Origin of the sequence: Hugonella massiliensis (genome assembly GCA_001486445.1) — a bacterium.
Lineage (GTDB): Bacteria > Actinomycetota > Coriobacteriia > Coriobacteriales > Eggerthellaceae > Hugonella > Hugonella massiliensis.
Map to the genome: position 1 here is coordinate 1 of LN908983.1, position 54,719 is coordinate 54,719.

Annotated in this window: 45 protein-coding genes; 5 read left to right on the plus strand and 40 right to left on the minus strand. The window is 65.0% G+C overall.

What is annotated here, in order from left to right; translation table 11 throughout:
- Positions 1-37: 37 nt before the first annotated feature.
- From recQ to BN3270_RS00605, 15 genes are all read right to left on the minus strand, one after another.
- A complete protein-coding gene (gene recQ / locus BN3270_RS00535) occupies positions 38-1,966 on the minus strand; it encodes a DNA helicase RecQ (protein WP_058985173.1) in 1,929 nt (642 codons plus the stop codon).
- Positions 1,966-2,322: a phosphoribosyl-AMP cyclohydrolase gene (gene hisI / locus BN3270_RS00540; RefSeq protein WP_058985174.1), complete on the minus strand. Its 357-nt coding sequence runs from the start codon at positions 2,320-2,322 to the stop codon at positions 1,966-1,968. Before hisI ends, recQ begins: the two co-directional genes overlap by 1 nt.
- Positions 2,323-2,547: 225 nt before the next feature.
- Positions 2,548-3,765 (minus strand): iron-containing alcohol dehydrogenase, encoded by a 1,218-nt coding sequence (locus BN3270_RS00545; protein WP_058985175.1) that lies wholly within the window; start codon positions 3,763-3,765, stop codon positions 2,548-2,550.
- A 124-nt stretch (positions 3,766-3,889) separates the two neighbouring features.
- Positions 3,890-5,377, minus strand: coding sequence for an aldehyde dehydrogenase family protein (locus tag BN3270_RS00550; protein ID WP_058985176.1), 1,488 nt, complete (start codon positions 5,375-5,377; stop codon positions 3,890-3,892).
- 251 nt (positions 5,378-5,628) lie between these two features.
- The gene (pdxR, locus tag BN3270_RS00555) at positions 5,629-7,041 is read right to left on the minus strand and encodes a MocR-like pyridoxine biosynthesis transcription factor PdxR (RefSeq protein WP_058985177.1); all 1,413 of its coding nucleotides are present in this window, start codon (positions 7,039-7,041) and stop codon (positions 5,629-5,631) included.
- Positions 7,042-7,260: 219 nt separating this feature from the next.
- Complete coding sequence (locus tag BN3270_RS00560; protein ID WP_058985178.1) at positions 7,261-7,533, minus strand: hypothetical protein; 273 nt, start codon at positions 7,531-7,533, stop codon at positions 7,261-7,263.
- A 21-nt stretch (positions 7,534-7,554) separates the two neighbouring features.
- Positions 7,555-8,319 carry an imidazole glycerol phosphate synthase subunit HisF gene (hisF, locus tag BN3270_RS00565; protein WP_058985179.1) on the minus strand — a complete coding sequence of 255 codons (765 nt, stop codon included), beginning with the start codon at positions 8,317-8,319 and terminating at the stop codon, positions 7,555-7,557.
- Between the two features lie 52 nt (positions 8,320-8,371).
- Positions 8,372-9,100 (minus strand): 1-(5-phosphoribosyl)-5-[(5-phosphoribosylamino)methylideneamino]imidazole-4-carboxamide isomerase, encoded by a 729-nt coding sequence (hisA, locus tag BN3270_RS00570; protein ID WP_058985180.1) that lies wholly within the window; start codon positions 9,098-9,100, stop codon positions 8,372-8,374.
- A 43-nt stretch (positions 9,101-9,143) separates the two neighbouring features.
- The gene (hisH, locus tag BN3270_RS00575; protein WP_058985181.1) at positions 9,144-9,794 is read right to left on the minus strand and encodes an imidazole glycerol phosphate synthase subunit HisH; all 651 of its coding nucleotides are present in this window, start codon (positions 9,792-9,794) and stop codon (positions 9,144-9,146) included.
- Position 9,795: 1 nt separating this feature from the next.
- A complete protein-coding gene (hisB, locus tag BN3270_RS00580) occupies positions 9,796-10,413 on the minus strand; it encodes an imidazoleglycerol-phosphate dehydratase HisB (protein WP_058985182.1) in 618 nt (205 codons plus the stop codon).
- Positions 10,414-10,415: 2 nt separating this feature from the next.
- Complete coding sequence (gene hisC, locus BN3270_RS00585) at positions 10,416-11,492, minus strand: histidinol-phosphate transaminase (protein ID WP_058985183.1); 1,077 nt, start codon at positions 11,490-11,492, stop codon at positions 10,416-10,418.
- Complete coding sequence (gene hisD, locus BN3270_RS00590; protein ID WP_058985184.1) at positions 11,485-12,801, minus strand: histidinol dehydrogenase; 1,317 nt, start codon at positions 12,799-12,801, stop codon at positions 11,485-11,487. The genes hisC and hisD overlap by 8 nt, the downstream gene beginning before the upstream one ends.
- 4 nt (positions 12,802-12,805) lie before the next feature.
- On the minus strand, positions 12,806-14,425 hold the full coding sequence (gene hisZ, locus BN3270_RS00595; RefSeq protein ID WP_058985185.1) for an ATP phosphoribosyltransferase regulatory subunit: 1,620 nt from the start codon (positions 14,423-14,425) through the stop codon (positions 12,806-12,808).
- A gap of 383 nt (positions 14,426-14,808) precedes the next feature.
- Positions 14,809-16,119, minus strand: a complete 1,311-nt coding sequence (locus BN3270_RS00600) for a molybdopterin-binding protein (RefSeq protein WP_058985186.1) — start codon at positions 16,117-16,119, stop codon at positions 14,809-14,811.
- 158 nt (positions 16,120-16,277) lie between these two features.
- Positions 16,278-17,021, minus strand: coding sequence for a zinc ribbon domain-containing protein (locus BN3270_RS00605; protein WP_058985187.1), 744 nt, complete (start codon positions 17,019-17,021; stop codon positions 16,278-16,280).
- A 315-nt stretch (positions 17,022-17,336) separates the two neighbouring features.
- Between BN3270_RS00605 and BN3270_RS00610 the strand changes: the two genes are divergently transcribed.
- A complete protein-coding gene (locus BN3270_RS00610; RefSeq protein ID WP_058985188.1) occupies positions 17,337-18,260 on the plus strand; it encodes a cation diffusion facilitator family transporter in 924 nt (307 codons plus the stop codon).
- Positions 18,261-18,455: 195 nt separating this feature from the next.
- Here the strand turns inward: BN3270_RS00610 and gatB are convergent, their stop codons facing one another.
- The 3 genes from gatB to gatC are packed head-to-tail and all read right to left on the minus strand — an operon-like array spanning position 18,456 to position 21,814.
- Positions 18,456-20,018: an Asp-tRNA(Asn)/Glu-tRNA(Gln) amidotransferase subunit GatB gene (gatB, locus tag BN3270_RS00615; RefSeq protein WP_058985189.1), complete on the minus strand. Its 1,563-nt coding sequence runs from the start codon at positions 20,016-20,018 to the stop codon at positions 18,456-18,458.
- Positions 20,019-21,506 (minus strand): Asp-tRNA(Asn)/Glu-tRNA(Gln) amidotransferase subunit GatA, encoded by a 1,488-nt coding sequence (gene gatA, locus BN3270_RS00620; RefSeq protein WP_058985190.1) that lies wholly within the window; start codon positions 21,504-21,506, stop codon positions 20,019-20,021.
- On the minus strand, positions 21,506-21,814 hold the full coding sequence (gatC, locus tag BN3270_RS00625) for an Asp-tRNA(Asn)/Glu-tRNA(Gln) amidotransferase subunit GatC (RefSeq protein WP_058985191.1): 309 nt from the start codon (positions 21,812-21,814) through the stop codon (positions 21,506-21,508). Before gatC ends, gatA begins: the two co-directional genes overlap by 1 nt.
- A 172-nt stretch (positions 21,815-21,986) precedes the next feature.
- Here gatC and BN3270_RS00630 point away from each other — a divergent pair, with 172 nt between their 5' ends.
- Entirely contained in the window at positions 21,987-22,937 is a 951-nt protein-coding gene (locus BN3270_RS00630; RefSeq protein WP_167551303.1) for a diacylglycerol/lipid kinase family protein, read from the plus strand.
- On the opposite strand, the gene BN3270_RS00635 is transcribed toward BN3270_RS00630, so the two are convergent.
- Entirely contained in the window at positions 22,934-23,923 is a 990-nt protein-coding gene (locus BN3270_RS00635; RefSeq protein ID WP_058985193.1) for an MBL fold metallo-hydrolase, read from the minus strand. The genes BN3270_RS00630 and BN3270_RS00635 overlap by 4 nt on opposite strands.
- Positions 23,920-24,393: a VanZ family protein gene (locus BN3270_RS00640; protein WP_058985194.1), complete on the minus strand. Its 474-nt coding sequence runs from the start codon at positions 24,391-24,393 to the stop codon at positions 23,920-23,922. The genes BN3270_RS00635 and BN3270_RS00640 overlap by 4 nt, the downstream gene beginning before the upstream one ends.
- 66 nt (positions 24,394-24,459) lie before the next feature.
- Between BN3270_RS00640 and BN3270_RS00645 the strand changes: the two genes are divergently transcribed.
- Both BN3270_RS00645 and BN3270_RS00650 read left to right on the plus strand, forming a co-directional pair.
- Complete coding sequence (locus tag BN3270_RS00645) at positions 24,460-24,984, plus strand: DNA-deoxyinosine glycosylase (protein ID WP_058985195.1); 525 nt, start codon at positions 24,460-24,462, stop codon at positions 24,982-24,984.
- A 26-nt stretch (positions 24,985-25,010) separates the two neighbouring features.
- Complete coding sequence (locus tag BN3270_RS00650; protein ID WP_058985196.1) at positions 25,011-25,871, plus strand: hypothetical protein; 861 nt, start codon at positions 25,011-25,013, stop codon at positions 25,869-25,871.
- Positions 25,872-26,371: 500 nt separating this feature from the next.
- Here BN3270_RS00650 and ychF read toward each other — a convergent pair whose 3' ends face one another.
- The 14 genes from ychF to BN3270_RS00725 all read right to left on the minus strand — a co-directional run bounded on the left by ychF (position 26,372) and on the right by BN3270_RS00725 (position 46,393).
- Positions 26,372-27,436, minus strand: a complete 1,065-nt coding sequence (gene ychF, locus BN3270_RS00655; protein ID WP_058985197.1) for a redox-regulated ATPase YchF — start codon at positions 27,434-27,436, stop codon at positions 26,372-26,374.
- Positions 27,437-27,796: 360 nt separating this feature from the next.
- Entirely contained in the window at positions 27,797-29,173 is a 1,377-nt protein-coding gene (locus BN3270_RS00660; RefSeq protein ID WP_058985198.1) for a sodium-dependent transporter, read from the minus strand.
- Between the two features lie 770 nt (positions 29,174-29,943).
- Entirely contained in the window at positions 29,944-30,735 is a 792-nt protein-coding gene (gene truA / locus BN3270_RS00670) for a tRNA pseudouridine(38-40) synthase TruA (protein WP_058985200.1), read from the minus strand.
- Entirely contained in the window at positions 30,735-34,232 is a 3,498-nt protein-coding gene (gene dnaE / locus BN3270_RS00675) for a DNA polymerase III subunit alpha (protein WP_058985201.1), read from the minus strand. Before dnaE ends, truA begins: the two co-directional genes overlap by 1 nt.
- 372 nt (positions 34,233-34,604) lie before the next feature.
- The gene (atpC, locus tag BN3270_RS09155) at positions 34,605-35,012 is read right to left on the minus strand and encodes an ATP synthase F1 subunit epsilon (RefSeq protein WP_082673232.1); all 408 of its coding nucleotides are present in this window, start codon (positions 35,010-35,012) and stop codon (positions 34,605-34,607) included.
- Positions 35,013-36,449, minus strand: coding sequence for a F0F1 ATP synthase subunit beta (gene atpD, locus BN3270_RS00685; protein WP_058985202.1), 1,437 nt, complete (start codon positions 36,447-36,449; stop codon positions 35,013-35,015).
- Entirely contained in the window at positions 36,450-37,373 is a 924-nt protein-coding gene (gene atpG, locus BN3270_RS00690) for an ATP synthase F1 subunit gamma (RefSeq protein ID WP_058985203.1), read from the minus strand. It lies immediately after the preceding gene.
- Between the two features lie 12 nt (positions 37,374-37,385).
- Positions 37,386-38,966 carry a F0F1 ATP synthase subunit alpha gene (gene atpA, locus BN3270_RS00695; RefSeq protein WP_271711855.1) on the minus strand — a complete coding sequence of 527 codons (1,581 nt, stop codon included), beginning with the start codon at positions 38,964-38,966 and terminating at the stop codon, positions 37,386-37,388.
- Positions 38,960-39,535, minus strand: a complete 576-nt coding sequence (locus BN3270_RS00700) for a F0F1 ATP synthase subunit delta (RefSeq protein WP_058985205.1) — start codon at positions 39,533-39,535, stop codon at positions 38,960-38,962. The genes atpA and BN3270_RS00700 overlap by 7 nt, the downstream gene beginning before the upstream one ends.
- Positions 39,525-40,070: a F0F1 ATP synthase subunit B gene (gene atpF / locus BN3270_RS00705; protein WP_082673246.1), complete on the minus strand. Its 546-nt coding sequence runs from the start codon at positions 40,068-40,070 to the stop codon at positions 39,525-39,527. Before atpF ends, BN3270_RS00700 begins: the two co-directional genes overlap by 11 nt.
- Before the next feature lie 113 nt (positions 40,071-40,183).
- Entirely contained in the window at positions 40,184-40,402 is a 219-nt protein-coding gene (gene atpE, locus BN3270_RS00710; protein ID WP_271711856.1) for an ATP synthase F0 subunit C, read from the minus strand.
- Between the two features lie 127 nt (positions 40,403-40,529).
- Entirely contained in the window at positions 40,530-41,321 is a 792-nt protein-coding gene (gene atpB, locus BN3270_RS00715) for a F0F1 ATP synthase subunit A (RefSeq protein ID WP_058985207.1), read from the minus strand.
- A complete protein-coding gene (locus BN3270_RS00720; RefSeq protein ID WP_058985208.1) occupies positions 41,322-41,648 on the minus strand; it encodes a hypothetical protein in 327 nt (108 codons plus the stop codon).
- Between the two features lie 161 nt (positions 41,649-41,809).
- Positions 41,810-46,393: an EAL domain-containing protein gene (locus tag BN3270_RS00725; RefSeq protein WP_058985209.1), complete on the minus strand. Its 4,584-nt coding sequence runs from the start codon at positions 46,391-46,393 to the stop codon at positions 41,810-41,812.
- 511 nt (positions 46,394-46,904) lie between these two features.
- Here BN3270_RS00725 and BN3270_RS00730 point away from each other — a divergent pair.
- Positions 46,905-49,301: a putative bifunctional diguanylate cyclase/phosphodiesterase gene (locus BN3270_RS00730; protein WP_167551304.1), complete on the plus strand. Its 2,397-nt coding sequence runs from the start codon at positions 46,905-46,907 to the stop codon at positions 49,299-49,301.
- A 98-nt stretch (positions 49,302-49,399) separates the two neighbouring features.
- Here the strand turns inward: BN3270_RS00730 and upp are convergent, their stop codons facing one another.
- The 6 genes from upp to BN3270_RS09550 form a co-directional block, all read right to left on the minus strand.
- Positions 49,400-50,044 (minus strand): uracil phosphoribosyltransferase, encoded by a 645-nt coding sequence (gene upp / locus BN3270_RS00735; RefSeq protein WP_058985211.1) that lies wholly within the window; start codon positions 50,042-50,044, stop codon positions 49,400-49,402.
- Between the two features lie 21 nt (positions 50,045-50,065).
- The gene (gene glyA / locus BN3270_RS00740) at positions 50,066-51,316 is read right to left on the minus strand and encodes a serine hydroxymethyltransferase (protein ID WP_058985212.1); all 1,251 of its coding nucleotides are present in this window, start codon (positions 51,314-51,316) and stop codon (positions 50,066-50,068) included.
- A gap of 212 nt (positions 51,317-51,528) precedes the next feature.
- The gene (gene rpiB, locus BN3270_RS00745) at positions 51,529-51,963 is read right to left on the minus strand and encodes a ribose 5-phosphate isomerase B (protein WP_058985213.1); all 435 of its coding nucleotides are present in this window, start codon (positions 51,961-51,963) and stop codon (positions 51,529-51,531) included.
- 84 nt (positions 51,964-52,047) lie between these two features.
- The gene (locus BN3270_RS00750) at positions 52,048-52,659 is read right to left on the minus strand and encodes an L-threonylcarbamoyladenylate synthase (protein ID WP_058985214.1); all 612 of its coding nucleotides are present in this window, start codon (positions 52,657-52,659) and stop codon (positions 52,048-52,050) included.
- Positions 52,659-54,377 carry an NAD(P)/FAD-dependent oxidoreductase gene (locus BN3270_RS00755; protein ID WP_058985215.1) on the minus strand — a complete coding sequence of 573 codons (1,719 nt, stop codon included), beginning with the start codon at positions 54,375-54,377 and terminating at the stop codon, positions 52,659-52,661. Before BN3270_RS00755 ends, BN3270_RS00750 begins: the two co-directional genes overlap by 1 nt.
- Entirely contained in the window at positions 54,374-54,586 is a 213-nt protein-coding gene (locus BN3270_RS09550) for an NAD(P)/FAD-dependent oxidoreductase (protein WP_082673234.1), read from the minus strand. Before BN3270_RS09550 ends, BN3270_RS00755 begins: the two co-directional genes overlap by 4 nt.
- Positions 54,587-54,719: the final 133 nt, after the last annotated feature.

Below are 54,719 nucleotides of genomic sequence, written 5' to 3' on the forward strand. Positions count from 1 at the left end.
AGCCGGCGCGCGTCGCTGTGTAACAGCAAGATGTGGATCAGAGGCGTCTGCCGCCCCGGCGGCCCCTCATCCCCCTGGTCGACGCCGCGAGTAAGGCCTCGCCCCAGCGCTCGTCCTTGGCCGCACCCACGCCCGACACCTGCAGGAACTCTTCGTGCGTCTTCGGCTTCAGCCGGCACATGTCGTGCAGCGTATGGTTGGAAAACACCATGTAGGCGGGGATGTTGGCTTCCGCTGCAAGCTTGGCCCGCAGCTCCTTGAGCGTGCCGAACAAGGTGGGGTCGGGCGGCGCTTGGGTGCCGGCCCCTGCCCGGGCGGCCGCCGGCGCCTCGGGCTGGGGCAACTTGAGCGCAAACGACTGGTGCAGGTGCAGGAAATCGGCCGCCTCCTGCGTGTAGACCACCACGGGATAGGCACCCCGATCGACGTCGAGAATCCCCTTTTCCACAAGCCCGTCGAGCACCGCCCGCACGTGCTTGGTGGAATCGTCGGCCATGATGCCGTAGGTCGACAGGCTGTCGTAGCCGGACAAACGAATCTTTTCCGCCTTCGACCCGCGCAGGATATCGACGATCGTCGACCGCCCCACGCTGCGCCCGCGCTGGGCCAGACGCGCCACGCAGCTGATGATCTTCTGTGCCTCGAGCGTGACGTCCTGAGTGGTGAAGTTGGTCTCGCAGTTGCTGCAATTGCCGCAGAAGGCCGGCGCCGCCTCATCGAAATAGCGCAGGATGAACTGGCGCAGACAGTCGGTCGTCGTGCTGTAGAAGGTCATCATCTTCAGCCGGTCCTTGGCCCGCGCCCGCAGCTCTTCGCGCAGGGGCCCGTCGAGGTCGGTCGCCTCGTCGAAGCTTCTGTTCAGCAGAAACTCGCAGGTATGCACGTCTTTGGGCGCATAGAGCAGAATGCATTCGGCCGGTTCGCCGTCACGGCCGGCGCGTCCCGCTTCCTGATAGTAGCTTTCCAGGTCGAGCGGCATGTTGTAGTGCACCACGAAACTCACGTTACTCTTGTCGATGCCCATGCCGAAGGCGTTGGTGGCCACGATGATCTGCGCCCGATCGTAGACGAAGTCGTCTTGGTTGGCCGCCCGCTCTTCAGAGCGAAGCCCCGCATGGTAGCGCGTGGCCGCAAAGCCCTCGTCCTGCAGCTTGTCGCACACCTCTTCGACGGCGCGGCGGCTCGTGCAGTAGACGATGCCGCTCTGCCCCGCATGCGCCCGGCAGATGCCCACGAGCTGCGCGTCTTTTCCCTTGGCACCGCCCGACGTCGCCCGCCGCACCGCGAAGTGGAGGTTGGGCCGATCGAAGCTCGCCGTGACGCGCAGGGGGTCGCGCAGATTGAGCGCGCGGGCGATGTCGGCCCGCACCGCCTTGGTCGCCGTGGCCGTGAAGGCGCAAAGCACGGGCCGGGCAGGCAGGCTTTCCACAAAGGCGCTGATATGGGTGTAGCTGGGACGAAAGTCCTGGCCCCATTGGGAAATGCAATGGGCTTCGTCGACCGCGACCATGGCAGGCGGGCACGCGGCGCAGAACTGGGCGAACTGCGGGGTCTCCAGCCGCTCGGGCGCCACATAGAGCAGGACGTAGTCGCCGCGAGCGGCCCCTTCGAGGGCGGCGTTCTGCTCGAAGGGAGAAAGGGAGCTGTTGACGAAAGCGGCGCTGATGCCGGCGGCGTTTAAGGACCGCACCTGATCGGCCATAAGGGAGATGAGCGGCGACACCACCAGTGTGAAGCCCACCTTGCCTTGGGCTTTGGCGCGTTCGGCCAGACAGAGGGCCGGTACCTGATAGCAGACCGATTTGCCCGCGCCCGTGGGCATCACGGCGAGCACGTCGCGACCGTCGATCAGGGCGTCGACGATCTGCTCCTGGTTGGGACGGAAGGATTCGTAGCCGAAGCAGCGTTTGAGAACCGCGCGGGGATCGAGGGCGCCGGACGCGCCAAAGGCGGGTTCGGCAGCCACTAGTCGGCAACCTCCCCCATCTCGAAGCTGCGGTAGAAGCAGCTCGCGTGGCCCGTGTGGCAAGCCGGGCCTGCGGGCCGCACCAGGGCGAGCAGGGTGTCGCCGTCGCAGTCGTAGCGCAGGTCGACAAGCTCCTGCACGTTGCCCGATTCCTCGCCCTTGTGCCAGAGCTTCTGGCGACTGCGCGACCAGAACCAGGTGGTCCGCTCGTCGAGCGTGCGCTGCACCGTGTCGGCGTTCATCCAGGCCATCATGAGCACGCGACCCGTATCTGCGTCCTGCACGATGCAGGGGATGAGTCCCGCCTCGTTGTAGGTCAGGTTCTCGACGTCAAGCCGTCCGCCTTCTCGCGCCATACCTTCCGATCCTTTCTTTCCAGCGGGGGCACGCCCCGCCGTGCGCGCCCTTGTCGATGGGTCCATTCTACCCGTCGGCACCGGGCGGCATGCCGGCCTGTGCAAGCGCCCACAAAAATGCGCCTGCCGCAGGATGGACGGCAGGCGCGATCGAGGGAGGTGGCATACGGGTGCAATAAGGCGGCCGCTCTCTCACAGGCGCGGCTCAAGAGGAGCGCGCTTTCGCTAGAAGCGGACGGGCAGGTCGTAGTAGCAGGCGATGAGCAGCTTCTCCATCTGACGCTGGTCGACGGGGCGCGGGTTCGCCCCGGTGCAGGCGTCGCCAAGGGCATTGGCCGCGATTGCGGGCAGCTTCTGCTTGAACTCGCTTTCGGGAACGATGCCCTGCCCCGCTTCGACCTTCTTTCCCTTGGGCCCGTAGCTTTGGATGGCCTGCGGGATGTTCATCTGGTCGTTGAGCCAGCGGACCCAATCGATCAGGTGCGCGACCTTGTCGTCGCGCGTGGGGCCGCCGAAGCCCAGCACGTCGGCGATATCGGCGAAGCGGTCGGCCGTTTCCCCGAAGCCCGCGTTGAAGCGGATGACCTTGGGCAGGTACATGGCGTTGGCGCAGCCGTGGACGATGTGGCCGCCTTCGAAGGCGGCGCCCGTCTTGTGGGCCATGGAATGCACGATGCCCAAGAGCCCGCTCGAGAAGGCCTGGCCGGCCAGGTTCTGCGCGTCGTGCATGGCCGCGCGCGCCTTCTGATCGCCGGAGTAGGACTGCACCAGATTGGCCTGGATCATGCGGATCGCATGCAGGGCCATGGCGTCGGTGTAGGGGCTGTGAGCCGTCGACACGTACGATTCGATCGCGTGCGTGAGGGCGTCCATGCCCGTGAAAGCCACGAGCCCGGTGGGCAGGCGCGATACGAGCAGCGGATCGACGATGGCCACGTCGGGCGTGATCTCGAAGTCGGCCATGGGGTACTTGATGCCCTTTTCGTAGTCGGTGATTACCGCGAAGGCCGTGACCTCGGTGCCGGTGCCCGACGTGGTGGACACGGCGCAGAACCGGGCCTTGGTGCGCATCTTGGGCAGACCGAAGGGCGTTGTCATCTGCTCAAAGGTGATGTCGGGATGCTCGTACTTGACCCACATGGCCTTGGCCGCGTCGATCGGCGATCCGCCGCCGATCGCGATGATCCAGTCGGGTTGGAATTCGGCCATAGCCGCGGCGCCCGCGTTCACCGTTTCGACCGACGGATCGCTTTCGATGCCCTCGAAGAGGCAGATATCGAATCCGGCCTCTTTCAGGTTGCCTTCGATGACGTCGTAGAAGCCGCTGCGCTTCAGGGACCCGCCGCCAATGCAGACGAAGGCCCGTTTGCCCTCGAGGGTCTTGAGCGCGTCGAGCGCCTGCTCGCCATGGTAGATGAATCGGGGGTTGGTGTACTGCTGCATGCCGTTTCCTCCTTTGGCCCTGCGGCCGTCGTAGCCGATGCGGGATCAAAAGGGGCGGCGTCCGGCCGCCCCTCGGTGACGTATGGGAACGTGGTGCGCGAGGCGCTTGAGAAGCGCGCCGCCCCTATTTTTCGGGATAGAAGCCGGACGGGGCCTCGTTGAGGTTGATCATGATGTTCTTGGTCTGGGTGTAGGCGTTGAGAATCGCCTTGTGGGTCTCGCGGCCGATGCCCGATTCCTTATAGCCGCCGAACGGGGCGCCCGCCGGAATCTGGTTGTAGGTGTTGATCCACATGCGGCCCGTTTCGATGGCGCGGGACACGCGGATCGCGCGGTTGAGGTTTTCGGTCCACACGGCACCGCCCAGGCCGTAGACGGAATCGTTGGCCATCGCGATGACCTCATCTTCGGTCTTGAACTTGATGATGACAGCCACCGGCCCGAAGATCTCTTCGCGGGCGCAGCGCATCTGGTTGGTGGCATCGGCGATGAGCGTGGGCTTGTAGAAGACGCCCTTGGCGCAATCGCCTTCGGTGTAGGGCTCGCCGCCGCAGAGAATCGTGGCGCCCTCTTCGCGGGCGATATCGATGTAGGACTGGACCTTCCTTGCCTGAGCCGGGTTGATCTGGGCGCCCAGCTGGGTTTCGGGGTCGAGGGGGTCGCCGATCTTGACCTTGTTGAACTGGTCGACGGCTGCCGCCACGAACTTGTCGTAGATGCCTTCCTGCACGAAGACGCGGGAGCCTGCACAGCAGACCTGGCCCTGGTTGAACAAGATGCCCAGCTGCAGGCCGTCGATGGCCTGCTCGAAGTTGCAGTCATCGAAGAAGATGTTGGCGCTCTTGCCGCCCAGCTCGAGCGTGGCCGGGATCAAGCGGTCGGCGGCCGCCTTGGCGACGTTCAAACCCACTTCGGTGGAGCCGGTGAAGGCGAGCTTGCGGAAGCCGGGGTGGTCGAGGATCCACTGGCCCGAGCGCGAGCCCTTGCCGGTGATGACGTTCACGACGCCGGCCGGCAGAACGTCGCCGATGAGCTCCATAAGCACGAGCAGCGACAGCGGGGTCGACGACGAGGACTTGATGACGACGCAGTCGCCGGCGGCCAGGGCCGGGGCAAGCTTCCAGGCGCCCATGAGGAAGGGGAAGTTCCAGGGGACGATCTGGCCCACGACGCCGATCGGCTCGCGTAGGATCAGGCTGAGGAAGCCGCCGTCGAGGACCGACGCAGAGCCTTCCTCGGAGCGCAAGACGCCCGCGAAGTAGCGGAAGTGGTCGGAGGAGAAGGGCACATCGATTGCCTTGGTCTCGCGGATCGGCTTGCCGTTGTCCATGGTTTCGACCGTAGCGAGCAGGTCGGCGTTGTCGTCGATGATGTCGGCGATCTTGAGCAGGATGTTGGCGCGCTCGATGGGCTCGACGGCCTTCCATGCCGGGTAGGCGGCCCAGGCGGCGTCGACGGCCGCGTCGACGTCTTCCTTGGTGGCCTCGGCGCATTGGGCGAGCGCCTGGCCGTTGGCGGGGTTGACGGTGGTGAAGGTGGCTCCGTCGGAAGCGGGGCGGAATTCCCCGTTGATGTAGAGACCGTAGGTGTCTTTCAGCTGGACATCTGCCATGCGTAATCCTTTCTCGTGCGGCGCCTGCACGGCGCCTTGACTGTTGGTTGGCACGATAGGATTTCGCTTCGGAAGGACACAGGGCCGATTCATAACTTTTTTTTCAGGTCAATTCGGCCTTAATCGACCCCATTTACCCGAAGTTGAGGGATGTCCCGGGAATCCGTCGCCTGTGCCACACCCCGGGGGTGTGGCACAGGCGGCATGCGCGCGCCCGAGAGGGGAATCCGTCGGGCGCACGCGGGCCCCGCCTAGCCGCGCGCCTCGGCCCGGGCCACGTCGTCGCCGAAGACGTCTTCGAGCAGGGACACGATGCCCGGGATGCGCTCGCGCTCGACGCTCGCGATGTTCAAGATCACGTAATGGGCCCGATCGACCGTAGGGCGCGCCACGTGCGACGAGAGCATGTCGAGCTGAAGATGGCGGGCCCGCGCGGCTTCCATGACCTCGTCGTCGCTCTTGCGCGTGTCGACCGAAAGCACCATATGGGTGCCCACCAAAAGGGGCCTGATCTCGACGATGCGGGACAGGTGCGACGCCGCGATCGCTTCGACGAAGGCGTCGCGCTGCGCGCGGTAGTAGCGGCGCAGTTGCCGCACGTGCCGGCGGAAATGGCCGCGCGTCATGAACTCGGCAAGCGCCGCCTGCTCGAAACTCGACACCGTGCAGGAATAAAAGCCCACCTGATGCTGGTAGATAGCAGCCAATTCGGGCGGCAGGACCATATAGGAAATGCGCACCGAAGGCACGAGGGTCTTGGAAAAGGTGTTCATGTAGACCACCTTGTCCATCGTGTCCTGGGCGAACAAGGTGGGCGCCGACCGGCCCGTATAGCGCAGCTCGCTGTCGTAGTCGTCTTCGACGATGAGGCGCCGAGGCTTGGCATGCACCCACGAGAGGAGCTCTTCGCGACGGCTCTGCGGCAGCACGGCGCCCACCGGGAAGAGATTGGCCGGCGACACGTGCACGACGCTCGCGCCGGTGCCCTCGACCTCGTCGGTGCGCATCCCGTGGGAATCGGTGTGGACGAACGACCAGATGGCGCCGCTTGCCCGCGCGAGCTGCACGAGATTGCGCGTGTAGAGGTCGGCCGTGGCGATGTGGGGCCGATCGCCGAGCATGCGGATGAGGCGCCCGTAGAGGAATTCGGTGCCGGCACCCACCACGACATGGGCGGGATCGACGACCATGCCGCGCGTTTCGAAGAGGTGGTCGGCGATCGCGCAACGCAGCTGGTAGAGCCCGGGCAGGGGCACCGTTTCGAAGAGCTCGGGATCCTGGGCCGAAAGGACGCGGCGCATGCAACGAATCCAGGTGGTCGCGGGAAAAAGCTGGACGCCCATGCGGTTGGCCTTGGCGTCGAAGACGGGCGGGGTCCCATCGGGCGCACGCGGCGCATCGACGCTGGGCGCAGAGCCCGTGCGCACAGGGAGGACGTAGTAGCCGCTGCCCGGCCGCGGCTGCAGGTAGCCTTCGCTCACCAAAAGGTCGAGAGCGTGTTCAACCGTGCTCACGCTCACGCCCATCTCACGCGCCATGTCGCGCTTGGACGGCAGGCGGGCGTCGGCGGCGATGGCGCCCGATCGGATGTCGTCGCGCAGGCAGCGGTAGAGGTACTCGTATTTGGGGTAGCGGCCGCGTTGGTCCATATCGTAAGAGCGCATGAGGAACCCTTCAATCGACCTGTTATTTTATAAACAAATATAACGAGTGTTTCGGGTCGATTGACTTGTATTTTTGCTGCAAAGCATCGAAGAAGGCCCCCTGCAGGCGCAAGGGAGGGTTTTCCCCACAAGAAAGGCCGCCTGCCCCTGGCAAGCGGCCGTATACGCAGCGCCTTCCCGACCGACGACGCCACCTTGGCCCTTCGGTCCCCTCGGCTGCTAGCCCTTGGTCGGCGGAATCGTGATGTTGCGGTAGGCGTCGCCGTTCTCGAAACGGTAGCCGGTTATCCCATGGTTGGCCATGATCACGCGAATGCGCACGTCGGCCTCCACCAGCGACGGGACCTTCATGGGCACGTTGAGCACCGTACCCTCCCACGTCTGCAGCTTCACGCCCTTGGCGCCCGGCAGCGTGACCCATTTGCAGGCCAACTTGCCGATGCAGCGGTCATGCCACACCACGGCCACGCTCTGATGGTCCGAAACGTACATGCGCCCTCCTTCGCCCGATCGCTACAGGCGCACGGGAATGCCCTGGTCGCGCATGTATTCCTTCACCTGGCGCACCGTGAACGTGCCGAAATGGAAGACGCTCGCCGCGAGCACGGCGTCCGCTTCGCCGTCGACGATGCCTTCCGCAAAATGCTCGAGCGTGCCCACGCCGCCACTCGCGATGACGGGGATTTCCACGGCACGGGCCACCGCGCGCGTGAGCGGGATGTCGAAGCCGTCCTTGCTGCCATCGCGGTCCATGCTCGTGAGCAGGATCTCGCCGGCGCCGCGCTTGGCCACTTCGACCGCCCATTCCACGGCGTCGATATGGGTGTTCTGACGGCCGCCGTGCACGTAGACCTCCCACTTGTTGGGGTTGCCCGGCGCCTGCTTGGCGTCGATCGCGCACAAGATGGCCTGGCTGCCGAAGGCCTCGGCCGCCCGCGTGATGATCGAGGGGTCGTCGACGGCGGCCGAGTTCACCGACACCTTGTCGGCGCCGGCGGCGATCATCGTGCGAATGTCGTCGACCGTACGGAAGCCGCCGCCCACGCAGTAGGGCAGGTGGAGCTGCTCGCTGGCGCGCGCCGCCATGTCGACCGTGGTCTTGCGGCCTTCATGCGTGGCCGTAATGTCAAGAAAGACGACCTCGTCGGCCTTCTGCTCGTCGTAGCGGCAGGCAAGCTCGATCGGGTCGCCCGCGTCACGCAGGTTCACGAAGTTGACGCCCTTCACCACGCGCCCGTCTTTCACGTCGAGGCAGGGTATCACGCGTTTTGCAAGCATTGATGAGCTCCTTTTTCGTTTCGGATGAGTCAGGGAGGCTAGACCTCTTGACTCACGACAGGCGTGCGCACAGGACGAGCGCGGCTTCCAGATCGAGCGTGCCCTCGTAGACGGCACGGCCGGTTATCACGCCCTCGATCGAAGCGGCCACAGCGCCCAAGGCCCGCACGTCGTCGATCGTGGCCACGCCGCCGCTAGCGATGACCGGATGACCGAAGGCGGCGGCGATACGCTCGTAGGCCGCCACGTCGATGCCGGTCTGCATGCCGTCGCGGGCGATGTCGGTGAAGACCAGGTGGCCATAGCCCATGGCCGCCATCTCGCGCACCAGGTCGGCCGCGGGGACACCCGCGCCTTCGCGCCAGCCTTCGATGGCCACTTCCCCGCCCTTGGCGTCGATGCCGGCGGTAAGGGCACCGCCGAAGTCTTCGAGGGCCGCCTGGGCGAATTCCTTGTCGGTCACGAGCTTGGTTCCCAGCACCACGCGGGCCGCGCCCGCATCGACGAGACGGGCAATCGTGTCGATGGCGCGCACGCCGCCGCCTACTTCCACCGAAAGGGAGGTCTGCGCGACGATCTTCTCGACGAGATCGATATTTTCCGGCGACCCCGACCGGGCGCCGTTGAGGTCGACCACGTGAATCCAGCGGGCGCCCTTCTGCTCGAATTCCTTGGCCTGGTCGACGGGGCTGTCGTTGTACACCGTCACGCGCGCGTAGTCGCCCTTTGCCAGGCGCACCGCCTTGCCGTCGAGGATGTCGATTGCGGGAAGCAGGTCCATATGAGTGCCTTTCTTGCTTGTGCGCGAGGGTCGCGGCCGTGCGCTAGATGAGCGCGAGGAAGTTCTCGAGCACCGTCATACCGGCGTCGGAGGATTTTTCGGGATGGAACTGCACGCCGAAGGCCGTGTGATGCCAATCGATCAGACAGGGGAAGGTGGCCGCATGGGTGGTCGTGGCCTGGGTGCAGGGGTTGACCGGGGCGATGTAGCTATGGGTGAAGTAGAAGTACTCGTGGTTGGGAATGCCGGCGAGCAGGGGCGTATCGCAGCCTTCCACCTGGTCGACCGTGTTCCAACCCACGTGGGGCACCTTGTAGCGCGCGCCCGTGGCATCGTGGCGCGGCATGCGGTCGACCACGCCCGGCACGATGCCCAGGCCGACGGCCGGCTCGCCTTCGGGCGCCCCTTCCACGCCTTCGGTGAAGAGCAGATGTTCTCCCAGGCAGATGCCCAAGAAGGGCGTGCCCGCGTGAATCTTGTCGCGCACCACGTCCATCTGGCCGCTGTCCTGCATGAAGCGGCTGGCGTCGGCGAAGGCGCCCACGCCCGGCAGAACGATTGCGTCGGCGGCGGCGATATCCGCCGGATCGGCCGTGATGGAGGCGCCCGCGCCACCCACGAAGCGCAGGCCGCGCTCGACGCTTTTCAGGTTCCCTTTGCAGTAGTCGACTACCGCGATCTTTGCTTCGGCCATGTTACAGCGCGCCTTTCGTCGAGGGGAGCTCGCCGGCGATGCGGGGGTTCACGCGCGTGGCATCGCAGAGGGCGCGCCCCACCGCCTTGAAGGTGGCTTCCACGATATGGTGGGCGTTCTCGCCCGTGAGCTCGCGCACATGCAGGGTGATGCCCGCGTTGGTCGCGAACGCGATGAAGAATTCCTTGGCAAGCGACGTGTCGAAGGTGCCGAGCATCTGCAGGGGCACGTCGACCGCGTAGTGGAGCTGGCCGCGGCCCGAAATGTCGAGCGAGGCCTGCACGAGGGTTTCGTCCATGGGGACGAAAGAGGTTCCGAAGCGCACGATGCCGCGCTTGTCGCCCAGGGCCTGGGCGACTGCCTGGCCAAGGACGATGCCCGTGTCCTCCACCGTATGGTGGGCATCGACCGCGAGGTCGCCCACGGCGCGCACGTCGAGGTCGAACAGGCCATGGCGGCCGAAGGCGTCGAGCATGTGGTCGAAGAAGGGCACGCCCGTGTCGATGCGGGTGCGCCCCGCCCCGTCGAGGTTGATCGCGATCTGGATGTCGGTTTCCTTGGTCGTGCGCGTGACGCGGGCGGTGCGCTCGCCATCGATTGCGAAGGCTTGGGCTTCCATGGCTATCCTTTCAGAGCGTCGGCGAATGCGGAAAGGAAGACGGCGTTCTCTTCGGGCGTGCCCACGCTCACGCGCAGGCAGTTGCGCGTGAGGGCCCCGCGGCTGAAGTCGCGCACAAGCACGCCGGCATCGAAGAGGCGCTGCCACACCACCCCCGCGTGGATCGCATCGTCGATCTTCACCAGCAGGAAATTGGCCTCGCTCGGGTAGGCCGTGGCACCGGACAGGGCGTTGATCCCCTCGAAGAGCACCGCCCGCTGGGCCTTGATGCGGTCGATGACCGGGACGAAGGCCTCTTTGTGCTCGACCACTTCGAGCGCGATGGCCTGCGAGACCGCGTCGACCGAATAGGGCTGGCGCACCTTGGTGAGTTCGGAAACGACCGCCGGCGACGTAAGCAGATAGCCCATCCGCACACCCGCTAAGGCATAGGCCTTGGAAAAGGTGCGCAGGACCACGAGGTTGTCGTGGGCGGGCACCATGTCGGCCACGCTCGAGCCGGGGGCGGCGAACTCGCTGTAGGCCTCGTCGACCAGGACGACCGCGCGCGTGGCATCAAGCAGGCGCTCGACGAAGGCGCGTCCGGCCAGGGTGCCCGTGGGGTTGTTGGGGCTCGTGATGATGACGAGCCCTACGTCGCCCTGGGACGCGCGCGCGATCACGGCGTCTTCGTCGATCGAGAAGTCTGCGCGACGCGGCACGTTGACGACCGCGGTACCGGTGAGCTGCGCGTTGTTTTCGTACACCGAAAAAGTGGGCGGCACGTTGAGCAGGGCGTTGCCTTCTCCGCCGAAGGCGAGCGCCAGGTTGAACAGCAGCTCGTCGCCGCCGTTGCCCATGATCACGTTGCCGCGCTCAAGCCCCCAGGTGTGGGCGAGGGCATCGCGCAGGTCGTTGGCCAGCGGGTCGGGATAGCGGTTGAAGGGCAGATCGGCCAGGCGCGCGAGCACCGCCGCACGCACCTCGGCCGGCACGTCGGTGGTGTTCTCGTTGGCCGAAATCATCACGCGAGCCGGCAGGTATTTGGGATCGTAGGGCTCGAGGCCGTCGATCAGAGGATTGGCGCGCAGGCTACTCATCTTCCGGTTCCTGGATCTTCACGCTGTCAGGCAATTCGGCAAGGCGCAGACGCACGCTTTCGGCGTGGCTCCACAGGCCCTCACGGTCGGCGATCGCCACGATGGCCTCGCCGTCGTGCGCGAGCGCGGCGGGCGTGTACTGGATGACGCTCGACTTCTTGATGAAGTCGTCCACCGAAAGCGGGCTCGAGAACCGAGCCGTGCCGCCGGTCGGCAGGGTGTGGTTGGGGCCGGCCACGTAGTCGCCCACGGCTTCCGGGGTCCATTCGCCCAGGAAAATCGCGCCGGCGTTGCGCACCGCGCCCAGCTGGGACATGGCGTCGGCGATGTGGAGCTCCAGGTGCTCGGGGGCGATCACGTTCACGGCGTCCATGGCGGCAGCCATATCGGGCACGACGACGATGAGACCGTGCTCCAGGGAGGCGGTCGTGATTTCGGCGCGCTTCGAGCGCTTCATATGGGCGGCGATGTGGGCTTCCACTTCGTCGGCGTAGGAGGCGCTGAAGGTCACCAGGTAGCAGCTGGCCAGAGGGTCGTGCTCGGCCTGGGCCATGAGGTCGATCGCGACCATCTTGGGGTCGGCGGTTGCGTCGGCGACGACGCAGACCTCGGAGGGGCCGGCGATCATGTCGATGCCCACGTCACCCGAGACGATCTTCTTGGCGGCCGCGACGAAGGCGTTGCCCGGGCCGGTGATCTTCGACACCGGGGCGATCGATTCGGTGCCGTAAGCGAGGGCGGCGATGGCCTGGGCGCCGCCTACCGTGTAGATTTCGGTGATGCCCGCCAGGCGCGCCGCTTCGAGCACGGCCGGGTCGAGGCTGCCGTCCTTGGTGGGCGGGGTGCACAAGGCGATGCGCGACACGCCGGCCACGTGCGCCGGAATGGCGTTCATCAGCACGGTCGAGGGGTAGAGGGCGCGGCCGCCCGGGGCGTAGATGCCCACCGCTTCGATCGGTTCGACCTTGCTGCCCACCAGAGCCCCGTCGGCGCGCACCGAAAACCAGCTCTGCTGCTTCTGGCGCTCGTGGAACTCACGAATCTGGCGGGCGGCCTGGGCAAGCGATTTCTGCAGGTGCGGGTCGATCTGGGCGATGGCGGCGTCGATGGCCTCCTGGCTCACGCGGAAGTCCTCGATTTCCACGCCGTCGAATTGGGCGGTCAGATCGCGCAGGGCGGCGTCGCCTTCCTCGCGCACACGGGCCACGATCTTGGTGGCCGCTTCGAGGGCGCCCGCGTTGAAGGCGCTCGTGCGCTGCAGGTGATCGTTGCTGAAGGTTTCGCCTTGGGAAAGAATGACGCGACGCATGTTTCTACTCCTTGCCGTTAACGTTCGATTTCAGGGTTTGGGCCAGCTTGACCACGCGTTCGTCGGTGCGGAACGCGCAGGGGTTGGCGAAGAAGCGGGCCGTCGAGGGCATGACCTCGTCGACCACTTCCAGATTGTTCTCGCGCAGGGTCGTGCCTGTCGCGGTGATGTCGACGATGCGCTCCGACAGACCGATGAGAGGGCCGAGCTCGATGTTGCCGTGCAGCTTGATGATGTCGACCTGCATGCCGATCTTGTCGAAGTAGGCCTTGGTGATCCGCGGGTACTTGGTGGTGACGCGGATCGATCCCAGTTTGCGGTAGCGCTCTTCGACCGCCGGAGTGGCGCCCTCGGGCTGGGCCACGACGAAGCGGCAGCCGCCGTATTTCAAATCGACGAGCTCGACCAAGTCGGCGTCTGCTTCGACGATGCTGTCTTTGCCGCAGATGCCGCAGTCGCAGCCGCCGAGGGCCGTGAAGACGGGCGCGTCGGTGGGACGGACGATGACGAAGTCGACGCCCGGGTTCGAAATGATGAGCTTGCGACCCGGGTCGTCGAGACCGGTCGTGTCGAGACCCGCTTCCGAAAGGACGCGAATCGTGTCGGCGTTGAGCGATCCCTTGGGGACCGCGATGCGCAGGGGGCGTTGCGCCGGCGCGCCCTTGGCGAGCGCCGCCATGACCTGTTCCAGGTAGAAGGCGAAGCCGGCGGCCGGGCGACGGGCCCCGTCGTAGGCGGCGAGCATGCCGTCGTAGCGGCCGCCCGAGCCGAGCGAGGCGCCCGCGTCGGGTGCGAAGGCCTCGAAAACGATGCCCGTATAGTAGTCGAAGGAGCTCATGATGCTGAAGTCGACGAGCAGGTTGTCGGCGAAGCCCTCGTCGCAGAGCTTTCGGTAGGTGGCCTGCAAATCGCCCAGGCCGCGGCCGCACCCCAGCGGATCGGCCAGGTCGCGCGCCTGCTGGATGGCCTCTTCCCCACCGCGGATATAGGGCAGCGCGGCGATGGCGCGGGCGAAGGCCGTGGGGATGGCCGGCTCGCTGCAGAGCTCGTCGAGACGCAGGAAGTCGGAAGCATGGTAGGCGGCGAGGACCTCGTTCTTCCAGTCACCGTCGGCGGGACAGGTTTCGAGCAGGGCCCGCAGGACGCCCACCGTGCCGATCGCGATCTTGAAGCTTTCAAGCCCGGCCGTGCGCAGGGCTTCGGCGAAGAGGCCCACGACTTCGGCGTCGGCTTCGGGGCCTTCGGGCCCGATGCTTTCAAGGCCGATCTGGGTGAGCTCGCGGGAGGCGGCCCGGGCGTCGGACTCACGGAAGACGCGCTGGGTGTAACGGAATTTGAAGGGGCCTTTCTGGCCGCGCAGGCGGGTAGCGCACAGGCGGGCCACCTGCATCGTGACGTCGGGACGCAGAGCGAGCAGGTCGCCGGCCGCATCGAAGAGCTTGAAGGGAGCGTCGGGCACGTGGCCGGCGGTTTCCATCACGTCCAAGCGCTCGAGCGTGGGCGTTTCGATGGGGGCGTAGCCATGGTGGGCGAAGAGCTCCTGCACGCGGCGGACAATCTGCTCGCGTTGAAGCGCTTCCTGTGGCATGACGTCCCTGAAGCCCGCAGGCGTCACGAAATTCATATCGCGTCCTTCCCTTTTTCTGTGTCCCGCTAGTATAGAACGAACGGGCGGCGCGCTCTGGGGTCGACGTGGAGAAACCATGTCCGACCTGGCGATTTGCGCACGTGCTCTGTTCTGCTGCCTTTAGGACTTTAGCACGGTAGAGCGCTAAAGCACTCGGGCGCACGATAACCTCACGACTAGCGCAGCGTGGAGTAGCGGGCGGAGAGACGACGGGGACGGAGGGCGTCGTCCCACCGAGGGAGACGACGGGGACGGAGGGCGTCGTCCCACCGAGAGACGACGGGGACGGAGGGCGTCGTCCCACCGTGACATCGAGCAACCGGTTGCAACCTGCGGGCGGAACGTCTGCGCCGCACCCGGGGGATGCGGCGCGGGCGCGGCTAGAACGGCGCGGCGAGGCCCGGGTTGCGAAACTCGATCTCGATCGTATCGCCAGCCTTGGGCGGCTCTGCCCCGCCGCCGGTCGGACACATGAAGAAGGCGTTGGCGCGCTCCGCTTCCATCGAGCCGGGACGTCCGACCACCGGTGTTGCCATAAGCGTGCCATCGGACGCAGCGGTCACGTTCAGAAAGCGGATGCCGAAGAAAGACGCACCCGGCGCAGTCGCCATGCGGGGACGGTCCTCGCCTGCCGGCGCGTGGGCACCCTTCGCGCCGTGGGGCCCACGGGCGGGAAGGTCAGCCGTCAGCCGAGCCGGCACCTTAGGCGCCACCGGTTCGAGCCCCGCCCAACGGCGCATAAGGGGCAGAAGGTAGAAGTCGAGCGTGAACGAAGCGCCGGCCGGCGGACCCGAAATGCCCACCACGGGCGCGGCGTCGACGACGGCGAAGCTCGAGTGGTGGCCCGGCCCATGGTTGGTCTCGTGGCAGAGGACGGTGCCGATCCGCTCGAGCTCTTCGATGTTCCAGTCGGCCGACCCCTTCGACGAACCGGCATTGAGCACGACGATATCGGCCATGGCGCAGGCGCGCTTCACAGCCCCTTCGATCTGAGCCAGGTCGTCGGGAACGATGTCGAAGGGCAGAAATTCCCCGCCCCAGGCCTCGATCTTGCCTCGGGCGAGCAAACTGTTGGTTTCGACGTTCCTGCCCGCCGGCACGTGGGCGCTCCCGGGCGCCACGAGTTCGTCACCCGTGGGAATAAAAGCCACGCGCGGCTTGCGCACCACCGGCACGCTCGCCACGTTGGCGCCGGCCACGCGGGCGGCCACATCGGGTGTGACGACCTCGCCGGCGCAGGCCACCACATCGCCCGCCTTCCGCTTGCTGCCCGGGGCGCGGGTGCCGGCGAAGCGGGCCGACGGCGCCGCGTCGATGAGCACGTGCTGCTCGTCTTCGGACACGCGCACATGCTCGATCACGATGGCCGTGTCGAACCCCTCGGGCATGGCCACGCCCGTGTTGGCGAATTCCCAGTCGACGCCGCGCACCCAGTCGGTCGTATCGGGCAGGGCGCCTTCAGGCAGGCCCTCGAAGGCCGCCCAATGAACGGCGATCGAGTCCATGTTGCAGGTAAGCGCTCCGGGAACGTCGATGCGTGAGGCTACGTCGCAGGCGAGCACGCGCCCGTACGACTGCCCCACCGGCACCGTTTCCATACGATGCGGGAGATCGGGAATGCGGGTGGCATCGATAATCGCCGCCACCGCCTCTTCCCGCGACAGCTCGATATGATGTGAATGGTCGCGCATGGGCAACCTCCTCTACGCTTCTTCGGGCGCACCTTCGTCCGTTTCCTGCATTGTAGCCTTTTGAGAATAAAGAGAGCAGGCACGAGGCCCTCCAACGTAAAAAAGGGCGAGCCCCAAATGAGGCCCGCCCTTCGCATCGAACGGCGTAAGCGCAGGTCCTAGGCCTGCGGCTTGTCAGCGCTTTCTGCGGCGTCCGACGGCACGACGGGCTGGGGCTTGGCGTCCGCAGAGGCAGCGGGTTGCGGCTGCGCTTCCGCAGGCGCATCGTCGTCGACCGGCTCGACAATCGCATCGACCGGAGCCGGGGCGTCTTCGACAATGGGGTTCGACGGCGTCCCCTTGGCGACGGCCGCCTCGCGATCGATCGCCTTGCCGCAGCTCTGGCAGAACTTGTCGTCGTCGCCCACGATAGCACCGCAATTGGGACAGATGAGGGCGCGAGCCGCTTCGTCGGCGGCAGCCTTGGCAGCCGCCTCCTCTTCCTCGCGGGCGCGACGCACCTCGTCGCGAATCTCGGATACCGGCTTGCCGCACCCCGGGCAGAAGGACGCCGAATCCTTCACCTGCGTACCGCACACGGGACAGGTGTAGGTCTTGCGGGCAATCGCATCAGCTTCGGCTTGGGCCTCGATTTCGGTGAGCTGTGTTTGCAGGGCCGCACGCTGGTCGTCGACCGCGGCGATGCCCTCGTAGAGCGATTCGCGGCCTGCCGTGAACGCGGGGTCGTCCTTGGTGGCGTCGTAGAGACTCGCGCCCAGCTGGGCAGCCAGATCGGCCCGCTGGTGGGTAAGGTCCGACAGCTTGCTCTTCAGCTTCAAGGTGCGCGCCGTGCGCGAGGTGGCCGCGCTACCCTGGTTGATCGCGTCGGAAATGCTATTGGAAAGATTGTCGAAGAATCCCATGGCTTGCCTCTCATCGAAATGGTCGGTGGGCCCATTGTACCAACGGGCGTGCACCCCAGCGCCCTGTAGCGAAACCGTAACCGCATCCCTATGGAGGACGTCGTCTGCGACGAAGGAGGGGCAGGGACGTCGACCGCGCGGGATCCGCTTCGCCCAGGGCGCTGGGGCGCGCGCCATCGAGCGAACTTGCAGGCACGCAAGGGGCTGCTATACTAGCGAGCTAATCTTTGGGGCAGCGGCCGGCACGAGGCGCAGGCGCGCACCCCTCGCACGCACGTGCGCACGACCTCAAAGCGCCCACAGAAAGGCCGCGTCATGCGTTCCACCGTGTACGCCTCATCCAACTCCTCTGCCCTCTCGCCCGAAGAACGGGGGCGCATCATCCGCCGCATCCTCTGGGTCATCATGTTCCTGAACCTTGCGGTCGCCCTGGCCAAGTACCTCTACGGCGCCCTCACCGGATCGGTGTCTATGAAGGCCGACGGCATCGCCTCGATGTTCGACGCCGCGTCAAACGTGGTGGGGATCGTGGGCATGGTGCTGGCTGCCCGTCCCGCCGACACCGACCATCCCTACGGGCACACCAAGTTCGAAACCTACGCCTCGGTCATGATCGGCATCATGCTCCTTCTGGCCGCCTGGAACGTCTTTTCCGACGCCTACGCCGCCTTCACGAGCCCCACATCGCACATCGAGGTAAACGCGGGCAGCTTCATCGTGATGGCGGGCACCCTTGCCGTGAACCTGGGTGTGTCGCACTACGAAAAGCTCCGCGGCCGCGAGCTTTCGAGCGAGCTTCTCACCGCCGACGCTCTGCACACCGCCTCCGACGCCCTCGTGACCATTTCGGTCATCGTGGGCCTTGTCTTCGTGCTCGCCGGCTTCCCCATCGCCGACCCCATCTGCTCGCTCATCGTGGCCGTGGCCATCCTGCATTCGGCCTGGGAGGTCTTTCAGCAGGCCAACGAAACCCTTTCGGACATGGCTCGCCTTCCCGAAGCCGAGGTGCGCGCCTGCGCCGAGCAGGTGCCCGACGTGCGCCAGTGCCACGAGGTGCGCACGCGCGGCACCGAGGGCGAAGTCCATATGGACCTGCACGTGCTCGTCGACCCCGACATGACCATCCGCGACGCCCATGCGGTGGGCGACCAGGTGGAAGCGGCTATCCGCGCACAGTTTCCCCAGGTCGCCGATGTGGTCGTCCACCTGGAGCCCGACTGCCCCGAGGAGCGCCGCTAACCGCGCGCGGTCCTCTCCTCGCGACCCCGCACGCTCACGGGGCCACCGTGCCGCTCACCGCTTGCCGGCGGCCCTACGGGCTTTGGAAAATCGGGCGCCCGCACGGCACCCCACCCTCCCCATGCACGAAAAGGCGCCTGCAACTCGTTCGAGCCGCAGGCGCCTTCTTGCACACAATCGAACAGGCCGTCAACCTTAGCCGTTGAGCTTCTGGGCGAGCATCTGGTTGATGACCTTGGGGTTGCCCTGGCCGCGGGTGGCCTTCATGCACTGGCCCACGAAAAAGCCGAGCAGGCCGGTCTTGCCGCCCTTGTAGGCGGCGACCTTGTCGGGGTTGTCGGCAAGCACCTGGTCGATCACGGCTTCGAGCGCGCCCGTGTCGGACACCTGCTTCATCCCCTTTTCCTCGACGATGGCGGCGGGGTCCTTGTCCTCGTCGAGCACGGCCGCGAGCACCTGCTTGCCCTGCTTGGAGGAAATGGCGTCGCTTGCGAGCAGGCCGACGAGCTCGACCGCGCGGGCCGGCGTAAGCGGGCTTGCGGCCAGATCGAAGCCGTCGTTTGCCATGGCGGCAAGGTCGTTGATGATCAGGTTGGCAAGGGGCTTGGCCAGCTTGGCGTCGGCCGTGGCCATGCAGGCCTCGAAGAAGTTGGCCGTCACGCGGTGTGCCACCAGGTGACGGGCATCGTAGGCCGAAAGGCCCCAGGTCTCCTGGAAGCGCTTGACCTTCTGGTCGGGCAACTCGGGGAGCTTGGCGCGCACGCGCTCGATGAAGTCGTCGGACAGGTCGTAGGGAGCCAGGTCGGGGTCGGGGAACATGCGGTAGTCGTCGGCCGTTTCCTTGGTGCGCATGACGATCGTGCGCTTCTTCGACGCATCCCAGTGGCGCGTTTCCTGGTAGATCACGCCGCCCTCTTCGAGCACTTCGGCCTGACGGCAGATCTCGTAGAGCAAGCCGTCGTGCAGGCTCTTGAAGGAGTTGATGTTCTTCAGCTCGGTCTTGGTGCCCAGCTGGGTGGTGCCGCGGCGGCGCAGGCTGATGTTGCCGTCGGCGCGGATCGAGCCTTCCTCCATCGAGCAGTCGGAAATGTTCAGGGCCAGGAAGATCTGGCGCAGCTTTTCCATGAAGAGGCGCGCCTCTTCGGGGCTGCGCAGGTCGGGTTCGGTCACGAGCTCGATAAGCGGCGTACCGGCGCGGTTGTAGTCGACCAGCGAATGCGTGGCGCCCTCGATGCGGCCTTCGGCACCGCCCACGTGAATCATCTTGCCAGCGTCCTCTTCCATATGGATGCGGGTGATGCCCACTTGGGCCGTGTAGCCGTCTTCGGTGCGCGTGACGTTTTCGAAGGTCTCGCCGGGCGCCAGTTCGGCCACGCCGTAGCGCTCGTTGATGTTCTTCTCGTCGACGTCGAGGTCGAGATGGCCGCGCATGCAGAAGGCCTTGGGGCCCTGCGTGGTCTGGAAGTTCTTGGCCATGTCGGGGTACATGTAGCCCTTGCGGTAGAACATCGTGTGCTTTTCGATGTCGCAGTTGGTGGCCAAGCCGGCGAGCACGATCGACTCGATGGCCGCCTTGTTGGGCACGGGCAGGGCGCCCGGCAGGCCCAGGCACACCGGGCAGGTATGGGTGTTGGGCGCCGCGCCGAACTCGAGCTTGCAGCCGCAGAACATCTTGGTTTCGAGCTTGGTGAGCTCGCAGTGCACTTCCAGGCCGATAACCGGCTCCCAGTCCTTAAGGACCTCTTCGATCTTCTTCATCTAGGCACCTGCCTTCACGTCGGCGAAATCGGGCGCGACGCGCGCGGTGCCGTATGCCGTCTCGAGCGCTGCGGCCACGCGCAGCATGTTCATGTCGTGGAACGCCGGCGCGATGAGCTGGGCGCCCACGGGCATATGGGAGTCCTCGCCCAGGCCCACCGGCACGCTCATGCCGCCGTTGCCGGCGATGTTGATGGAAATGGTGTACAGGTCGGTCGCGTACATGGTGGCCGGGTCGGAAATCTGGCCGAAGGCGAACGCGGTCTGCGGGGCCACGGGCGCCAGGATGCAGTCGACCGTTTCGTAGGCCCGCTCGTAGTCCTGGGTGATAAGGGTGCGCACCTGCTGGGCCGGGTAGTAATACGTATCGTAGACGCCGGCGGAGAGCAGGTAGCTGCCCAGCATGATGCGGCGGCGTGCTTCGGGGCCGAAGCCCTTGGCGCGGCTAGCCTCGTACTGGCCGGCCAGGCTCTTGTGGCCCGGGTCGCAGTAGCCGTAGCGCACGCTGTCGAAGCGGGACAGGTTGCTGAAGGCCTCGCAGGGGGCGATTACGTAGTAGGCGCTGATGGCTGCCCGCACGTGGGGCAGGTCGACTTCCACGATTTCGGCGCCCATGGCGCGCAGCTTGTCGGCGGCGTCCTCGATCGCATGCTTCACTTCAGAGGTGAGGCCGGCGGCGTCCATGAATTCGGGCACGATGCCGATCTTCATGCCCGCGACGCCGGCATCGAGCCCCCGCGTGAAGTCGATCGTGACGTCCTGGCTCGTGCAGTCGCGCTCGTCGCGGCCGGAAATGGCGTTCAGCGTCAAGGCCGCGTCGCGCACGCTGCGGGCGAAGGGGCCCACCTGATCGAGCGAGCTGCCGAAGGCCACCACGCCGTAGCGGGACACCACGCCGTAGGTGGGCTTGACGGCGACCACGCCGCAGAAGCTGCCCGGCTGGCGGATCGACCCGCCCGTGTCGGAGCCCAGCGTGACCGTGGCCATGCCCGCGGCGACCGCCGCCGCCGACCCGCCCGACGAGCCGCCCGGCACGCGGGAGGTGTCCCAGGGGTTCTTGGTGGTGCCGAAAGCGCTCGACTCGGTGGTGGAACCGAAGGCGAACTCGTCCATGTTGAGCTTGCCCAAGGGCAGGGCGCCCGCGTCGATTGCCCGCTGGACGCAGGTGGCCGTATAGGGGGACACGTAGTTTTCCAGCATGCGGGAGGCGCAGGTGGTGTGGGTGCCCACGAGGTTCATGTTGTCTTTGAAGGCCACCGGCACGCCGGCCAAGGGCCCGAGCGTATCGAAGGCGCCCGCGGCGATCGCGGCGTCAACCTCGTCGGCTTTGGCAAGGGCCGCTTCGGGCGTAACTTCCAAGAAGGCGTTCACGGTGCCGTCGACCGCGTCGATGCGGGCGAGCGACTGCTCGGCCACTTCGCGGGCGGAAAACTCCTTGGCTGCCAGCCCCGATCGGATGGCGGTGATGTCCATGGTGCCGAATTCCATTAGGCTTCGCCTCCGCCCAGAATCGAGGGGATGAGGAAACTGCCGTCCTGCTGCTTGGGAGCGTTGGAGAGGGCCTCTTCCTGCGTGAAGCTCGTCCCTTCGACGTCCTCGCGCATCACGTTGGACAAATCGCCGATCGGGTGGAAGGTGGGCTCCACGCCGTCGAGGTCGTATTCGGTGATGGGGGCGAGCTCGTCGATGATGGCGTTCAAATCGGCTGCCATCTGCGGAATCTCGCTATCAGCGAGCCCGATGCGGCAGTATTCCGCTATAGCGCGCACGTCCTTTTCGGTCACATGCTCTGTCATTGCACATCCTTTGCTGTTCGCGGGCGCGAGGGGAAACGCTCGTGCCGAGAAACCGGCTGCTTGGTCGCACGCTATGATAGCAAACCATTGTGTCGGGCGGACGATGCGCCCCGCCCGCATCCCGCGCGCCAAACGCCCCCACATCTGCGAAAATGGAAGCGAGGTACCCAACATGAACGATTCTCCCTTCCGCACCGTCGAGATCATCGCCAACCCGACCGCCCGCAACGGCGAAGCCGCCGAAGCCGCACGCTGGCTGCGCGCCCACGCCGTGCCCGCCGGCCGGTTAGGCAACGCGCCCGCCCGCATCACGGTGGTCGACACCGCCCGCCCCGGCGACGCCTGCCGCATCGCCCGCACCACTGCAGCCGACGTCGTGGTGGGCCTGGGCGGCGACGGCATCGCCCACGAAATCGCCCAGGGGCTCATGGCCCGCCCTCGCGACGAGAGGCCCGCCTTCGGCCTTCTGCCCTTCGGCAACGGCAACGACTACGCGCGCACGATCGGCATGCCCGCTAACGACGTGGAAGCCGCCTGGCGCGCCCTCGACGGCGCGATCGTCCGCCCGCTCGACGTGGGCGAATGCAACGGGACCTTCGTGTTGCAGACCGCGAGCTTCGGACTCGACGCCGCCATCGCCCTGGGCACGCAGGACCGTCGCGCGCGCACGGGCATCACGGGCACCCGCCTCTATCTGGAAGAGGGCTTCGACCAACTCGCCCACCATCTCGTCACGCGCCACGCCACCATCGCCCTCGACGAAGGCGCGCCCTTCGACTTCCCGCTCATCTTGGGAGCCGTGCAGATCGGCCGCACCTACGGCGGCGGGTTCGACATCTGCCCCACCGCCGACGCCGCCGATGGGATCTTCGATATCTGCCTGGCGGAAGGCCCGGTAAGCCCTGCCCAGGCCCTCTTCGTCTTCCTGCGCGCAAAGCACGGCCGTCACTTGGGCAACCGTCACATCACCAGCCTGAGGGCACGCCGGGTGGAAATCACCTTCGACCAAGCACCGCCCTGCCAGGTCGACGGCGAGCGACTCGAGGGCAGGCGCTTCACGCTGACGATGCACCCCCGCGAGCTCGACGTCCTCTGCGGGCGCGAGCAGCGCGCGAGCCGTTAGCGGTTGGGATAGTAGCGGGCGACGCCGTCTTTCACCTCGCGGGCCACCGCGTGAGAGGCGCGCAGGTAGGACAGGTAGACGATGCCCTCGCTCGAAATGTAGCGGCGCTGGCGGATGTCGATGTCCTCCCAGGTGTCGTGGGGCACGTTCCAGGTGAGCGAGCGTACCGCTTCCTCGCCGGTCATGCCGGGCCGCGCGGTGATGTTGCGCAGGGCTTCGTGCAGGCGGTTGCGATGGTGGGCGGCCAGATGGTCGATGCGATCGCGCACGCCCTTACGCAGGGGGCCGTGCGAATGGAGCAGGGCCGTGGGGTGGATCGACCGCACGCGCTGCAAGCTCGAGAAGTACTGGGCGAGTGCATCATCGTAGCCGGGCAAATACTCGATGCCGGGCGACAGCTTGAAGAGGATGTGGTCGCCGCCGAAGAGCAGGCCGCTTTCGGGTTCGTAGAGGGAGGCGTGCCCGGGGGTGTGCCCCGCCGTGTCGACGACGCGCAGGGAAAGCGCCCCCACCTGGAGGGCGTCGCCCGGATAGACGAGGGCGATATCGTGACGGGCCTCGTCGAAGACGTCGCCTTCATGGGAGGCGCGTGCGATCGTGCCGTACGCGGCGGGGCAACCTTCCATGACCATGCGGTCGCCGATCATGTCGAGCCAGGCGTCCACCTGCGAAAGGCGCATCACATGGTCCTCCCGCGCGGTGAGGTAGACCTTCTGGGACGGGGCGGCGATCCGGTCGAGCAGGCCGATGTGGTCGAGATGGGTGTGAGTGACGAAGAAGGACGTGCGCTCCGGGTCGAGCGCGAGCTCTTCCAACCCCGCCTTGAGAATCTCAAAGCCGGCGTCGGTCGGGGCGCCCACGTCGATGACGAGAGCCTCCCCCTGGCTGCACACCACATAGCAGTTGGTTTCGTTGGTAGCGAAATTTTTGAAGGGAACCTCGATGAGGAAGACGTCGGGATCGACATGGATCTGATGGGCGATCATGCGTGGGAACCCCCTTTCGGCTTGGCGGGACGAAGCGTGCCGCGCGCGGCCTGCACCGCCGCCACAAGCGTCGCGCCCAACGCCGCCCCGCAGGTATCGGTAGCCCAGTCGAGCACGTCAACCGTGCGGCCGGGTACGAAAGACTGGTGGAATTCGTCGGTGGCCCCATAGCCGCTCGCGATGGCCAGGGCGAGAAGACAGGCGGCCGGCCAGCTCGTATGGCTGCGCAGGGCATTGGCGAGCAAGATGCCGAAGAGCAGGTACTCATTGAAATGGCAAAAGGGCGACACCGGGTCCTCGTGATAGCCGAACAGGGCGTTGAGGATGCCGGCAAGGACCTCGCGGACCCCTTCGAACACGCCTTCGCCCAGATCGCTGCCTGTATGAGCCGACATAAAGAAGATGAAGCCCGCCTGACAGGCAACGAGCACCCAGCTTGCGATGGTGTAGGTTGTAGAACGTGCGGGCACGGCTTCCCTCCTTAGACTTTCGCTCTATACTAGCGCCTGAATATCGGCTTCACGAAAAGGGCGCGAATGGGAAGCGAGTATAGGCATATCCCTCAGGGGTTCGACCCGGTCTTCGACGGCAATGCGCGCGTGCTCGTCCTGGGGTCCTTCCCCTCGGTGCTCTCGCGCGAGAACCGCTTCTACTACGGCAACCCCCGCAACCGCTTCTGGACGGTCGTGGCGGCGGTGCTGGGCGCGCACGTGCCGCCCAACGAGCCCATCGACGCGTCGATCGCGGCAAAGACGGCCCTCCTGCATGCGGGCGGCATCGCCCTGTGGGACGTGGTGGCCAGCTGCGACATCAAGGGGTCGTCTGACGCGAGCATCCGCAACGTGCGCGCCAACAGCATCGGGCGCGTCCTTTCCGCTGCGCCCATCGAAGCCGTTTTCGCCAACGGGCGGGCGGCCGAAAGGCTCTACCGCACCTGGGTGGAACCCGCCACGGGCATGCCGATTACCGGCCTGCCTTCCACCAGTCCCGCCAACGCGGCCTGGCACACCGACCGCCTTGTGGCAGAGTGGGCACACGCCCTTGCCCCCTACCTGGACTAACCTACCCGCATCGCCAAAGGAGCCGCATGAAACCCATTTCCGGACGCACCAAGCTCATCACCGTCATCGGAGACCCGATCGAGCACAGTCTCTCGCCGCAGATTCACAACCGCGCCCTGGAGAAGGACGAACTCGACTACCGCTACCTTGCCTTCGACATCCTCCCCGACCAGGTGCCCGCCTATCTGGACGCAATGCGCACGATGGGCATCGTGGGCACCAATGTGACCATGCCCGACAAGCGCACCGTCTTCGACAACGTGGACGCGGTCGACCCCGTCGCCGCGCTCGTGGGCGCCTGCAACACCGTGGTGAACGACCATGGGAAGCTCATCGGCTACACCACCGACGGCTACGGCTTCATGAAGACCTTCGAGTCGGCCGGCATCCCTGTGGCCGGGCGGAAATTCGCCCTGCTCGGCATGGGCGGCGCCGGCACGGCGGTCGCTGCCCAGGCGGCTGTGGACGGCGTGGGCGAACTCGTGGTGTTCAACCGGGCCAACGGCCGGTCGTGGGCAACCGCGGAAGTGGAAATCGAGAAGATCCGCGAGGCCACGGGGGCGACTATCCGCCTGTGCGATTTGAATGACCGCGACCTGCTGCGGCACGAGCTGGCCACCACCGACTTCCTTGCCAACACGACCCCTATCGGCATGGCCGCCCAGATCGGCCTGTCGCCGGTGCCCGACGTAACCTACTTCCACCCCGGCATGGTCGTGCAAGACGCGATTTACGCGCCCGAAGAGACCGAGCTCTTGCGCTTGGCCCGCCTGGCGGGCTGCACGGCCTTCAACGGCAAGTCGATGCTCTTCTGGCAGGCGTCGCGGTCCTACGAACTCTGGTTGGGTCACCCGATGCCGATCACCATCGAGGAAGCCTACGCGTAAGGTCTCCCGTCCCCGCCGCCCCGTCCGGCGCAGGCGCGGGTCGCGCGGGTCGCGGTCGCATCCCCCTGGGGCGCCCTGCGCCCCAGGGGGATGCGACTCCCCGGCTGCGAGCGCGCTAGAGAAAGCGCGTGATGGGTTGGGCTCCCGTCACCTCATGCCCCGGCCACCCGACCAACGGTTCTGGCTTACGCGCTTTCTTACACGCGCGCTCGCAGCCGGCGCTCACAGCGCTTGCCCGCGCCTGCGCCGGACGGGGCTTTGCGAATGGGTTGGTTCCGCGACGACCCGAGGCGATACCGACATCGAGTCAGTGCGGGGGGGGAAGTTGGTCGTTGCCCCTCGGGCGCGCGTGCGGCGGCTGTTTCGGGCTTCGCCCGAAAAGCGCCGCCTCCCGCGCGCCCGAGGGGCAGCATTTTGTTTGTGCCCCCTTCAGGCGGGGCCTGAAGGGGGCACAGCGGGCGTCACAACTAGGGAGAGGGCACCGCGAAGCGGGGCCTATCCTATACGTTGAACTTGAAGTTGAAGATGTCGCCGTCTTGCACGACGTAGTCCTTGCCTTCCATGCGCAGCTTGCCGGCGTCGCGGCAGCCCTTTTCGCCGCCCAACTCGTCGTAGTCCTTGAAGCTGCAGGTTTCGGCCTTGATGAAGCCGCGCTCGAAGTCGGAATGGATGACGCCGGCGGCCTGCGGAGCCTTGGCACCGATCGGCACCGTCCAGGCGCGCGATTCCTTTTCGCCGCTCGTGAAGAAGCTCTGCAGCCCCAGCAGCTTGTAGGCTTCGCGGATGAGGCGGGCCAAGCCGCTCTCTTCCAGCCCCAGGGCCTCCAGGTATTCCTTAGCCTCGTCGGGGTCGAGCTCGGCCAGGTCGGCTTCGATCTTGGCGCAGATAGGCACCGGCGTCGTGCCGTCGATTTCGGGCAGGTCGGCGTCGACCTGGTCTTCGTCGACGTTGGCGATGTAGAGCATGGGCTTCATCGTAAGCAGGCAAAGCTCGCGAATCGCTTCGGCTTCATCTTCCGAAAGGCCAAGGGTGAGGGCGCGGTGGCCTTCGTTAAGGCCGTCGAGGACTTTCTGCGCCGTTTCGAAGGTGAGCGTGCGGCTCTTATCGCGCTTGGATTCCTTCTCGAGGCGCGGCAGGGCCTTTTCGAGCGTGGCCATGTCGGCCAGGATGAGCTCGGTCTTGATGGTTTCGACGTCGCTTGCGGGGTTCACCTTGCCGGCCACGTGCACGACGTCGGGGTCGCTGAAGAAGCGCACGACCTCGCAGATCGCGTCGGTCTCGCGGATGTTGGCCAAGAACTGGTTGCCCAGGCCCTCGCCCTGGCTCGCGCCCTCCACCAGGCCGGCGATGTCGACGAATTCCACGGTTGCAGGCACGATGCGGGCCGGATGGTCGATTTCCGCCAAGCGGTTCAGGCGCGCATCGGGCACGGGCACGACGCCCACGTTGGGCTCGATCGTGGCGAAGGGGTAGTTGGCCGCCAGGCCGCCCTTTTTCGTCAGCGCAGTGAACAGGGTCGATTTGCCGACGTTGGGCAAGCCGACGATACCGATGGAAAGCGACATAGGTTATCTCCTGAATTTCGAACTTGCGCCCGAACCCCGCGCCGCGCAAAGGCGACGCGGGACGCTCGAGCCTTCTCATCATAGCAAAGCTGCCGAAACGAGGGCGAAATTGACCCAAGGCGTCATCGGAACACCGTGAAGGACGACAGAGCTCTCACGTGTACCGCACGGCTTTTCACACCTCCGTACGGAAGCGAACGGTAGTTTACGTCCGTACCCATTGCCCTTACGGAAGCGGAATCGCCTTCGCTTCCGTAATCACCCTTCGATCGGAACCAAAACGCATCAAGGCAGGGCCCCACGCAAAAGGGCGCCCCGGGAATCCCCGAGGCGCCCCTTCACCGCACGATGCGCGCGCCGCTAGAAGCTGAAGATGCCGAACTGCGCGCCCACGTAGGCAACGAGGATGACAATCAGCAGGATGGGCGCCACGTACTTGACCATGATCGTCCAAGCCTTTTCGGCACGGAAGTCGGCCGACCGCTTGATTTCCTCCACAAGCACCTTGGGCTTGATGATCCAACCCACGAAGAGGACCGTAAGAAGCTCGACGATCGGCATGATGACCGAGTTCGAAATGAAGTCGGCGAAGTCGAGCAGGGTCGAGCCCTCGCCGAGCGGCTGAATGAACGAAAGACCGTTGTAGCCGGCGTTGATGAACAGGCCCATGGCCACCGTGTAGATGAGCACGCCCACAAGAGCCTTGCGGCGCGACCAGGCCGCCGAGTCGACCACGATCGACACGCAGGCCTCGATGAGCGAAATAGCGCTCGTGAGGGCCGCGAAGAACACAAGCAGGAAGAAGGCGAAACCGATGATCGGGGCCATCGCGCCCATCTGCTCGAACACGCCGGGAAGGGTGATGAACATGAGCGAGGGGCCCGATTTGGCCGCCACGGCTTCAGCCGACCCCATGGCGATGAAGGCCGCCGGCACGATCATGAAGCCGGCGAGGATCGACACGGTGAGGTCGGCGCCGCCGATCCACATGACACTCGTGGTGAGCTTCTCTTTCTTCGACAGGTAGGAGCCGTAGGTCACCATGATGGCCATGGCGAGCGACAGGCTGTAGAACATCTGCCCCAGCGCGGCGATCACCAGTTCGGGGCTGAACTTGCTGAAGTCGGGCGTGAGATAGTAGGCGATGCCGTCGAGAGCGCCCGGGAAGCTGGCCACGTAGACGGCGATGGCTACGGCAGCCACGAGCAGCAGGGGCATCATAACGAGATTGGCCTTTTCGATACCGCCTTTCACGCCGAGCGACACGACCAGGAAGGCCACCGCCATGAAGACGAGCATGAACAGGGAGCTCGCTTCGGGGCTCGTGATGAAGCCGGTGAAGAAGGTGCTCCCGTTGGCCACGTCGGCCGGCGTATCGGTGAGGTAGGACGCCATGTACTTGGCGACCCAACCGCCGATGATGCAGTAGTAGGGCGTGATGATGAAGGGCACGATCGCGGCGAGGACGCCGATGAAGGTGTACTTCTTGCCGAAGGACCTGAAGGCGCCGATGACCGACTGGCCCGTTTTGCGCCCCAGGGACGTTTCGAGCAGGAGCATGCTGATGCCGAACGTGAACACGAGGAGGATGTAGGTGAGGATGAACATGCCGCCGCCGTATTTGGCCGCCAAGTAGGGGAAGCGCCACATGTTCCCCAAGCCCACTGCGCTCGCCGCGGCGGACAGGATGAACATCCACTTGCCCGACCAGGAAGCGCGCTCTGCGATTTCTGCCATAGGTTTTCCTTCCAATGAGGCTGCGCATATGTTTTATTCGCAGACCTTGTAAAAAACCCGTTCAGTATACGATATCTCGCCGCAATCATTTAGCCCGAGAAGGAAAAGCGGGTCAATGAGCCTGTGAAACGGCACGATTACGTGCCGCTCTCACACCGCCGCCTACCCTAGCTTGCGCGCACCTCCCACACTGCCATCTGCCCTCACGTATGCATCCACGTAACAAACGCTGAGAGCACCCGCATGGTCTGCCAATCAAGTTTTCGAAGAAATCGGCGCCCTTCGGCCTCTTTCGGTCACGTCGACCTACTAGTTGTTGCACATTTTTTTGCGTTTCGTGGAAAACTATGTCTTTCTTGACGTCATTCGGAAGCCGATTGCCTCGAAAACTCGATCGCCGTGCCAGAGAGCCACGTGTTTCGTTTCGGGCAAGGACCGCGACGGCATCGGTTGCAGCAAAAAGCTTCAGGCACCATACACCCGCTTTGAGGCGGAAGGCACAACGCCGGCCGAGGCGAAACGGGCCGTACGGACCGACGTCAGATGGCCGCGCGCGTCTTCGAATACGGCAAGGCGGCCGTCGCGCGAGGTGTAAATCGACCGAAAGGTGGCAGCAGAAACCGGTTCGGCCGAAACGGCCTTCCTCTCGCTACTCGTTGGTGCGGCGGCGGTAGCGGAGGCACCCGCTTCGGCCGACCCAGCAGCAAGCCCCTCGGTGCGTACGCGCGCGCAGGTTCTGCGCGCGCCCCGGTCACGCTCGGCTTCCGCGCTCATCGCGCCTTCCATTCCAGATGATCGTAGGTCACCTTCCAAAAGACGAGCCCGGCGGCCGGGGCCTTCTCCCCCGCCGCCTCGCGGTCGCACGCACGAAGCACCTCGTCCACCCACGCAGGCTCGCGCAGGCCGCGCCCCACGGCCACAAGGGTGCCGGCAATGGTGCGTACCATGGAGTGCAGAAACGCGTTGCCCGTGATGTCGATAGCCACGAGCTCTTCCCCGCCCACCTCGACGCGGTCGACCGAAAGCGCGCCCACATAGCGGTGGGTCGGTTTGTCGACCGCCGACGCCGCCACGCAGAAGCTTTTGAAATCGTGCTCGCCGATCAGGTAGGTTGCAGCCTCGTTCATGGCCGCCACGTCGAGCGCACCCGACCGCACGTGCCAACAGAAGTCGCGCATTATCAACGGCGCCACCGGCGCATCGCTCACGAAATAGCGGTAGGTGCGGCTCACGGCGTCGAACCGGGCCGAAAAGCCGTCGGGCGCCACCACGGCGTCGCGCACGCCCACGGCCTCGTGGGTGAGCGCGTTGAGCGACCGCACCAAGGTGTGCAGGGGTCGCGCCGCACATTCGTCTTCCGTAAGCTCGAAGGACACTACCTGGCCCAGGGCATGCACGCCCGTGTCGGTGCGGCCCGCGCACACCGTGTCGACCGGCCGGCGGTACACGGTGGCAAGCGCCTCTTCAAGCGTGTCCTGCACGGTGGCGATGGCGCCGGGCTGGCGAGCGAACCCGTGAAAGGGCGCGCCGTTGTAGGAAACAAGCAGGGCGACGATGGGCATTAGGATGCAGCGCTCCAGATCTTGCGGCCGAAGAGCTGGTGAAGCTCCTGATAGAAGTTGCGGTTGTGCGAGTCGATCGTGAGGGGCAGATCGGCACGGAACTTGCGCCCATCCTGCTGGCGTACATAGAGCACGGCCCCGTCCTGACCGGGGTACTTCTTCAAGATCTGCGTGAGGAATTCAAGATTGCTCTGCGACAGGTCGCGCTGCTGCACCGATAGCTCCACCGTGCGCGGCTTGACCTCGCCGGGGGCGTCGGGCAGCTCGATGCGTTCGACTTCGAAGGCCATGAGCTGGTTGCGGTCGCCCGCTTCGTACTTGCCCTTGACCTTGACGATCGCGTCTTCCTGAATGGCGTCGCCGCACTCCTCGAACTTGAAGCAGACGCAATCCACGTGGCCCGTGGTGTCTTCCAGCGTGAAGGTGGCCATACGCTTGCCCTTTTTCGTGAGCTTGGTGACCACGCTGGACACCATGCCCACGAAGGTGGCGTTCTTGATATCGCGCTCGCGTTCGGCCAGGTCGCCTAGGCGGAACTTCGACAGCTTGCGGAGCAGGTCGCCGTAGGGCCGCAACGGATGGTCGGACACGTAGATCTTCAGAATCTCCTTCTCGTAGGCGAGCAGGGTGCGCTTGTCCCATTCGATGCCGTCGGGTTCGGGCACCTCTTCGGAAAAACCCGAATCCTCCTCGTCGGAAAACATGTCGAACATGCTGATCTGGCCGCGATCGCGGTCCTTTTGGCGCTTGGCGGCGCTTTCCAGAAGCGGCGTCTCGTCGATGAAGTACATGCACTGCTTGCGCGTGTAGCCCGTCGAATCGAAGGCGCCGGCCTTGATAAGGGCCTCGAGCGTCTTGCGGTTGTAGCACTTCGAATCGAGGCGGTAGACGAAGTCGTGCAGGCTCGTGAAGGGGCCGTTTTTCTCGCGTTCGGCGATGATCTGCTCGACCACGGCCGCGCCCACGCCGCGCACGCCGGCAAGGCCGAAGCGGATGCCTTCGTCGGTCGGGGTGAACTCGAGCTTGGACGAGTTGATGTCGGGCGGCAGCACGGGCAGGTTGATGGCCTGGCAGCTGGCGATGTAGTGGATGAGCTTGTCGTTGTTGGTCAGGTAGCTGGAAAGCACCGCCGCCATGAACTCGGTCGGATAGTGGGCCTTCAAGTAGGCCGTGCGCATAACGAGCACGGCGTAGCAGGCCGAATGCGACTTGTTGAAGGCGTACTGGGCGAACTTTTCGGCGTCGGACCAAATCTTCTTCGACACCTCGAGCGAGTAGCCGTTTTCGACGGCACCGTTGTTCCAGTCTTCCTCGAGCGCCTTCATGACCTCGAGCTTCTTCTTGCCCATGGCCTTGCGCAGCTTGTCTGCCTTGCCGGCCGAAAAGCCCGACATGCGCATCGAGATCTGCATCAACTGCTCTTGGTAGACGATTGTGCCGTAGGTTTCTTCCAGAATGGGGCGCAGGCGGTCGTCGTAGTAGACCACCGGCGTCTTGCCACTCGCGCGGTTCACGTAGTCGTCGACCATGCCCGATTCCAAAGGACCCGGGCGGTTCAGGGCAATCGACGCGACGACGTCGGAGAACTGGCGCGGCTTCATGCGGGCGAACAGGGTGACGTAGAGGTTGCCTTCCACCTGGAAGAGGCCGTCCATGTTGCCGCCGCACATGAGCTTGTAGGATTCGGGGTCGTCGAGCGGAATGTCGGAGGGGTTGATGTCGACGCCGAAGCGCTCGCGCACGTTGTCGCAGGCACGGCTGATCACGCCCAAGGTGCGCAGACCCAGGAAGTCCATCTTCAACAGGCCCAGTTCAGGCGTGTAGTGGCCGTCGTACTGGGTGATGATGCCGCCGCCCTTGGTGTCGCGCTTCACGGGCACGTGGTCGGACAGGGGGTCGCGGCAGATGATCGTGGCGCAGGCATGCACGCCTTCGCCGCGCACCTGGCCTTCGATCGAACGGGCGGCGTCGATCACGGCTTTGGTGTCAGGTTCGGTTTCGTAGGCGGTCTTCAGGTCGGGGTTGGTGTCGAGCGCCTGCTGGATCGTGATGCCCAGCTCGCCGCCGATCAGCTTGCAGATCTTGTCGCCCACGTTATAGGGGTAGCCCAGAACGCGCGCCGCGTCGCGCACGGCGTTTTTGGCCTGGAGCTTGCCGAAGGTGATTACGCCGGAGATGTGGTCTTCGCCGTAGAATTCGCGAACGTGCTCGATCACGTCCTGGCGATGCTGGTCGTCGAAGTCGACGTCGATATCGGGCATTTCCACGCGCTCTTCCGAAAGGAAGCGTTCGAAGAGGAGGCCGTACGGAAGAGGGTCGAGGTCGGTAATGCCCATGGCATAGGTGACGATGGAGCCGGCCGCCGAGCCACGGCCCGGCCCTACGCCGATGCCGTTGTTCTTGGCCCACATGATGTATTCCTGCACGATCAGGAAGTAGGCCGGGAAACCCTGCTTGATGATGATGTGGGCTTCGTGCTCGTAGCGCTCGATCACGTCGGGGCGCAGCTCGCCGAGCTCTTCCATGTTCTGGCATTTGCCTTCGCCATAGCGCTTGACGAGCCCCCTTTCGCATTCCTTGCGGAACCAGCTGACCTCGGTTTCGCCGTCGGGCACGGGGAACTTGGGCAGAATGGAGTCGCGCTCGAGGACCACGTTGCACTTTTCGGCGATCTCGAGGGTGTTGTCGCAGGCTTCGGGGAAGTCCTTCAAAGCCTCGCGCATTTCCTCTTCGGTCTTCATGTAGAACTGGTCGGTAGAAAAGCGCATGCGATTGACGTCGTCGACCTGACTGCCCGTGCCGATGCAGAGCATGATGTCCTGGGCCTTGGCGTCTTCGTGCGTGAGGTAGTGGAAGTCGTTGGTCGCGATGGTCTTCAAACCGCATTCGCGCGCGATCTGCGCGAGCTGAACGTTGAGCTCTTGCTGGGTGTGGCCTGCATCGGTCACTACGCCCTGGTTCTGCAGCTCGATGTAGAAATCGCCTGGCTCGAAGCAGCTGGCGAGCTTTTTGGTCCAAGCGACGGCGTCGTCGTACTGCATGTTGTCGAGAAGGCGCGGGACGATGCCGGCGATGCAGGCGGTGGTGCCGATAAGGCCCTTGCCGTACTTCTGCAGCATCGCGAAAGTGGTGCGGGGCTTGTAGTAGAAGTTGTCGACATGGGATTCGCTCACCAGTTTGATGAGGTTGTGATAGCCTTCATTGGTTTTGGCCAGCAAAACCATGTGGTAGAGGCGGGGCTTGCCCTCGCGCTTGAGCTCGTCGTCGGTGGTGAAGTAGATCTCGCAGCCGAAAATCGGCTTGACCTTCTGGCCCGTTTCCTTTTCGAGGGCCGTGCAAGCGTCTTCCAGTTCGGGCACGCCGCTCATGACGCCATGGTCGGTGATGGCAACGGCGGGCATTCCTAAATCGGCCGCACGCTTGACCATGTCTTTCACATGCGTCGCGCCGTCGAGCAGGGAGTACTCCGTATGATTGTGCAAGTGAACAAACGCCATGGGATTCGCCTTAGATACGTCCTCTAATCTTTCAGGCCCCCACTATACCAGCCGCACACTTGTTCGTGGTGGGGCAACCATGGAGTTTGGCTCGCGACGAGAGCAGGCGATTCTGGGGCGCCCTTACTCCCTCGACGAATAACGCATAATTCTGGCAAACTTCTAAGGGAAATGGGAGTAATCGTTCAGTATTGTGCGTTATTTCCCGGGAGGGTGGCCGCCAAAGCCTTGGGCGGTTGCAATCGGGCACAACGCGACCGCGGCCGGGACCCCTCGGACGCACCCGACAGAATAGGTCGCAGGGGCGAAGCTCTTAGCAACAGAAAAGGGCGCCCCGAAGGGCGCCCTTTCAACATGCGTGGAATCACCGCACTAGTTGGTGGAAGCGGCATGCTCCAGAATGCGGTACCAGGCAAGATTGACCTCGGCGAGGTTCTTGTCGGCGGCGTCGTCTGCCTTGGAAATCTCTTCTTCGGCAGCCGAAATCTTCGCACGGACGTCGTCAAGGTCGATGTCCTCGACGGGAAGAGCCCGGTCGGCCAAGATGATGACCTTGTCCCCTGTCACCTGCACGTAGCCGCCCTGCAGCGCAAAGCGATGGGCAACGGTGCTGGCGTCGGAAAGCACACGGACCGTGCCGTCCGCCAACGTCGACATGAGCTGGGCGTGGTTCACCAGAAAGCCCATCTCGCCTTCGACGCCGGGGACGACGACCATATGGCATTCCGAGGTAAAGAGCTTCTTCGCCGGAGTGACAATGTCGCAGGTCAACGTAGCCATTTAGTCTTCTTCCTTCTGCAGCTTCTCGTAGGCGGCCAGCACATCGTCGATGTCGCCGGTCATGCGGAAGCACTGCTCGGGGATATCGTCGCACTTGCCGTCGAGGATCTGGGCAAAGGAGCGAACGGTGTCCTCCATCTTGACGTAGGAGCCGTCCTGGCCGGTGAACTGCTTGGCCACGTGGAAGTTCTGGCCCAGGAACTGCTGCGCCTTACGGGCACGGGCAACCGTGAGCTTCTGCTCTTCGGAAAGCTCGTCCATACCCAGAATGGCGATGATGTCCTGCAGGTCATGGTAGTTCTGCAGGAGCTCCTGGATGCCGGTGGCCACACGGTAGTGTTCTTCGCCCACGATGGCGGGCTCAAGCGCGCGGCTCGTGGATTCCAGCGGGTCGACGGCCGGGTAGATACCCAGCTCGGCGATCGAACGGTTCAGAACCGTACGGGCATCCAAGTGGGTAAAGGTCGTCGCAGGCGCCGGGTCGGTAAGGTCGTCGGCGGGCACGTAGACGGCCTGCACCGAGGTGATCGAACCGACGTTGGTCGAGGTAATGCGCTCCTGCAGGTCGCCCATTTCGGTGGCGAGCGTAGGCTGGTAGCCCACGGCAGACGGCATACGGCCAAGCAGAGCGGACACTTCAGAACCGGCCTGGGTGAAGCGGAAGATGTTGTCGATGAAGAGCAGCACGTCCTGACCCTGGTCGCGGAAGTATTCGGCCTCCGTCAGACCGGCCAGACCGACGCGCAGACGCGCTCCCGGCGGTTCGTTCATCTGACCGTACACAAGGCAGGTCTTGTTGATAACGCCGGCATCGGTCATTTCCAGGTAGAGGTCCGTACCCTCACGGGTGCGCTCGCCTACGCCGGTGAACACGGACGTACCGCCATGTTCCTGGGCCAGGTTGTTGATGAGCTCCTGGATGATAACCGTCTTGCCGACGCCGGCGCCGCCGAACAGACCCGTCTTGCCGCCGCGGATAAAGGGCTCGATCAGGTCGATGGCCTTGATGCCGGTCTCGAAGATCTCGGTCGTCGTGGTCAGGGTATCGTAGGCAGGTGCCGGATGGTGAATGGGCATGTAGGCCTTCACCTCGGGCATCGGCTTTTCGTCAACGGGCTCGCCGATGACGTTCCAGATGCGGCCGAGGGTCTCTTCGCCCACGGGCATCATGATCGGGTTGCCGGTGTCCTGAACTTCCATACCGCGGACCATACCGTCGGTGGAAGACATGGCAACGGCGCGCACAAGGTCGCCGGGGAGGTGCATCTGGACTTCCATGACAACATGAATGTTGCCAGCGGGAGTCGAGCCGTCGACCGTCAGGGCGTTGTAGATGCTGGGCATGGATTCCTTGGGGAATTCAACATCAACAACAGGGCCGACGATACGGACGATGTGTCCCACAGCTCCTTTCTCATTGATTTGGTATTCAGCCATTTAGTCCTCCAAAGCTGCGGCGCCGCCGACGATCTCGTTGATCTCGGTCGTAACGGCACCTTGACGAACACGGTTGTAATAGCGATTAAGCGTATCAATCATGTCGCTTGCATTATCTGTTGCAGATTTCATAGCGTTGCGGCGAGCGCCCTGCTCACCGGCTGCGCTGTCGATCAGTGCATGGTAGATCATCGTGTTCACGTAGGCGGGAAGCAGCCGATCGAGCACGTCTTCGGCACTGGGCTCGAAGATGATGCTGCCGGGGATGTCGCCCTCGGGGTCCTTCTCTTCGGTGATCGAAGAGCCGGCAACAGCGGGGTCGACCTCTTTGGCGAGCTTAGACGCGTCGATGGGGAGCACGGTTTCCTGGCGGAGCACCTGCTCGGCGGCGTTCTTCGCGTGGTTGTAGAACAGAATGACCTGGTCGAACGTTCCTTCTTCGTAGCCTTTGATGGCTTTAAGGGCGATCGCCTGGGCCTCCTCGAACGTGGGATCGGCCGAAAGGTCTTTAAAGACCATATCGAGCGTAATCCCGCGGAAGGAGAAGTAGCTGATCGCCTTCTTGCCGCAAGCCACGACCGTCGACGAGATGCCCTGCGCCTCGTTGCTGCGGATGAGCTTCTCGGCGTTGCGAAGCACTTCGGAGTTGAAGGCGCCGGCCAGGCCGCGGTCGGAGACCACGGCGATGACCAACACGTTCTTTACTTCGTTATGCTCGCGCAGAAGAGGGTTCTCCGTGCCACCTGCACTGTCGGCAACATTGCCCAGCATTTCGGCCATCGAATCCGCATAGGGCGAAGCAGCCTGCACGCGGGCCGTAGCGGCACCGATCTTGGCAGCCGACACCATTTCCATGGTGCGGGTGATCTGCTTCGTCGAGGTAACGGAATTAATGCGCCGTTTTATGTCGTGTAGGGTTGGCATTGGCTAACCGCCTTACTCTGCCGACACGGTAGGAGCGAACTGCTTCTTGAAGGCCTCGATGGCCTCGTTCGCCTCTGCCTTGATCTCGTCGGTCCACTTGCCAGCCGAGCGCAGATCCTCGAACACCTTCTTGTGGGAAGCGCGCACGAAGTCGAGCAGTTCGGTGCGGAAGCGCACCACGTCCGCCACGTCAACGTCGTCGAGGTAGCCCTCGTTGCCCGTGTAGATGGCCAGAGCCTGCTCTTCGAAGGGCATCGGGGTGTAACGGCCCTGCTTGAGCAGTTCGGTCATGCGGGCGCCGCGATTCAGCTGCTGCATCGTGGACTTGTCCAGATCGCTGCCGAACTGGGTGAAGGCCTGCAGTTCGCGGTAGGCGGCCAAGTCGAGGCGCAGAGTACCGGCAACCTGCTTCATGGCCTTGGTCTGCGCGGAGCCGCCGACGCGGGACACCGAAATGCCCACGTTGATAGCCGGGCGCTGGCCCTGGAAGAAGAGGTCGGTCTGCAGGAAGATCTGACCGTCGGTAATGGAGATGACGTTGGTGGGGATGTAGGCGCCCACGTCGCCGGCCTGCGTTTCGATAATCGGCAGGGCGGTAAGGGAGCCGGCACCGTATTCGTCGGACATCTTCACGGCACGCTCGAGCAGGCGGCTGTGCAGGTAGAAGATGTCGCCGGGGTAGGCTTCGCGTCCCGGCGGGCGACGCAGGGTCAGCGACATCTGACGGTAGGCCACGGCCTGCTTGGACAGGTCGTCGTAGATAGCCAGAACGTGCTGGCCGGGGTTCTGCGCGTTGGCAGGCTTGCCGTCTTTGCCGTTGTAGACGAAGTACTCGCCGATAGCGGCACCCGTCATAGGAGCGAGGAACTGAAGCGGCGCGGCGTCGGCGGCGGTGGCGGACACGATAATCGTGTAATCCATGGCGCCGTGCTTGAGCAGCGTTTCGTAGATACCCGCAACCGTGGAGGCCTTCTGGCCGATTGCCACGTAGATGCAGATCATGTCCTCGTTCTTCTGGTTGATGATCGCGTCGATGCCGATGGCCGTCTTACCGGTCTGGCGGTCGCCGATGATCAGTTCGCGCTGGCCACGACCGATAGGAATCATCGAGTCGACGGCCAGGATGCCCGTCTGCATGGGCTCGTGCACGGGCTGGCGGGAAATAACGCCAGGAGCCTTGAATTCCACCGGACGGGTGGCCACGGTGTGGATGGGGCCCTTGCCGTCGATCGGCATACCCAGAGCATTCACGACGCGGCCGCACATTTCGGGGCCGACGGGAATCTCAACGAGACGACCGGTGGTCTTGACCTGGTCGTTTTCCTTGATTGCGGTGACGTCACCAAGCAGTACGGCGCCTACCTCGTCTTCTTCGAGGTTCTGGGCCATGCCGTAGACGGTCTGGCCGTTGGAACTCGTGAATTCGAGAAGCTCGCCAGCCATCGCGTCCTTCAGGCCGTCGATACGGGCGATACCGTCGCCGACCTGGATGACCGTGCCGACTTCGCGGGATTCGACGCTCGTGTCGAGCGCATCGAGCTGCTTGCGCAGTGCGTCGTCGATAGACTGTGCGGTGATTTCAGTCACTAGCATTCACCTCCATCAGTGTCTTTCAGCACACTGCGAGCGTTGGCGAGCATGGTGTCCATGCTGGCGTCGATACGCTTGCCGTTTGCGTTCATGATGATGCCGCCCAACATGTTCTCGTCGATAGTCTCGTTGAGAAGGATGTCGGTGCCCAAATCGGCTGCGGCCTTGTTCTTGATAACCTCGCGAAGATGATCGTCGAGGGATACGCGGGTCGTCACGTCGACAACCGTCACGTTCAGTTTTTCTGCGAGCAGGTCGTTGAAGAGACCCCTCACCTTCGGCAGTTTGTCGAAATCGCCACGTTCGGCCATAACGCCCAACACGCTTACCAGCTCGGGCCGGCAATCGGAAAAGACCTTTTCGACGACTTCCTTTCGCTGGGCGCCCGTGTAGGCGACGTCGGTGAGGAAATCGTGCAGTTCCACATGGGACCGGTTGTACGAAACGATCTGATCAAGCTGGGCGCGATCAGCCATGACGGCGTCGAGACCGCCTTCGGCTTGCGCCGCGTCCACCAGGGTGGTCGCGTACACGAGTGCTTGCGCCTGTTCAACGTGACGATTAGTTGGCATTGAAACTACCTGCCTCGTTCACGTAGCGCTCGATGAGCTTACGGTGCTCGTCGTCGGAGAGATCGGAGCCGATGAGCTTCGAAGCCACGGCGATGGACGTGTCAGCGATGGAGCCCTGGAGCTCTTCGATGGCAGCCTTCTTTTCGGCTTCGATGGCCTGCTGGGCCTTGGCGATCATGTCGGCGGCTTCCTTCTGCGCCTGGGCCGTGATGTCGGCCTTGGCGGCTTCGCCGGCGGTTTTCGCGTCGGCGACGATCTGAGCAGCCGTGGTCTTCGCGTCGGCGAGTTCGCGCTTGTATTCAGCAAGCACGCGTTCGCTTTCCTGACGCGCTTCCTCGGATTTCTCGAGAGAGTCCTTAATCGTGGTTTCGCGCTTGACGAGCATTTTGTCGAACAGCGGCCAACCGAACTTCGCGAGGATGATCCACAGAAGAATGAAGGCGATGAGCATCGGGATGAACTCGTCCATCACGGGCATGATGGCTTCGATGCCACTTGCCGCGAAGGCCGGGACCGGGCAGAGAACAGATGCCATGACCGCAGCTGCGATGCCGCTGGTGCAGGTACGCTTGCTGTTCTTGATGTTCAACTGCTTGCCTCCTTTTCTTTCTTCTTCAGTACGTGCTTCTAGATGATTCTGGATGCAGGTTAGCCGATGAAGAACAGAACCAGGCCGAGCAGTGCAAGAGCCTCGGACATTGCAGCGCCGATGAAGAAGTAGCCCATGAGCTGACCCTTCATCTCAGGCTGACGAGCAGCGGAGACGCACAGGCCGTAGGTGGCGATACCGATACCGATACCAGGGCCGATGGCGGCGAGACCGTAGCCGACGACCTTCAGGGCGGCTAGCGCAATAGTGATATCCACAATTACCTCCTTTGGTGGACCCAGAGCCTTTCTCGTGGGTTCCTTCCTATATTGCTCAGCTGAAGTTTACGTACCAGCTGTAGTACCGAAGTAAAGCCGCGGCGCGTTGGCCGCGGGGCTTCCCGCATCAGTGGGGGTGCACCGCCATGCCGATGTAGGAAGACGTAAGGATCGTGAACACGTAGGCCTGCAAGAACGCGACGAGCGTTTCGAGGGCGTACATGAACAGAAGCAGAGCGAACCAGATGACGCCCACCAGACCGGTGGCGAAACCGCCCATGGCCAGGAAGGTGTACTGGAAGAAAACGGTGGTGGCGATCGAGAACACGCCCAAGATCATATGGCCCGACAGCATGTTGCCGTAGAGTCGCACGGCCAGGGTGAGCAGGCGCAGAATGAGGGAGAAGGTTTCGAGCACCCAGATGACCGGCTTCATGGGGCCGGGCACCGCGCTCGGGCAGATGCTCTTGATGTAGCCGAAGAGGCCGAGCGTCTTGAAGCCGTAGAAGTTGAAGTAGATGAAGGCGATCAGGGAAAGGGCCCAGGTGACCGACATGGTGCCGGTGGCCGCCTTGGCGCCCGGGATCAGGCCGATGACGTTGGCCGTGAGGATGAAGAAGAAGAGCGTGGCCAAGAAGGGGATGTGCTTCTTGTAGCCTTCGCCGATGACGTCGCGGCCCACGCTCTCGCCGATGAAGCCGTAGAGGTATTCCAAGATGGCCGTGCCCTTGCTATGCGGCACGAGCTGCAGCTTGCGCGCGCCCACGAGCACCATGATGAGCACCAAGGCCAAGATGATGAACATGTAGAGCGTGTACTGCGAGATGTTCCAGCTGCCGATGGAGAAAACGGTTTGGGAGTCGAAGGTAGGCGCAATGCCCTGCGCCAGCTTCACGAACTCTTGTAAGGCTTCGCCCATTTAATCCAAGTCCCCTTTGCTATCGTCTTCCAATTTCTTTTCCCGACGAAACACGCGGTTGCGCCACATGAAGTATACCGACGTGACCGCGATGAACGCCGCAATTTCACTGATACCGAACGGAAGAATCGAGGGGCGGTTGAGCCAGGCGCACAAGAGCATGGCGACCACGAGGAGCACGAGCGACACGAACACGCCCGCCAGGCTTTGCCCAGCCGTCGCGACCATGGTGAGGGACTCGCTTGCTCGGGAAAGTTTGAGTGCAAAGAACAGGGGGATGAAGCCCACGATTCCCGCAAGGATTCCGCATGCAATGGCGAGAGCCAACCGACTGTGTCCTTCCCCGTTCTGCCTTAAGGTAAACGATGGGTATATTAACGCATAAACAACGTGTTACTTACAACTCCGCGAAAAAAAGCATGGGCAATTTGCCCTTTCTGGGAAAATCACCCACAAGGGCTTACGCCCGCTCGCCCCACGAGGGGTACTCATTCTTTCCATCCTTCTACCAATTCGGCATTGATGAGCAATACGAAGAAGACCCGACCGTAGTATTCGTTGTCGACGAGGCGCCCCGCGTCGAGCACGCGCACGTGCCGGCCGTCCGCCCGCACGATGTCGTAGGCCACGAAATCGCGGTCGCTGCCCGCCCCGTCTTCGATCTGCGAGCGAATCGACGCTTCGACCCGGTCGCGCTGGGAGGGGTCCATCATGCCGCGGAAACTGCCGTGGCAGAGGTCGACGAGCTCGTCGTAGGAAGCGCAACCGAACAGGTCCACGCAATGGCGGTTGGCGAAGAGGATCTCTTCGGTAGGGTCGTCCCGATAGGCGAACACGGCGGCCGGCAGGCCGTTGGAGATGTCCCGCAGGCTGAAGCCCAGCTGGCTGCGCCGGTCGCCCCGCATGGCGGCTTCGAACTCGAAGGCGCCGCCGCGGGCCAGCTTGGCGTGGTAGAGGGCCATGTCCGCCCGGCGGCACAGCTCGGAAAAGCCCTCCTGGCCAGCGCCGCGGCGGGCGTAGCCCGCACAGCACCGGAAGGCATAGGTGCGCCCCTGCGATTCGACCGTGTGCAGGCGGAAGAAGAAGGCGCGCATCCGTTCCATGAAGGCATCGTCGGGGTCGACGAGGATGGCCTGGAACTCGTCGCCGCCGCAACGCGAGAGATGATCGTCGCCGAAAAGCCCGCGCAACTCGCCGGCGAGCGATTCGAGCAGGGCATCGCCCACCTTATGGCCGAACCGGTCGTTGAAGAGCTTGAAATCGTCGACGTCGACGGCCAGGACAACCACGCCGTGAGCGCCGCTCGCGAAGAGGCTGGCGGCCATCTCGTCGAATCCGCGCCGATTGAGCACGCGGGTCAGCTCGTCGGTGCGGGACTCCCGCCTCAGCGCCTCGTTTTCCCGGCGCAGCTTTTCCAGACGCGCGCGCAGGCTCCCGTCCTCCCCGTCGGGCGTGTCCTCGTTGGAAAGCTCGGCCGGGCGGGCCGGGCGCTCCGCCGAAGCAGCCGTCCGCGCTGGCGCGAAGGAGAGCTCTGCCCGGGCGGTCATCTCGCCGAAATCGATGCCGTCGGAATAGAGGGCGGCGCCCACGAGGGCATAGACGGTGCAGGGCACGCCCTCTACCTGCGTGATGTCTTCGAGAGCCCTTGCGACGGCAGCGCGCAGCTCGCAGAGACGGTCGGCATCGCAGGGACGGACCATAATCGCGTAACGGCTTTCGTACGCGCGCGCCACCACCCCATCGGGCACCGCGGCCTCGAGCGCGCGGGCGATCGCGCGCTGCAGGCTGTCGTAGACCTCCGCCCCGTAGGCGCGCTCGAGGCCGCACATCCCGAGGACCTGCACCACGACGAAGCCGAAGTCCTCGTCCGCGCGCGCGTCGGGGCGCAGCTCGCGGAAACGGCGCAGCAGGCCTTCAGCGTTGGGAAGGCCCGTGACGTCGTCGACCAGGGCGCGCGCCTGAAGGGGCGCGAGGACGCGCGCGTCCGAAGCCTGTATGGCCTCGACAAGGTCGCCCGCATCGTAGCAGCGCCCGACCAGGCCCACGATGCGCCCGCCCCGAAAGACGGGCGACTTGGCCGCAACGATTGCGCGCTCGCTCCCGTCCACCACGCAGGTGCCCACCGCATTCGATACGATGGCGCCGGTCGACAGCACGAGCGCCTCGTCGTCTTTGAACGGCCGTGGGTCGGGATTCCAGCCCATATCTTCATCGGTCTTCCCGACGATCTCGTCGAGCGCGACGTCGAAATACTGGAGAAAGGCCCTGTTGGCGCCTCGGAAGCGCCGGTCGGCGTCCTTCCAAAAGACGCCCATCACCGTCGACGAGAGCGTGGCCGCCCATAGCTCGTCGGGCGAGAAGGCCCCGTCGCCCACACCGTCGATCCCCCGCGATTCCTCGATAAGGTCCTGGGTCCAGCCCGCCGCATCGGTCATGACGCAGATCAAGAAGCGAGAGGATGGCCCGGTCGAGGGAACCCGGGACACCGTGATGCGGCGCAGCTCGTAGGTCGACGCGTCTGAGAGCACGCGAAAATACCCGTTGAGAAGGCCCCTGGGCGCCCGGTCGACGCGGGAGGCCATGGTGCCCGGGTCGAGAAAGGCCCGGTACCCTTCGCGGTCGAGCGGGTAGATGCGCTCGACCGCGAACCGTCGCAGCTCGTCCGAATAGACCATGTCCCCGCGCGCACGGCCGTCGACCCCGAAGGCGCTGTAGGCGATCGAGAAGCGGTCGGCAGAGAGGTCGACCACGCTCATTTCCTCGATGAGGGGGCTCACCATGTTGAAGAGGTCTTCGGAGGCCGCCTCGTCTTCGCCCAGCTTCACGCTGCGCGCTTCCGCCAGGTAGGCCCGTCCCCACAAATGGTCGGAAACCAGCTGCACGCGCACGGTGGTCTCGACCCCGTCCTTGGCGACGACGAAATCCCTCGACACGCCTATCGCGTCGAGGGCGTGGAACCAGGACCGCAGCCTCCACACGAAGAAGGAATCCTCCTGCCGCCCGCTCCATTCCCGGGGCGCCCCCTCTGGGTAGGCGACACGCAGGCGGGCGGCGAAGCCCTCGTCGGCGAACACGAGCACCAGCGTGCCTGCATGCTCGGTGAAGACGGCCACGGCCTCGCCCGCCGCGATCGCCGTGCCCGCATGCGTGGCGGCGATGTGGCCGCCCCGCACGTCGACGCGGGCGATGTCGTCGAACACGAGGCGCTCGAGCGGGGCGATCAGGCCGATCCCCTTGCGGGCGAGCGTCTCTTCCACCGCGGCCAGAGGCTGGGGGCGGGCGCACCAGTAGCCCTGGGCGAGCGCGCAGCCGATGCCTTTGAGGAAGCGGAACTGGTCGTCGGTCTCCACCCCTTCGGCCAAGGTCTTGAGCCCCAGATGCTTGACCATGTCGATAAGGTCGCCCACAAGGGTGCGCGACTTGACGCTTTCGGAGCGAAGAAAGAGCATGTCGAGCTTGACGCAGTCGAAATCGAAGCGCTGCAGCGTGTTGAGCGAGCTGTAGCCGCTGCCGAAATCGTCGAGCCATACCTCGTAGCCGCGCGCATGGAAGGCGGCCAGGTGCTCGGCGATGTGCTCTTCGTTTTCCACCAGGGCCGTTTCGGTAATCTCGAAGCGCACCGCGCTATGGGGCACGCGATGCGCTTCGAGGATGCCGTCGATGCGGTCGTGGATGTCGGGCAACTCCAAGTCGTAGCGCGACAGGTTCACCGACACGGGGACGAACGGCTCGAGCGCGCGCATCTTTTCCTCGATGGCGGTGCACACGCGATCAAGCACGTAGAGATCGACCAGGTGAGCCTGACGGGTGCGCTCGAGCACGTCGACGAACTGCGCCGGCGCCAGCATGCCGTAGACGGGGTCGTCCCACCGCACGAGGGCTTCGAAGCATTCGACCCGTTCGGAAAAGGTGCCGATCATCGGTTGGTAGTAAACCGTGAGCCAACCGCGGGCAGCCGCTTCGGCGGCGTGGGTGGACACGTAGTTCTCGAGGGTGAGCCGGTCCTCCATCTGGCTTGCGTACCGGCGCCAACAATGGGTGAAGTCGCGCGACACCGCTCCCCCGGCGATCTTGGCGCGGTCGAGCACTTGGGACGTGCTCGATTCGGTTCCGTCGATCGCGTAGATGCCGCCGATTACGTTCGCGCTGCGGGTGGGGTCGTCCTTCATCCGACGATGGATGTCGTCCACGAACGCTTCGGCGCGGTCGTTTTCCACGAGCGCGTAGAAGCGGTCGGCATCGCCATGGCAGGCATGGTCCCTACCCGCCGTTTCGTTGAGGAGGTCGGCCATGCGCACGAGCAGGCGATCGCCGGCCCCGTAGCCGTAGGAGCGGTTGAAGGATTTGAAATCGGAGATATCGAGATAGACAACCGCCATGGCGCGCGCAGCCGCCCCCTCGCGCGCGGCGCGGATCGCCGCGCCGACGGCGAAGCTCATGCCCGCAAGGTTGAGCAGCCCCGTCATATGGTCGAAGCGCGTGAGGGCCGGCACGCCGAAGGCGCGGTCGCGGCGGTCGAGCTCGTTGGCGACGAAGAGCGCGGCCATCTGCAGGTGGACCCGAAAATGGGACAGGGCAGCCGGACAGGGGTTGTCGAGGCCCAAGAACCCGCGCAGCTCCCCCTTGATGAGGATAGGCGACACGATCAGAGCGTCGATGTCCTGGCTGGCAAGCAGGTCGGCCATGCGGGGATCGTGGGCGCGATAGGCGGCCATATCGGACACCAGGTACTGGTCTCCTGCGCGGAAGGCCTCCCACCAATCGGGGGCGAATTCCGATTCGGAGATATCCTGCAGGCGGTCGCGCTGGGGAGCCACGCCTTCGGTGCACCATTCGTAGGTGTTGTCGTACATGCCGCGCGCGTTGATTTCGAACACGTAGGAGCGGTCGGCGCACATGCCCCGGCCCAAGCCCTCGATGAAGACGGCAACGCGCACGTCGGGGTCGTCGTTGCACATGGCCCGCGCAGCGGCGTCGTTTACACGGAGCAGGCAGTTTTCGGCATCGCGCGGCTCGCCTGACACCGTCGCGGAAGGGTGCAAAGCCCCGAAGAGCGGTTGTTCAGATACCATGCGCACAACTCCCCTACCCCATGCGCCCCCGGCGCCTTTCAGACGGTCTGATTTTTCCACAAGATGACGGCGGAATCCACCGGATTCGGCCGCCGAGGGCGCCTGCGGGAGAGCGGTCAGCGGGCGATGGCGCCGAAATCCCCGCCGAGCCCCTCCACAAACGGCGTTCGTTTGCGCGCGCCCGATCTAAGGGGAGGGAAAATGGCTAGAATGTACCCACATGGAGAAATGTTGCTGGTAGCCGATAGGAAGTCCCGATGGAGAACGCATTGAGCGCGGCGCGCATCATGCCCGTGTTCGCCCGCACGCGGACAATGAAGAGAGAGGGTGAGTCGAATCCGCCCCGTTTCGCCGTTCGCCCTCGCCTTGCGACATCGCGCCACGAAAAGCGTGATAGCCTATGAGCGCTCCTGACTCGCATGCGCCCCGCGCCCGTTCGTCAGCCGCTAGCGAACGGAAGCAGGACGCAGACATGTCCGCGTCCTCGTTTTTTAAAAGCCTTCTCGCCCTCATGAGAACAAGCGAAGCCAACAAGGCCTTCTTCTCGTCGGCCGAATTCGTGCGCGCCCTTACGATCTACAACCAGAACGCCGGCACCGCGGCTTCCGCGGTCGTCTGCCTCATCGGCATCGCGGGCCTTCTGGGTAACAGCTTCCTCGACCCGAGCACCAAGGCCTTCGCCGGAATTCCCAACCACTTCATCTACCTTGTCATCCTCGCGGTCAACGTACCCCACATCCTGCTCCTTTCCGTCTCGAAGCTCGTCCGCCGCAACCCCGCCCGCCTGCTCAACCTCGAGCTGCTCAACATCTGCCTGAACGCGGCACTCGCCAGCTTGACGGTTCTCGACACCCAGCTGGGCAGCAGCTACTTCCTCGAGTTCGTCATCATCTCCATCGCCATCCTCACCTTCCCCTACGTGCGCAGGGGCCATGAGTTCCTCCTCTTCGCCGTCAGCCTCGTTTCGATGCTTCTCGCTCTCCACGTGATGGGGCGCTACATCGCCTGGCAGGACATCTACGACCTTTTCCTCTTCTACGCGCTTTCCTATGCCGCCATCGTCATGCGACGCTGGTGGTTCGACAGCACCCAGCTGCTCACCCACCAGCTCTCGGAAGCCAACCGCAAGCTGAAAACCCGCAGCCGTACCGACGAGCTCACCGGCCTGCTCAACCGAGCCGCCCTGCGCGAGGACTTCCCCGCCATCACGGGCTGCCGCATGGCGGTGGCCATGCTCGACGTGGACGACTTCAAGGCGATAAACGACCGGTTCGGGCACGCGCGCGGCGACGCGGTCCTGCGCGAGATAGGCCGCACGATAAGCACCCGGTTCGCGGGAAGCAACGAGCGCTGTTACCGCTACGGCGGCGACGAGTTCCTCGTGGTGGCCGCCGACGTCGATGAAAAGGACTTCGCCGCCCGGTTGGGAGAGGTCGCGCGCGCCCACGCCGATCGCGCGCCGAACGGCGCCGAAAGCCTGAGCGCGGGCTACTGCTACGGAACGGTTGACAGCGAGCGCAACCTGCGCACCTTCCTGCGCATCGCCGACGACAACCTCTACGCCGCCAAAGCCGAGGGAAAGAACCGCGTGGTCGGGGAAATCTTCCGCCCCGAGGTGCTCGATCACGAGACCGCCACCGATCCCAACCTCATCGACCCCCTCACCGAACTGCACAACTACGACGGGTTCTCCCAGACGGTCGAAGCGCAGGGCGAAAGCTTCGCTCCCGCCACCATCGTCTTCTTCGACATCGACCGTTTCCAGGACCTCAACAAGTCCTTCGGCTACCGAACGGGCGACGACGTTCTGCGCGCCATCGCCACGCTCATCCGAACGTCCTTCGACGACTGCGTGTCCTGCCGCTACGACACCGACCACTTCGTGGTCTACACCCGCGATGCCAACCCGCTGGCCGAAGCGCAGGCCGTGCAGAACGCCATCGCCCACGCGGTGCCGCATTTCTACGTCTTCCTGCGCATCGGCATCTACCATCTGGACCCCGACCAGCCCCTGGCCGGCCTTGCCAGAGCGGTCGATAAGGCCAGATACGCCAGCGACACCCTGCGCCGCCAGCATGCGGTCCTCTACCGCTTCTACAACGAAGAAATCGCCGCGGAACGCGACCGCGAGGCCTTCGTCCTGGGGCATTTCGACGACGCGCTGAAAAACGGCGATTTAGTGCCCTATTTCCAACCGGTGGTCACGCTCGCCGACGGGCGCTGCCACGGCTTCGAAGTGCTCGCGCGCTGGCACGACGCCGATCGCGGGGTCCTGTCGCCCAACGTGTTCGTCCCCGTGCTCGAACGATCCTACATGACCTATCAGCTTGATTCGCTCATGCTCGACCGCGCCTGCGCCCTGCTCGCAAGCCTCCCCGCAAAGGCGCGCGAGGAGGCCTACTTCTCCTTCAACGTGTCGCGCAACGACTTCACCGTCAAGGACGTGCCCGCCACGATCGAGCGCATCGCGTCGTCTTACGGCATCCCGCCCCACTGCATCCGTGTCGAGATCACCGAATCGGTGCTCTCCGACAGCAGCAACATCCGCACGGCCCTTTCCGACCTGCGGGCGCACGGCTTCCAGATCTGGCTCGACGACTTCGGGTCGGGCGAATCCTCCCTCAACGTGCTGAAGAGCTACGAGATCGACGGGGCCAAGCTCGACCAGGCCTTCCTGCGCGATGCCGAAGGCAACGACAAGGCCCAGACGATCGTGCGCGCCCTTATCCAACTCTGCCACACAATCGGCATCGACGTCGTCGTCGAAGGCGTCGAGACGAAAGAGCAGCTCGAGTTCGTGCGCCAGTGCGGCGGCGACATCGTGCAGGGCTTCTACTTCAGCAAGCCCCTTCCCACCGACGCGCTATTGGAGTCCCCCTTCTGGAAGGGGCTTGAAGGCAAGCGCTAACGGGGCGTCTTGCCGCGCACCCATCGACCTCTGCCACGAAAACGGGGGCGACCGCGCAAGCGGCCGCCCCCGTTTTCGTTCGTATGAAAGGCGCGCCCTTAGGCCACCGTGCCGAAGATGCGGTCGCCCGCGTCGCCCAGGCCGGGCACGATATAGGCCGCTTCATTCAAACCCTCGTCGATCGCGCAGGTGTAGATATGCACGTCGGAATCGGCGGCGAGCAGGGCATCGAGGCCAACGGGTGCCGCAACGAGCACCATGACCTTGATGTTGGCGACACCGCGCTCACGCAGGAGCTTGACGGCCGCGATGGCCGAACCGCCCGTGGCGAGCATGGGGTCGACCACCAGGCAATCGCGGCTGGCCACGTCGACCGGAACCTTTTCGTAGTAGGGCTCGGGTTCGTGGGTCTCTTCGTTGCGCTGCATGCCCAGCACGCCCACGCGGGCGCTCGGCACCAGGTCGAGCACCCCGTCGACCATGCCCATGCCGGCGCGCAGGATGGGCACGATCGCCAGCTTGGGGCCGGCGATGCGCTTGGCGCGCGTGCGGCAGATGGGCGTTTCGACCTCGTAACTTTCGGTTTCCAGATCGGCGGTGGCGAAGATGGCCTCGATATGCGCGAGCTCGCGCACAAGCGTGCGGAACTGGGACGTCGGCGTAGCGCTCTGACGGAGGATTCCCATCTTGTGCTGCACCAACGGATGGTCGACGAGTGTGACGCGCGGGTTCGCGTAGGGCATGGCGGTTCCCTTCAGTAACTGTTAGTTGAATTCCGGATAGAGAGGATGCGCGGCGATGATCTGGGAGATGGTCTCCTTGATTTCGGCCAGCTTGGCTTCGTCGTTCTTGTTGAAGACGACGCCGGCGATCGATTTGCCCACCGTGTAGAACTCCTCTTCAGTGAGACCGCGGGTGGTGCCGGCGGCAGAGCCCACGCGGATGCCCGAGGTAACGGCCGGCTTTTCGGGGTCGTTGGGGATGGCGTTCTTGTTGACGGTGAGACCCACCGCTTCGAGCAGGTCTTCGGTTTCGGCGCCGGTGGCATGCGCAGGGCGCAGGTCGACCAGGCACAGGTGGTTGTCGGTGCCGCCCGTGACGAGGCGCAGGCCGCCTTCGGTCATGCCGCGGCCCATGGCAGCGTTGTTCTTCACCACCTTGTCGATGTAGGTCTTGAACTCAGGCTGCAGGGCCTCCTTGAAGGCCACGGCCTTGCCGGCGATCACGTGCATGAGCGGGCCGCCCTGGGTGCCGGGGAAGACGGCGCTGTTGAGCTTCTTGAAGAGCTCTTCGTTGTTGGAGAGGATCATGCCGCCGCGGGGACCGCGCAGGGTCTTGTGCGTGGTCGTGGTGACGATATCGGCGTAGGGCAGAGGGCTCGGGTGCGCGCCCGCGGCCACGAGGCCGGCGATATGGGCCATGTCGACCATGAGGTAGGCGCCGTTGTCGTGGGCGATCTTGCCCAGACGCTCGAAGTCGATGACGCGGGGATAGGCCGACGCGCCGGCGACGATGACCTTGGGCTGGAATTCCTTGGCCTTCTTCTCGACGTCGTCGTAGTCGATGCGCTCGTCGGCGTTGAGACCGTAGGGAATGACCTTGTAGAGCTTGCCCGAGAAGTTGACCTTGGAACCGTGGGTGAGGTGGCCGCCCGCATCGAGGCTCATGCCGAGCACCGTGTCGCCCGGCTTGATGATGGCGGCGTAGGCGGCGTAGTTGGCCTGGGCGCCCGAATGGGGCTGCACGTTGGCGTATGCGCAATCGAAAAGCTTCTTGGCGCGCTCGCGCGCGAGGTCCTCGACGATGTCGACCTTTTCGCAGCCACCGTAATAGCGGTGCCCCGGGTAGCCTTCGGCGTACTTGTTGGTGAGCACCGTGCCCATGGCCTGCATGACGGCAGGCGACACGATGTTTTCGGAAGCGATCAGCTCGATCGTGTGACGCTGGCGGTCGAGTTCGGCGCCGATGGCGGCGGCAACTTCGGGGTCTGTGTGCTGGACGTAGGTAAGGGCCATAGTGAACCTTTCTCACGAGGGCGCGATTGCGCTTGTTTCGGGGTTCATGGTAGCACAACGGCCCCGCGCCGCCCGCGGGCCGCGCGGGCGCAATACGCCCGAAACGAGCGAGCGGGGTTGCGGGCCCTACCGGTCCTGCAACCCCGCTCGCCGTGCCGAACCGACCCGTGGGCGCAGAGCGGACGCCGCCCTTTCCCACTGGGCCTGCGCCCCTAGTCGAGCTCCATGATCTTGGCGACGCGGCCCGTGTGGCGGCCGCCGCCGAAGGCCGTGGACAGGAAGATGTCGAGAATCTCCTCGTTGGTCTGCAGTTCGACGAAACGGCCCGAAAGGGTGATCACGTTGGCGTCGTTGTGCTCGCGGCACAAGTCGGCGAACTGGGGGGTGATCACGTTGGCCGCGCGCACACCCGGCACCTTGTCGGCGGCCATGGCCATGCCGATGCCCGTGCCGCACACAAGCACACCGCGGTCCGCCCGGCCCTGCGCCACGTCGAGCGCCACCGGCTTGGCGAAGTCGGGGTAGTCGACGCGCTCGTCGCTGTAGCAACCGCGGTCGACGACGTCGTGGCCCTTGCCCTGCAGGTAGGCCTTGAGCTGCTCCTTCTGGGCGAAACCGGCGTGGTCGCTTCCGATCGAAATCTTCATGGGAATCCTTTCCTTAGAGGGGCGCGGCTCAATAGGGTCGCGCGTGCAACACGCGGGGCCAGCCGATGCCCGACCCCGCGCCCGTTACCAGAGTGCCTTGATGTCGTCGAGCGAGACGGCGCCTTCGCGCAAGATGACCGGATGGCCGGTCGAGCAGTCGACCACCGTGGACGCCACCCCGCTCTTGCCCTCATCGGTTTCGTCGACCAGGGTGCCCGCGACCTTGGCCAGGAAGGCCGCGTCGAGGTCGGCGGCTGCGCACACGGGCTTGTTGCCCGCAAGGTTGGCCGACGACGTGGCAATGGGACAGCCGAGCGCCTCGATGAGGCCGAGCGCCGTTGGGTTATGGGGCATGCGCAGGCCGATCGTGTTCTGGGCCGAGCGGAAGGCGGCGGGCACCGCGTCGCTCGCCGCGACGACGATGGTAAGGGAGCCGGGCCAGAAGGTGCGCGCGAGCGATTTGACCTCTTCGGGGACGATCTTGCCGTAGACGTCGAGGGCTTCGACGCCGCCAACCAGCCAGGCGACCGGCTTGCGATGGCTGCGCTCCTTGGCCGCGTAGATCGCCTCAGGCGAGGGCGCATCGCGCACCGACACCCCCACTCCGTAGACGGTATCGGTGGGAAAGACCACCGCCTGGCCGGCCCGCAAGAGGGCGACCGCCCGTTCGACGTTGACGTAGTTCGCTTCAGCCATTACTCGTCCTTTGCTTGAATCATATCCTGGGCCACGCGCGCTGCCACGCGCATCCCGTCGCAGGCGGCCGACATGATGCCGCCCGCATAGCCCGCGCCTTCGCCGCAGGGGTAGACGCCGCAGCCGGCCGGATCGCCTTCGGGACCCCGGGGCGCCCCGGGCAGCCAGGCCTGCAGGCTCTGCTTGCCCCGGCAGATGCGCACGGGTGACGACGACCGCGTTTCAGGCGCCGTGAGCACCGCCGCAGGGTCGCAAAAGCCCCGCAGGCGCCCGTTGAAGCGCGGAAGCGCATCCGCAATCGTATCGCAAACGAAAGCGGGCAGACAGGTGCGCAGATCGACGGCAACGGTGCCGCGCGCGTAGGTGGGGCGCACCTGGGGACTGCGGCCGGCAGGCACCGGCCGGCCCATGGCGGCGAGGAAATCGCCCACCGTTTGCGCCGGCGCCTGGTAAGGCGCCCCGCCCGCCTCGATCGAAGCGCGGTAGGCAGCCTGCTCCACGCTGCGCTGCAGGGTCACCCCCGCAAGCGAGTCGCTGCCAGGGAAATCGGCGGGGTCGACGTTGACGAGCAGGGCCGCGTTGGCGTTGCGGCCGTCGCGCGCGTAGTTGCTCATGCCGTTGGTCACAATGCCGCCCGCCTCGCTTGCCGCGCAGGTGACCGTGCCGCCCGGACACATGCAGAAGGTGTAGGCGCTGCGAGCGGGGCTCACGTGCACGGCCATCTTGTAGTCGGCGGCGCGATGGGCAAGCGCCGGATGCGCCGCGAACCTCCCCCACTGGGCCCGGTTGATCTGGGACTGCAGGTGCTCGATGCGCACCCCCATCGAAAAGGGCTTCTGTTCCATGGTCACGCCCCAGCCGCGCACCGCCTCGAAGGTGTCGCGGGCCGAATGGCCGGGCGCGAGAATCATGCGCGCGCACGGAATGACCTCGATGGTGCCCGAAGCGTCTTCGAGAACGGCCGCCGTCAGGGCGCCGCGCTCGAAACGGGCTTCGACCAGGCGGCAGCCGAAGCGGACCTCGCCGCCCAAGGCGACGATCTCCCGGCGCATGCGGGCCACGACCCCGGGCAGCTTGTCGCTGCCTATGTGGGGCTTGGCGTCCCACAGGATGTCTGCGGGCGCGCCCGCATCGACGAACCAGCGCAGGACGTAGGGAGCCATGCGGTGCTTGGTGTTGGTGGTGAGCTTGCCGTCGGAGAAGGTGCCGGCCCCGCCTTCGCCGAACTGGATGTTGGTGCGTTCGGACAGGGGGCCGCCGGCGTCGAAGGCGGCCACTGCGCGGGCGCGGTCTTCCACCGCCGCCCCGCGTTCGACCACGAGCGGACGAGCGCCGGCGCGGGCCAGGTAGAGGGCGCAAAAGAGACCGGCCGGTCCCGTGCCCACCACGACGGGGCGCGCGTCATCCTGCGGGGCGGCGACGCGCGGGATCGCGAGGGGCGACAGGGGGGCGTAGGCCTGGGCCTTGCGCGAGCCCACGGCCGCCGCTTCGGCCGCCGGGCTCGCCAGTTGCGCCAGGGCGGTCACGTTGAAGTGAACGTGCGACCGCTTGCGCGCGTCGATGCTGCGGCGCAGGACCTGGACGCGCACCACCTGGGAGGCCGGGACCGCCAGAGCTCGGGCGACCGCCGCGACGAGCGGGCCTGCCGTATGCCAGGCGCCGCCGCGCGTCACCTCTTCCGCATCGAGCTCCATCGTGAGGTTGGGAACGCGAATCATCGCTGGGCCACCGCCTTTCCGGCAAGAAGGCCCGAGGTCCAGGCCCAATGAAGGTTGAATCCGCCGCAGGGCCCGTCGACGTCGAGGGCCTCCCCGCAGGCGAAGAGGCGTCCGGGGGCGGCGACGCGCATCGCGGCCGGGTCGAGGGCCGCCCCGCCCCTGCCCCCGCGCCGGACCTGCCAGCCGGACCCCCCCCCGCCCCCCCTCACGCTGCGGCGTCAGGCGCGCACCCTGCCCCGGAAGCCGTCGCCGGCCCTCGCGGCCCCGGCGCGCACGCCGCGCACACCGCGGCCCAACCGCAGCCGCCCCACGGCCACCCGCCCCACGCCGCAACCCACCACT

Excerpts from the sequence above, each read along its gene's own strand:
- BN3270_RS00545 (WP_058985175.1), bottom strand. The coding sequence starts at position 3,765 with ATGCAGCAGTACACCAACCCCCGATTCATCTACCATGGCGAGCAGGCG.
- hisZ (WP_058985185.1), bottom strand. The coding sequence starts at position 14,425 with ATGAATTTCGTGACGCCTGCGGGCTTCAGGGACGTCATGCCACAGGAA.
- truA (WP_058985200.1), bottom strand. The coding sequence starts at position 30,735 with ATGCCCATCGTCGCCCTGCTTGTTTCCTACAACGGCGCGCCCTTTCAC.
- BN3270_RS00755 (WP_058985215.1), bottom strand. The coding sequence starts at position 54,377 with ATGATTCGCGTTCCCAACCTCACGATGGAGCTCGATGCGGAAGAGGTG.
- hisI (WP_058985174.1), bottom strand. The coding sequence starts at position 2,322 with ATGGCGCGAGAAGGCGGACGGCTTGACGTCGAGAACCTGACCTACAAC.
- gatC (WP_058985191.1), bottom strand. The coding sequence starts at position 21,814 with ATGACAGAGCATGTGACCGAAAAGGACGTGCGCGCTATAGCGGAATAC.
- BN3270_RS00750 (WP_058985214.1), bottom strand. The coding sequence starts at position 52,659 with ATGGCTGAAGCGAACTACGTCAACGTCGAACGGGCGGTCGCCCTCTTG.
- ychF (WP_058985197.1), bottom strand. The coding sequence starts at position 27,436 with ATGTCGCTTTCCATCGGTATCGTCGGCTTGCCCAACGTCGGCAAATCG.
- BN3270_RS00650 (WP_058985196.1), top strand. The coding sequence starts at position 25,011 with ATGAAACCCATTTCCGGACGCACCAAGCTCATCACCGTCATCGGAGAC.
- gatA (WP_058985190.1), bottom strand. The coding sequence starts at position 21,506 with ATGGAATTCGGCACCATGGACATCACCGCCATCCGATCGGGGCTGGCA.
- BN3270_RS00730 (WP_167551304.1), top strand. The coding sequence starts at position 46,905 with ATGAGAACAAGCGAAGCCAACAAGGCCTTCTTCTCGTCGGCCGAATTC.
- BN3270_RS00635 (WP_058985193.1), bottom strand. The coding sequence starts at position 23,923 with ATGATCGCCCATCAGATCCATGTCGATCCCGACGTCTTCCTCATCGAG.
- rpiB (WP_058985213.1), bottom strand. The coding sequence starts at position 51,963 with ATGAAGATTTCGATCGGAAGCGACCACGCCGGTTTCGCCCAGAAGGAG.
- atpD (WP_058985202.1), bottom strand. The coding sequence starts at position 36,449 with ATGGCTGAATACCAAATCAATGAGAAAGGAGCTGTGGGACACATCGTC.
- BN3270_RS00725 (WP_058985209.1), bottom strand. The coding sequence starts at position 46,393 with ATGGTATCTGAACAACCGCTCTTCGGGGCTTTGCACCCTTCCGCGACG.
- BN3270_RS00610 (WP_058985188.1), top strand. The coding sequence starts at position 17,337 with ATGCGTTCCACCGTGTACGCCTCATCCAACTCCTCTGCCCTCTCGCCC.
- hisD (WP_058985184.1), bottom strand. The coding sequence starts at position 12,801 with ATGCGTCGCGTCATTCTTTCCCAAGGCGAAACCTTCAGCAACGATCAC.
- pdxR (WP_058985177.1), bottom strand. The coding sequence starts at position 7,041 with ATGCGCTCTTACGATATGGACCAACGCGGCCGCTACCCCAAATACGAG.
- hisA (WP_058985180.1), bottom strand. The coding sequence starts at position 9,100 with ATGGACCTGCTTCCCGCAATCGACATCCTCGACGGCAAGGCGGTGCGC.
- gatB (WP_058985189.1), bottom strand. The coding sequence starts at position 20,018 with ATGAAGAAGATCGAAGAGGTCCTTAAGGACTGGGAGCCGGTTATCGGC.
- atpB (WP_058985207.1), bottom strand. The coding sequence starts at position 41,321 with ATGGGCGAAGCCTTACAAGAGTTCGTGAAGCTGGCGCAGGGCATTGCG.
- dnaE (WP_058985201.1), bottom strand. The coding sequence starts at position 34,232 with ATGGCGTTTGTTCACTTGCACAATCATACGGAGTACTCCCTGCTCGAC.
- hisB (WP_058985182.1), bottom strand. The coding sequence starts at position 10,413 with ATGGAAGCCCAAGCCTTCGCAATCGATGGCGAGCGCACCGCCCGCGTC.
- BN3270_RS00660 (WP_058985198.1), bottom strand. The coding sequence starts at position 29,173 with ATGGCAGAAATCGCAGAGCGCGCTTCCTGGTCGGGCAAGTGGATGTTC.
- glyA (WP_058985212.1), bottom strand. The coding sequence starts at position 51,316 with ATGGCCCTTACCTACGTCCAGCACACAGACCCCGAAGTTGCCGCCGCC.
- atpF (WP_082673246.1), bottom strand. The coding sequence starts at position 40,070 with ATGGCATCTGTTCTCTGCCCGGTCCCGGCCTTCGCGGCAAGTGGCATC.
- BN3270_RS00630 (WP_167551303.1), top strand. The coding sequence starts at position 21,987 with ATGAACGATTCTCCCTTCCGCACCGTCGAGATCATCGCCAACCCGACC.
- BN3270_RS00560 (WP_058985178.1), bottom strand. The coding sequence starts at position 7,533 with ATGTACGTTTCGGACCATCAGAGCGTGGCCGTGGTGTGGCATGACCGC.
- upp (WP_058985211.1), bottom strand. The coding sequence starts at position 50,044 with ATGCCCTACGCGAACCCGCGCGTCACACTCGTCGACCATCCGTTGGTG.
- atpG (WP_058985203.1), bottom strand. The coding sequence starts at position 37,373 with ATGCCAACCCTACACGACATAAAACGGCGCATTAATTCCGTTACCTCG.
- BN3270_RS00550 (WP_058985176.1), bottom strand. The coding sequence starts at position 5,377 with ATGGCAGATGTCCAGCTGAAAGACACCTACGGTCTCTACATCAACGGG.
- BN3270_RS00605 (WP_058985187.1), bottom strand. The coding sequence starts at position 17,021 with ATGGGATTCTTCGACAATCTTTCCAATAGCATTTCCGACGCGATCAAC.
- BN3270_RS00600 (WP_058985186.1), bottom strand. The coding sequence starts at position 16,119 with ATGCGCGACCATTCACATCATATCGAGCTGTCGCGGGAAGAGGCGGTG.
- atpA (WP_271711855.1), bottom strand. The coding sequence starts at position 38,966 with ATGCTAGTGACTGAAATCACCGCACAGTCTATCGACGACGCACTGCGC.
- hisC (WP_058985183.1), bottom strand. The coding sequence starts at position 11,492 with ATGAGTAGCCTGCGCGCCAATCCTCTGATCGACGGCCTCGAGCCCTAC.
- hisH (WP_058985181.1), bottom strand. The coding sequence starts at position 9,794 with ATGGCCGAAGCAAAGATCGCGGTAGTCGACTACTGCAAAGGGAACCTG.
- hisF (WP_058985179.1), bottom strand. The coding sequence starts at position 8,319 with ATGCTTGCAAAACGCGTGATACCCTGCCTCGACGTGAAAGACGGGCGC.
- BN3270_RS00700 (WP_058985205.1), bottom strand. The coding sequence starts at position 39,535 with ATGCCAACTAATCGTCACGTTGAACAGGCGCAAGCACTCGTGTACGCG.
- atpC (WP_082673232.1), bottom strand. The coding sequence starts at position 35,012 with ATGGCTACGTTGACCTGCGACATTGTCACTCCGGCGAAGAAGCTCTTT.
- BN3270_RS00645 (WP_058985195.1), top strand. The coding sequence starts at position 24,460 with ATGGGAAGCGAGTATAGGCATATCCCTCAGGGGTTCGACCCGGTCTTC.